The sequence below is a fragment of the Phycicoccus sp. genome, from assembly GCF_035325325.1.
Lineage (GTDB): Bacteria > Actinomycetota > Actinomycetes > Actinomycetales > Dermatophilaceae > Phycicoccus.
Genome location: NZ_DAOLAC010000003.1, coordinates 18,438 through 76,108 on the forward strand (window position 1 = coordinate 18,438; position 57,671 = coordinate 76,108).

Annotated in this window: 36 protein-coding genes, 1 pseudogene and 1 riboswitch (1 of these 38 only partly in view); of the genes and pseudogenes, 28 read left to right on the forward strand and 9 right to left on the reverse strand. The window is 66.9% G+C overall.

Annotated features, from left to right (window positions below; genetic code table 11):
- The 14 genes and pseudogenes from PKA89_RS03170 to PKA89_RS03235 form a co-directional block, all read left to right on the forward strand.
- Window positions 1-270 (forward strand): annotated as a pseudogene (locus tag PKA89_RS03170) (pilus assembly protein); the annotation flags it as partial.
- Complete coding sequence (locus PKA89_RS03175) at window positions 267-3,398, forward strand: LysM peptidoglycan-binding domain-containing protein (protein WP_324416532.1); 3,132 nt, start codon at window positions 267-269, stop codon at window positions 3,396-3,398. The pseudogene PKA89_RS03170 and the gene PKA89_RS03175, both read left to right, overlap by 4 nt.
- A 233-nt stretch (window positions 3,399-3,631) precedes the next feature.
- On the forward strand, window positions 3,632-4,417 hold the full coding sequence (locus PKA89_RS03180) for a hypothetical protein (protein WP_324416534.1): 786 nt from the start codon (window positions 3,632-3,634) through the stop codon (window positions 4,415-4,417).
- A 71-nt stretch (window positions 4,418-4,488) separates the two neighbouring features.
- A complete protein-coding gene (locus tag PKA89_RS03185; RefSeq protein ID WP_324416536.1) occupies window positions 4,489-5,274 on the forward strand; it encodes a hypothetical protein in 786 nt (261 codons plus the stop codon).
- Window positions 5,271-5,564 (forward strand): hypothetical protein, encoded by a 294-nt coding sequence (locus PKA89_RS03190; protein ID WP_324416538.1) that lies wholly within the window; start codon window positions 5,271-5,273, stop codon window positions 5,562-5,564. Before PKA89_RS03185 ends, PKA89_RS03190 begins: the two co-directional genes overlap by 4 nt.
- A complete protein-coding gene (locus PKA89_RS03195; protein WP_324416540.1) occupies window positions 5,564-6,361 on the forward strand; it encodes a hypothetical protein in 798 nt (265 codons plus the stop codon). The genes PKA89_RS03190 and PKA89_RS03195 overlap by 1 nt, the downstream gene beginning before the upstream one ends.
- Entirely contained in the window at window positions 6,361-7,761 is a 1,401-nt protein-coding gene (locus tag PKA89_RS03200; protein ID WP_324416542.1) for a hypothetical protein, read from the forward strand. Before PKA89_RS03195 ends, PKA89_RS03200 begins: the two co-directional genes overlap by 1 nt.
- 20 nt (window positions 7,762-7,781) lie before the next feature.
- Complete coding sequence (locus PKA89_RS03205; RefSeq protein ID WP_324416544.1) at window positions 7,782-9,269, forward strand: SCO6880 family protein; 1,488 nt, start codon at window positions 7,782-7,784, stop codon at window positions 9,267-9,269.
- Complete coding sequence (locus PKA89_RS03210) at window positions 9,266-9,472, forward strand: hypothetical protein (RefSeq protein WP_324416546.1); 207 nt, start codon at window positions 9,266-9,268, stop codon at window positions 9,470-9,472. The genes PKA89_RS03205 and PKA89_RS03210 overlap by 4 nt, the downstream gene beginning before the upstream one ends.
- Before the next feature lie 191 nt (window positions 9,473-9,663).
- Window positions 9,664-10,983 (forward strand): ATP-binding protein, encoded by a 1,320-nt coding sequence (locus PKA89_RS03215; RefSeq protein WP_324416548.1) that lies wholly within the window; start codon window positions 9,664-9,666, stop codon window positions 10,981-10,983.
- An 11-nt stretch (window positions 10,984-10,994) separates the two neighbouring features.
- A complete protein-coding gene (locus PKA89_RS03220) occupies window positions 10,995-12,062 on the forward strand; it encodes a peptidoglycan DD-metalloendopeptidase family protein (RefSeq protein WP_324416550.1) in 1,068 nt (355 codons plus the stop codon).
- Between the two features lie 58 nt (window positions 12,063-12,120).
- A complete protein-coding gene (locus tag PKA89_RS03225; RefSeq protein ID WP_324416552.1) occupies window positions 12,121-12,564 on the forward strand; it encodes a hypothetical protein in 444 nt (147 codons plus the stop codon).
- Window positions 12,561-14,009 carry a TraM recognition domain-containing protein gene (locus PKA89_RS03230; RefSeq protein ID WP_324416554.1) on the forward strand — a complete coding sequence of 483 codons (1,449 nt, stop codon included), beginning with the start codon at window positions 12,561-12,563 and terminating at the stop codon, window positions 14,007-14,009. The genes PKA89_RS03225 and PKA89_RS03230 overlap by 4 nt, the downstream gene beginning before the upstream one ends.
- Complete coding sequence (locus PKA89_RS03235) at window positions 14,006-14,665, forward strand: hypothetical protein (RefSeq protein WP_324416556.1); 660 nt, start codon at window positions 14,006-14,008, stop codon at window positions 14,663-14,665. Before PKA89_RS03230 ends, PKA89_RS03235 begins: the two co-directional genes overlap by 4 nt.
- A gap of 406 nt (window positions 14,666-15,071) precedes the next feature.
- On the opposite strand, the gene PKA89_RS03240 is transcribed toward PKA89_RS03235, so the two are convergent.
- The gene (locus PKA89_RS03240; protein WP_324416558.1) at window positions 15,072-17,609 is read right to left on the reverse strand and encodes a DEAD/DEAH box helicase; all 2,538 of its coding nucleotides are present in this window, start codon (window positions 17,607-17,609) and stop codon (window positions 15,072-15,074) included.
- 642 nt (window positions 17,610-18,251) lie between these two features.
- Window positions 18,252-19,457, reverse strand: coding sequence for an ATP-binding protein (locus tag PKA89_RS03245; protein WP_324416560.1), 1,206 nt, complete (start codon window positions 19,455-19,457; stop codon window positions 18,252-18,254).
- Window positions 19,458-22,050: 2,593 nt separating this feature from the next.
- On the opposite strand from PKA89_RS03245, the gene PKA89_RS03250 reads away from it, so the two are divergent.
- Together PKA89_RS03250 and PKA89_RS03255 are read left to right on the forward strand one after the other, a co-directional pair.
- Entirely contained in the window at window positions 22,051-22,584 is a 534-nt protein-coding gene (locus tag PKA89_RS03250) for a DUF1990 domain-containing protein (RefSeq protein WP_324416562.1), read from the forward strand.
- A gap of 156 nt (window positions 22,585-22,740) precedes the next feature.
- The gene (locus tag PKA89_RS03255; RefSeq protein WP_324416564.1) at window positions 22,741-22,911 is read left to right on the forward strand and encodes a YegP family protein; all 171 of its coding nucleotides are present in this window, start codon (window positions 22,741-22,743) and stop codon (window positions 22,909-22,911) included.
- Window positions 22,912-24,100: 1,189 nt separating this feature from the next.
- Here the strand turns inward: PKA89_RS03255 and PKA89_RS03260 are convergent.
- The 3 genes from PKA89_RS03260 to mobF form a co-directional block, all read right to left on the reverse strand.
- Complete coding sequence (locus PKA89_RS03260) at window positions 24,101-25,501, reverse strand: hypothetical protein (protein ID WP_324416566.1); 1,401 nt, start codon at window positions 25,499-25,501, stop codon at window positions 24,101-24,103.
- 2,938 nt (window positions 25,502-28,439) lie between these two features.
- Entirely contained in the window at window positions 28,440-32,057 is a 3,618-nt protein-coding gene (locus PKA89_RS03265) for an AAA family ATPase (RefSeq protein WP_324416842.1), read from the reverse strand.
- The gene (gene mobF, locus PKA89_RS03270) at window positions 31,988-33,808 is read right to left on the reverse strand and encodes a MobF family relaxase (protein ID WP_324416568.1); all 1,821 of its coding nucleotides are present in this window, start codon (window positions 33,806-33,808) and stop codon (window positions 31,988-31,990) included. Before mobF ends, PKA89_RS03265 begins: the two co-directional genes overlap by 70 nt.
- 322 nt (window positions 33,809-34,130) lie before the next feature.
- Window positions 34,131-34,221, forward strand: a riboswitch (glycine riboswitch).
- A gap of 138 nt (window positions 34,222-34,359) precedes the next feature.
- Here mobF and gcvP point away from each other — a divergent pair.
- The 11 genes from gcvP to PKA89_RS03325 all read left to right on the forward strand — a co-directional run bounded on the left by gcvP (window position 34,360) and on the right by PKA89_RS03325 (window position 50,855).
- A complete protein-coding gene (gcvP, locus tag PKA89_RS03275; RefSeq protein WP_324416570.1) occupies window positions 34,360-37,194 on the forward strand; it encodes an aminomethyl-transferring glycine dehydrogenase in 2,835 nt (944 codons plus the stop codon).
- The gene (gene gcvT / locus PKA89_RS03280) at window positions 37,191-38,330 is read left to right on the forward strand and encodes a glycine cleavage system aminomethyltransferase GcvT (RefSeq protein WP_324416572.1); all 1,140 of its coding nucleotides are present in this window, start codon (window positions 37,191-37,193) and stop codon (window positions 38,328-38,330) included. Before gcvP ends, gcvT begins: the two co-directional genes overlap by 4 nt.
- A 23-nt stretch (window positions 38,331-38,353) precedes the next feature.
- Entirely contained in the window at window positions 38,354-38,728 is a 375-nt protein-coding gene (gcvH, locus tag PKA89_RS03285) for a glycine cleavage system protein GcvH (protein WP_324416574.1), read from the forward strand.
- Window positions 38,725-40,020, forward strand: coding sequence for a serine hydroxymethyltransferase (gene glyA / locus PKA89_RS03290; protein ID WP_324416576.1), 1,296 nt, complete (start codon window positions 38,725-38,727; stop codon window positions 40,018-40,020). The genes gcvH and glyA overlap by 4 nt, the downstream gene beginning before the upstream one ends.
- Window positions 40,021-40,041: 21 nt before the next feature.
- Window positions 40,042-41,415 carry an L-serine ammonia-lyase gene (locus PKA89_RS03295; protein ID WP_324416578.1) on the forward strand — a complete coding sequence of 458 codons (1,374 nt, stop codon included), beginning with the start codon at window positions 40,042-40,044 and terminating at the stop codon, window positions 41,413-41,415.
- A gap of 549 nt (window positions 41,416-41,964) precedes the next feature.
- A complete protein-coding gene (locus PKA89_RS03300) occupies window positions 41,965-43,455 on the forward strand; it encodes an APC family permease (protein ID WP_324416581.1) in 1,491 nt (496 codons plus the stop codon).
- A gap of 42 nt (window positions 43,456-43,497) precedes the next feature.
- Complete coding sequence (gene ald, locus PKA89_RS03305; RefSeq protein ID WP_324416583.1) at window positions 43,498-44,613, forward strand: alanine dehydrogenase; 1,116 nt, start codon at window positions 43,498-43,500, stop codon at window positions 44,611-44,613.
- A 56-nt stretch (window positions 44,614-44,669) separates the two neighbouring features.
- Window positions 44,670-45,443 carry an FCD domain-containing protein gene (locus tag PKA89_RS03310; RefSeq protein ID WP_324416584.1) on the forward strand — a complete coding sequence of 258 codons (774 nt, stop codon included), beginning with the start codon at window positions 44,670-44,672 and terminating at the stop codon, window positions 45,441-45,443.
- A 1,204-nt stretch (window positions 45,444-46,647) separates the two neighbouring features.
- Window positions 46,648-48,012, forward strand: coding sequence for an aldehyde dehydrogenase family protein (locus PKA89_RS03315; RefSeq protein ID WP_324416586.1), 1,365 nt, complete (start codon window positions 46,648-46,650; stop codon window positions 48,010-48,012).
- A gap of 70 nt (window positions 48,013-48,082) precedes the next feature.
- Window positions 48,083-49,507, forward strand: a complete 1,425-nt coding sequence (locus PKA89_RS03320) for an aminotransferase class III-fold pyridoxal phosphate-dependent enzyme (RefSeq protein WP_324416588.1) — start codon at window positions 48,083-48,085, stop codon at window positions 49,505-49,507.
- A gap of 31 nt (window positions 49,508-49,538) precedes the next feature.
- A complete protein-coding gene (locus PKA89_RS03325) occupies window positions 49,539-50,855 on the forward strand; it encodes a glutamine synthetase family protein (protein WP_324416590.1) in 1,317 nt (438 codons plus the stop codon).
- A 284-nt stretch (window positions 50,856-51,139) separates the two neighbouring features.
- Here the strand turns inward: PKA89_RS03325 and PKA89_RS03330 are convergent, their stop codons facing one another.
- From PKA89_RS03330 to PKA89_RS03345, 4 genes are all read right to left on the reverse strand, one after another.
- Complete coding sequence (locus PKA89_RS03330; protein WP_324416592.1) at window positions 51,140-52,384, reverse strand: M20 family metallo-hydrolase; 1,245 nt, start codon at window positions 52,382-52,384, stop codon at window positions 51,140-51,142.
- 680 nt (window positions 52,385-53,064) lie between these two features.
- Window positions 53,065-54,519: an aldehyde dehydrogenase family protein gene (locus PKA89_RS03335; RefSeq protein WP_324416594.1), complete on the reverse strand. Its 1,455-nt coding sequence runs from the start codon at window positions 54,517-54,519 to the stop codon at window positions 53,065-53,067.
- An 85-nt stretch (window positions 54,520-54,604) separates the two neighbouring features.
- A complete protein-coding gene (locus tag PKA89_RS03340; RefSeq protein ID WP_324416596.1) occupies window positions 54,605-55,594 on the reverse strand; it encodes a LacI family DNA-binding transcriptional regulator in 990 nt (329 codons plus the stop codon).
- Between the two features lie 58 nt (window positions 55,595-55,652).
- Window positions 55,653-56,921 (reverse strand): M20 family metallopeptidase, encoded by a 1,269-nt coding sequence (locus tag PKA89_RS03345; RefSeq protein ID WP_324416598.1) that lies wholly within the window; start codon window positions 56,919-56,921, stop codon window positions 55,653-55,655.
- 147 nt (window positions 56,922-57,068) lie between these two features.
- On the opposite strand from PKA89_RS03345, the gene PKA89_RS03350 reads away from it, so the two are divergent.
- A protein-coding gene (locus tag PKA89_RS03350) for a primary-amine oxidase (RefSeq protein WP_324416600.1) crosses the window boundary here: on the forward strand, window positions 57,069-57,671 show its start. The gene runs 1,374 nt beyond the window's last position; 603 of the gene's 1,977 nt are visible here — the first part of the coding sequence; its start codon is at window positions 57,069-57,071; its stop codon lies off the right edge, out of view.

Here is a 57,671-nt window from a genome sequence, read left to right on the forward strand (position 1 = left end):
ACCGGAGGGCAGCAGCTCCAAGCCGCCCCCGCCATCCGCGGCCAAGACGTCCGCACTGACATCACCACCGCCACCCGCGCAGCAAAGGCCTACCTCGCCGCGTCCGGGATGACCGGCCGGGTCCGCGTCACCGGCGGCGACACCATCACCGTCGACACCAACGACAGCTACACCACCACCTTCCTGAGCATCATCGGCATCACGACACTGCCGGTTACCGGTCACGCCGAAGCCAAGGTCACCCGCACCCTGCGAGGAGTCGAGCAATGACGCCCACCCTGCGCGCCCGCCTCACCGGGCTGGCCGCCGCGGCCACCCTCACCGCCCTCATCGTCGGCGTCCCCGCCGCGCTCCTGGCCACCAGCTCCACCCCGGGATGGCCCGGATGGCCTCGGCTGCGCGACCTGCTCACCAGCCCCGACGACGGCACCCTCGCCCTGACCGCACTGACGCTCGTCGCGTGGCTCACGTGGGCCTTCCTTACCGGCACCACCCTGCTCGAGATCGGTGCGCGCCTCCGCGGGATCCCCACCCCACGACTGCCTGGCCTCGCGCTGCCCCAGTCCGCCGCCCACGGGCTCGTCGGAGCCGCCGTCCTCCTCTTCGCCACGGCCCCCACCCCCGCAGCCGCCGCCACGACCCCGCCAGCCGCGGCCACCACCAACCAGGCCGACACGGCGACCGCGCCCGAGGCGACGGCCGCGACAGGCCCAGCCGTCCCCACCGCGCCCACCTACACGGTCCGGCCCGGCGACACCCTGTGGTCCATCGCGGCGGACCGCCTCGACGACCCGCACCGGTGGGGCGACATCGCCGACCTCAACACCGACACCGTCAGCGACCCCCTGACCACCGGCACCGTCCTGCAGCTCCCATCGACCACCACGCAGAGCGGTCGGACGGTGTGGAAGCGGTACACCGTGCAGCGCGGCGACACCCTCAGCGGCATCGCCGCCGACGAGCTCGGCGACCCCGACCGCTACCCCGAGATCTACGCCGCCTCCCGCCACACCGCCCAGCCCGGCGGACGACACCTCACCGACCCCGACCTCATCGTCCCCGGCTGGGTACTCACCCTCCCCGGGCAGGCGACCGCTCCGGCTCGAGTCCCCGCAACGACGCGCCAGGACACAACGCCGGTGCCGCCGCCAGCCACCACCGGCCTCAAACCGGCCGACCGCGGACCCGCCATCCACACCGCGGCCCCCACGACCCGACCCGACGCGCACACCAGCACCGACAACCCGGCCGTCACCGAGCAGGACGAGCAGACGTCGTTCCCGTGGCTGGTCACGGGACTGGCCACCGCCCCCGTCCTCGCCGGCTCCCTCTGGCTGCTCCTCACCCGCCGCCGCGCGACCCAACAGCGCCACCGGCGCCCAGGTCGCACCATCGCCCCCCCCCCCCCCCCGCCCGCCCCCATCGAGAAGACCCCGGCCGCCCCCGGCGCCCTCACCGCCCCCGACGTCGAGCGGCTCGACCTCGCCCTGCGCCACCTCGCCACCCAGCACACGACCGCCGGGAAGCCCATGCCGACACTGGCCGCCGTCGAGCTCACCCCCGAGGGCGCCACCGCGCACTTTCAGGCCCCCGCCGAGCTGCCGCCGCCCTGGGTCGACCGCGGCACCGCAACCCGGTGGATCCTGCCCGTCACCGCGGACCTGGACCCGGGTGGCGCCGCCGCCGACCAGCCCGCCCCCTACCCCCTGCTCGTCACCATCGGCACCAGCGACACCGGTGACACCTGGCTGCTCAACACCGAAGGCGCCACGCTCACCCTGACCGGCGACCCGACGATGGCAGCCGACCTCGCCCGCTACCTGGCCGCCGAGATCGCCTGCAACCCGTGGTCGCGCAGCGTCACCGCCTACTGCCACGGCCCCGCCGCCGACGTCACCGGCCTCAACGCGGACCGGCTGCGCGCCCACGACACCATCGACGAGCCCGCGGCCGAGGTCCTCACCCACGCCGTGGCCACCCACGACCGCGCCACCGCACACCACCTCGCGTCGGGGCCGACCGGCACCGCCACCGCTCGCGCCGTCATGGCCGGGGACGACGACTGGCCCGCCGCCGTCCTGTTCGCCGACACCACGCGCGACGCACCAGCCGAGCTCGGGCAGCTGATCACCCTCCTGGACCAGCACCCAGCGACCGCCGGCACCGCCGTCGTCCTCACCAGCGCCACTAGCGCGACCGGCGTCGTCGCCCAGCTCAGCCCGAGTGGACGCATCCACCTCCCCCACGTCGGCCTCGACCTGGTGGCCGTCGGCCTCACCCGCGACGAAGCCCTTGGCTGCGCATCCCTCTTGGCCGTCGGGGCGGCGCTGCAGGACCAGCCCATGCCCGACGCGGACGGCGCCGGCGACCAGAGCGACTGGCGCGCCGACACCGACGCCGCCGGCGCCCTGCGCGCAAGCGCCACGCGGCCGCGTGACCCGCACGGTGACGCCACCAGCCTCCTGCCCGACCCCGACGAGGACTACCTCGACCACGCCGCCACCACCGCCGACGACCTCGCCGCCCTCGCCCCCCGACTCGACCCCGCGACACACACCGCCGACGAGGACCTCGACCCCACCCTGGATGAGGACCTCGCGCTCTGGTTCGCCGACGAGTGCCCCCTGCCACGGCTGACCCTGCTCGGCCCGGTCACCGCCCGCACCCGCGGCACCGCCTTGGCTGAGCGCAAGGCGTACATGACCGCCGTCCTGACCTTTATCGCCCTGCGACCCCAGGGCGCCACCCCCGACCAGCTCGCCGACGCCATGGGCATCACCGGCGCCAAGGCCCGCGAGTACGCGCGCGTCGTGCGCGACTGGCTCGGCACCAACCCCCGCACCGGCGACCCCCACCTGCCCGACGCCCGCAAGGCCCCCGCGGCCCTGGAACGCGGCATCGGCGTCTACCAGGTGCAGGACCTCCTCATCGACGCCGACCTGTTCCGGCGCCTGCGCCGCCGCGGACAGACCCGCGGATCGGCCGGCATCGATGACCTGGTCACCGCCCTCACCCTCGTGGCCGGCGAACCCTTCAGCCAGCTCCGCCCCGGCGCCTGGACCTGGCTCCACGAAGGCGACCGGCACGACCACCACCTCACCGCCGCCATCGTCGACTCCGCCCACCTCGTCACCACCGCCGCCCTACGCCACGGCGATCTCGACACCGCCCGCGCCGCCGCCGAGCGGGCGGTTCTGGCCGCCCCGTACGACGAGACGCCCCGGCTTGACCTCGTCGCCGTCGAGCACGCCGACGGCCGCGACAGCAGCGCCGACGACCTGCTTCACAGCGCGGTCCTGGACCGCGCCGACGTGCCCGGCCCCCCGGAGGACCTGCCCGAACGCAGCAGCACGCTGATCCGCCGGCACCGGTGGACCGGCGGCGCCCAGGCCTCCTGACCGGCCCGGGCAGCCCACCGGTCCTACCCCCGGCGTCAACGGCCCGGCGCTACAGCGACCCTGACTGCCCGCCGCGGCAACTTTCCCAGGGACGAGCGTTTCCGCAGGTCACGACCCTTGTCCCTGGTCGTCCCCGGCTTGTCCCTGCGCGTCGAACCCTCGTCCCGGGACGAAACCGGGGACGTCACGATCGCACCGTCGCCTCGTCACTTCCGACGAAAGGCGCACCAGCGATGAGCGTGACCACCGAGCTGCAGATGACCGACCTGACCAGCGGCCCCCTCAAGGATGCGGTCTCTGCCTGGGCCACCTGGGTTCAGCACCACGATGAGCTCGCCCCGATCCCCGACCTGGCCGCACTCCCCGCTTGGCTGCGCGCTGCAAGCCACCGCGACCGCGACCTGGTCCTGCGGGTGCTGGCCCGCAAGGGTTCCACCCTCGGTGACGACGAGCCCACCGCCGCCGCGGTCCTCATCTGGGTCCTGCTCCCCGGGGCCAGCCTCATCGCGTCCCGACTGCGGCGGCTCAGCCCGCACATCGACCAGGTCGTCGCCTCCCAGCTGTGGCTCGAGGTCCGCGCCCTGCGCTGGCAGACGACATCGAAGGTCGCCGCCACCGTCCTGCTCAACACCCGCAAGGGCGTCCTGACCGATCTCGGTGTCCGCGGCCACCACGAGGCCGCGTGGGAACGGTGCGTCGTCCTGGACCCCACCACGCCCGCGTGGCTCGAGCTCACCGACGACACCGCCGGCGAAGACCCCGCCGCCGAGCTGGCGGCGCTGCTGGACCAGGCCCGCCGCGACCAGGTCATCACCGACCAGCAGCAGGCCCTGCTGGTCCGCCTCGCCGAGCTCGCCGACCGCGGCAGCAACCCGCGATGCGGCAGCAAGGCCGGGATCATCTCCGCCGTCTCCACCATGGTCGTCGCCGCCGAGCTCGGCGCCTCCCCGCGGACCATCCGCCGTCACACCCAACGCACCGTCGCCGCCCTCACGGCCAGCTACGCGATCCCCGCCTGACCGCCAAGCCCGACCCATCGGCCTAGGGACAGCAGAGCGCCGGACACGGCGCCCGAAACCAGGAGGGGACCATGACCACCACCACGGCACTACGACCCGTCACCGTCGCCGAGCTGCAGCGCGCCTACCGCGACGTCCTCGACGGCCGGTTCCGGCGACACCCGACCCGCACCCCGCGCACCGACGAGACCTGGCACGGGCCGGCGCTGCCCGTGCTCGCAGCCTGCAGCGCAAGCGGCGCCTCCACCATCGCCCTCGCCCTGGCCACCGTCACCGGCGGCTCCCGGCTCGTCGACTGCGCCGGCCCCGCATCCGCCCTGGCCGGGGCAGCCACCGCCGAGCTCGGCCAGGACGACGACGGGTGGGTCCGCGGCCGCCGCGGCGAGGTCCTCCTCGAGCGGCCCGCCGCTCCCGTCGCCACCGCCCACCCCCCGACCACCCCGCAGGGCTACGAGGGCGAGCTGGCCGTCATCGACGTCGCCGCACCCGTGGAGACCGTCATCGTCGGCCGCTCCTGGGTCGCTGACCTCCTGCGTCGCCCCGGGCCCGTCGTCGTCACCACGACGAGCACCGTGCCCGGGTTTCGCCGCCTCGACCGGACCCTGGACCTGTTGCGCCACCGTGAGGTCGTCGTCGCCACTGGCAGCCCCAGCCGTCGTCACCGCGACCGCGCCGCCGCCCACGCCTGGGAGCAGGTGTGCGCCGCGCACGACCTTCGTGGCCGGGTCGTCACCGTCCCCCTGGATCCCCGGCTGCGCGTCCACGGCATCGACTCCGCCCCGTTGCCGGCCGCGCTCCTGCGCACCGCGCGCCATGCCCTCACACTCACCACCCTGAACCGGAAGGTCTCGTCATGACCAGCACCGCGACCCTGACCTCACTGGCCACCCGGATCTGCCCCATCGCCCCACCCGGCGCGCAGGGCTACGCCGACCAGCTGATGGGCTACCTGCTGTGGGGCATCGGGATCCTGTTCCTTCTCGGCGTCCTGGTTGGGATCGGCTCGGTCGTCGGCGGCCGCGCCTTCGCCATGCCCCACGCTTCCCGCGCCGGCGTCGTCGGCATCGTCCTGGTGTTCGCGGCGATCGTCGCCTACCTCGTCCTGCCCGGCATCGTGCGCGCCTTGACCGGCTCCGGGTGCGTCTGATGCCCACCTCGTGGTCCGCGACCGCCCCCGGCTGGGGACGCGCCCGGCTCCTGTCCGCCCTGGTCGGGATCCTCCTCGCGTTCGTCATCCTCGTCGGCGGCCTCGTCGGCCTCATCCGCGACGCCGCCGACGGCACCCTGCCGTATGACGACAACGTCACCCCCACATTCGCCGCCGACGACCGGACCTCGGTCCGGGACGCCATCGCTGCCGCCCCCATGCTCGACGACACCCCCGCCGACGCCCGACGCGGCACCCCCACGGTCACCGCCCCCGCACCGCTCACGATCCCCCCCCCCACCACGAAAGGACCCGCCAGCGTCCCGTCCGGGTTCCCGCACACCCCGGCCGGAGCAGTCGGCCAGCTCGCCGCCATCGACACCACCGTCCTGACCGCCATGAACATCCCCGTCGCTAGAGACGTCCACGACGACTGGACCATCCCCGGCGCGCCAGCGCTTGAGGCATGGCCCCCCACCGCCGCCGTGCGGGCCTTTCGCACCGCCTCCAACACCACCGGCCCGGTCGCGGTCGCCGTCAACCCCGTCGCCGCCCAGCTCAAAGGCTCCGACGGTCCCGACTGGGTCCTCGCCTGCGTGCTGTACCGTATCGACGCCGCCGTCACCCGCGCGGCCTCGGTCGCCTACGGCCGCTGCGAACGCCTCGAGTGGCGCGAGGACCGGTGGGTCGTCGCGCCCGGCCCGGCCCCCGCCGGGGCACCCGCGACGTGGCCCGGCACCGACCTCGCCGCCGCCGCCGGCTGGCGCCCCTGGCGCACCGATCTGGGCCCACCGTGATGACGGCGGCGCAGGGCTGGGACGACCTGCTCGACCCGTTCACCTTCCTTGGCAACGCCGCCGCCAAGGTCGCCACCGACGCATGGACCGCCTGCATGCTCGCCCTGTGGAACGCCGGCCTGTGGCTGCTGCGGCTCGTCCTGGGCTGGGTCGACACCTTCCTCTCCCCCGACCTGCGAGAGAGCGGCCCGATGGCCGGCACCTACCGCGTCACCTTCTGGGTCGCCGCCACCCTCGTCGTCGCCCTCACCCTGGTCCAGACCGGCATCGCCGCCGCCCGCCGTGACGGCCGCTCCATCGCCCGCGTCCTGGTCGGCGGCGCCCAGTTCGTCATGGTGTGGGCCGTCTGGATCAGCTACGCCATCGCGCTGCTGTACGCCTGCTCCGGCCTGACCAAGACCCTGATGAAAGCCACCATGGGCGTGGACACCTGGGCCGAGTGGAACCCCTGGGGCACCGTCGAGGCCGAGGACCTCACCGATGCCACCATCGCCACCGTCCTCGGCATCCTGGGCTGCCTGGTGATCATCGCCGCCATCGGGCACCTCATGGTGATGCTCGCCCGCGCCGCCGCCCTGATCGTCCTGGTCGCCACCGCCCCCATCGCCGCCGCCGGCCTGGCCTCCGAGGTCGGACAGTCCTGGTTCTGGAAGAGCGTGCGCTGGACCCACGCCGCCGCGTTCACCCCGCCCCTGATGGCGCTCGTCATAGGCGCCGGCACCCAGACCACCACCGCCACCGTCACCGGACCCCAGGCCGGGCTGGCCTCCGCCGTCGGGACAGCCGTGCCCGGCGTCATGCTCGTCCTCATCTCCTGCTTCGCCCCCCTGGCGTTGTTCAAACTCCTCGCGTTCGTCGACCCCGGCACCAGCTCCGGCGCCGCCATCCGCAACGGCCTCGCCGCGGCCGGAGGTGTCCAAGGCCTTCTCTCCGGATCCTCCACCGCCGCGCCGCAGACGGCCTCGAGCACCGACGCGATGGGCCGGTCCGCGCCCGAGTCCACCGGCGAGGACGCCACCACCAGCCGCTTCGCCCAGACCGCCTCCGGGATGCTCGGCGCCGCCGGCCGCGTCCTGGGCGCCGCCGCCAGCATCGGCGCCACCGGCGCCGCGGTCAGCGCCGACATGACCAACCAGATGGGCGTGGGCCACCACAGCTACATCCCCGACTTCACCCGCCCCTCGCGTCCCGGCACCAACCGGCCCGATGCGCCCGACACCCGCGGCGAGGACCAGCCCAGCACCGACGGCCCCGACGTCGCCGCCCCTGATGCCGTGGCACCGCTGCGGCCCCTGCCCACCCCAGCACCCGCCGCCGCGGCGCCCGCCGGGGCCGCCGGGGCCGCCGGGGCCGGCGCAGGTGCCGGCGTCGCCGCTGCCGTTCCAGTTGTCCCCGTCTGACCGCACTGGAGGTCCTCACCGTGTCCCACATCTACGCCGACTACACCCGAGCCCGGATCGGGTTCTTCTTCGGCCTCACCGGCGCTCAGCTCGCACTCGTGGCCGTGACCGCCCTCCCGGCGATGTGGACCGTCGGCGCGGGGGAGTGGGCCGCCACCGCGCTCCTGGCGACCGGCTGGGTCCTCCTGACCGTGCTGGTCGTCACCCCGATCCGGGGCCGATCCGCGACCGGATGGCTGACCGCCGTCGCCGCCCACACCACCGGTTCGGTGACCGGCTGGTCGCGCTTTCGCAGCCGTGCCGCGGCGGGGGCCGTGACCGACCCCGACCAGGTCGACCTGCCCGGGGTGCTGTCGGGGATCGAGGTGCACGACGCCCCACCCGCCGGGCCGCACCAGCGCCGCGTCGCGCTCATCCAGAACCACGCGACCCGCACCTGGGCGGTCACCGCCGCGGTCACCCACCCCGGGATCGGGCTCAGCGAACCGGCCGACCGCGACCGGTACGGCGCCGGGCTGGCGACCCTCCTCGACGCGGCCAGCCGCACCGCCCTCATCGACGAGGTCATCATCGTGGTCCGCACAGTCCCCGACGACGGCGCCGAACGCGCCCACTGGCTCGCCCGCCACCGCCACCCCGACACCCCTGCCGCGGTCCGCGCCATCACCGACGACCTCTCTACGTTCCTGTCCGGGGCGTCGGTGCGCACCGAGGCGTTCGTCACCGTCGTCGTCCCCGAGAGCCGGCTCGCCAAGCCCGCCAGGGAAGCCGGTGGCGGGATCGAGGGCCGCACCCTCGTCGTGCACGGGCTGCTCGGGGAGGTCGAGACCCACCTGCGCGGCGGTCTGGGCATGAGTGGCGTGGACTGGCTCACCTCACCTGAGCTCGCGGCCGCCTGCCGCACCGGGTTCGCCCCCGGCGACCGCGCCGGACTCGTCGACGCTGCCACCGCAGGAGCGGCCGACGTGCCGTGGTCCATGGCCGGCCCCTCCGGTGCGCAGGGCGCGGTGCGGCACTACCGGCACGACGCGTGGGCGTCGATCTCGCTGACCCTCACCCTCCCGGTGCGGGGCGCCGTGATCGGGGCCCTGGCCCCGGTGCTCGTTCCCGCCGCGGGGGAGCGCCGCAGCGTCATGGTGTCCTACCCGGTGCTGTCCGCCCGTGCCGCCGACCGGCACACCGCCACCACCGCGTGGTCAGCCGACATGGCCGACGGTCTGCGGACCAAGGCGAAGGTCCGCCAGCGCACCGCCTCGCGCGAGGAGAGCGACAAGGCCCGCGGCCTGGACGCCAAGGTCGCCCACGGCCACGCCCTGACTCGCCCGCACGCCATCTGCACCGTCACCGTCCCGGCAAACGCGCCGGTCGCCGACCACGGGCGCCGCCTCGACGCCGCCGTCCGCTCCGCCGGCTACGCCCCGCTGCGTCTCGACCTCAGCCAGGACGCCGCGTTCGCCTGCGCCGCCGTCCCGCTCGGGGTCAGCCTCACCCGCAAGGGCACGTCATGACCGGCTACCCCCACTGCTACGGCACCAGCCGCGTCGCGAACATGCACTACGCCATCGCCTGCGTCGCCTCCGCAGCCATCCTGCGCCGCAAAGGACACCCCGGTCAGGCCCGCGACCTCGAGACCGCCGCACGAGAGGCCCAACCGCCCACGCCACCATCCGGGCCAGCGCCGGAACGGGGGGTGCCGCCGTGGTGGCACTGACCCGCCGCCCCGCTCCCGGGCGGAGCCTGCCCCAGCTGCTCGCCGACTTCGGCCACGACCTGCCCACCCCAACGCCCGCGGCACCGCGACGTGACGACGGACGACTGTTTACCCGCGCCGGCCGCCGCGGCCCCGCCGCGGCCGGCCGGGGGTGGTCACCCTCCCCAGCCGCCCCCGTCGCCGGGTGGCGGATGACCTCCGACCAGGCACCGGTGCTGTGGCCGTTCATCGCCACCCCCGCTCTGCCCCCCACCGGGGCAGCCATGGGCATCGACGTCCTGGCCGGAGGGACGTTCCACGCCGACCCGTTCGGGTGGGTCCTGCGCGACGACGTGCCCGTCACCAACCCCAACATCATCTGCTTCGGCAAGCCCGGCCGCGGGAAGTCCGCCACCACCAAGGCCTTCATCCTGCGGATGATGGACGTGGGCTACCGCACCCTCGTGCTGGGCGACCCCAAGGACGAGTACGAACCCCTGTGCCGGTTCCTGGGCGTCGAGCCCATCTGCATCGGCCCCGGCCTGCCCGCCCGGATCAACCCGCTCGCCTTCGGCCCCCTCGGCGACGGCTGGGAGCACCTCGACCCGGGCCAGGCCCGCTCCCGCGCCGCCATCGTCTTCTCCCGCTGGCTCACTCTCGTGCGCGGCCTCGTCGGCTCCCAACGCGTCGGCTCCGCCCCGGTGCCGTTCGGGCCCGTGGAGGAACAGGCGGTCAAGACCGCCCTGCGCACCCTCACCGGGTACACCGACGCCGCAACCCGCCTGCGCGAGACCACCATCCCCGACCTGTGGCACCTGCTGTCCAACCCCACCGACGACCTCGTCACCGCCTGCCGCTACGCCACCGCCCGCCAGCTCCTGGACGAGACCCGGCTCCTGCGCGACGCCCTCGGCCAGCTCGTCGACGGGGCCCTGCATGGGCTGTTCGACGGCCCGACCACCATCGACGTCGACTGGGCCGCGCTCATCCAGTCCCTGTCCCTGTCCCGGCTGATGCCGCTGGGCGACGAAGCCGTCGGCATCGCCCTGACCTGCCTGTCCTCCTGGGGCCGCAGTATGCGCGAACGCACCACCGGCTCGGACCTGCGGGTCGTCGTGCGCGACGAGGTGTGGAAGCAGATGCGCCTTGGCCCCGACGCCGTGAAGTCCTTCGACCAGGACCTGCGCCTGTCCCGCGCTGACGGCGACATTCAGTGGGCCAACGCCCACAAGCCCACCGACCTGCTCTCCGTCGGCGACAGCCGATCCCAGGCCGTCACCATCGCCAAGGACCTGCTCCACCTCACCGACATCCGCATCCTGCACGGCCAGGACCACGCCGTGGCCACCGAGCTCGACACCCTCCTTGGCCTGGGGCCGATGGCCCGCGACGTCGTCACCCGCTGGGCCATGCAAGGCAAAGGCCGCGCCCTGTGGTGCGTCGGAGACCAGCAGTACAAGGTCCAGACCGTCCTGCACCCCCTCGAGGCGCAGCTCACCGACACCAACAACGCCATCGCCGGCGCCGCCTGACCTCGCCCGTCATGAGCAAAGCCTGGCTCGCCATCGCCGCCGCAGCACTGGCCCTGACCGGTACACCGCTCGCCACCGCCCTGGTGGTCGCCACCGGCGCGACGGCACTCACCCCAGACCAGTTCGGCTGCGCCACAGACGTATTTGCCAGCACCGGGCAATGGCAGGCGCCGTTCCAGCAGCGGTACACCCGCACCTCCACCTTCGGGATGCGCCTCCACCCCATCCGCCACGAATGGCGGCTGCACTCCGGCGTCGACCTCGCTTCCCTTCCCGACCCCGGACCGGTCCACGCCGCGAACTCCGGCCGTGTCCCCGCCGCCGGCCCCCGCGGCGGCTACGGCAACACCGTCGACATCGACCACGGCGGCGGCGTCCCCCCCCGCTACGCCCCCCCCGCCAGCATCGCCCCCGCCGCGACCGTCGACGCCACCATCACCGGCGGGCAACGGCTCGGGATGGAAGGCTCCACCGGCGCCTCCACCGGGAACCACCTCCACTTCGAGGTCCGCCTCAACGGCAGCCCCATCGACCCCGAAGCGTTCATGGCCACCCACGGGGCACCACTGGACGGCGCCCCCACCCACGCCAGGCCGGCCGCCCCAGCCACCGCCTCCTCCATACCGCCCGCCGCGACCCCGCGGCTGCACTCGCTCACCACCCCGCCCGCACCGATCCCGCCCGACATCCTCACCTTGTACCGGCAGGCGGGGGAGCGGTACGACGTGCCCTGGGTCCTGCTCGCCGGCGTCGGTATGGAGGAGACCCGGCACGGCGCCAGCGACGCCACCTCACCGGCCGGAGCCCGAGGGCTCATGCAGTTCACGCCCGACACCTTCACCACCTACGGCGTCGACGGCGACCGCGACGGACACGCCTCGATCACCTCCGACGCCGACTCCATCCACAGCGCCGCCCGCTACCTCGCCGCCTCCGGCGCCACCCGACCCGACGGGGTCCGCGACGCCCTGTTCGCGTACAACCACGCCGACTGGTACGTCAACGACGTCCTCACCTACGCCCACGCCTACGCCGCCACCACGGCGGCGGAGAGCTGTAGGTCGCTTGCGACTCCTTGACCGCGAGAACCACTGGACCGGCTTAGGGACAGTGAGGACACCAACGAGGGAGGACCCGATGCAGCAGTCCCGCCGCGCCACGCCCCACCCGCCCGGGTGGGAGATCTCCGCCGCCTGCGCCATCGCGGCCCTCACCATGCTCGCCCTGGCCGCGCACCTCGCCCGCGCCGTCGCCAACCTGCTCGCGACGGGCAGGTGGACCTGGCCGCAGCAGGACCAGCTGGTCACCGCCCTGCCCGGCATCCTCGCCGGCGACGCCGGCGCCGGCCTTCCCCCCGGCGCCGTCGCGAACACCAGCCTGCTCTACGGGTGCCTGGTCGTCGTCGAGCTACTCGCCGTCACAGCCATCACGGCCGCGGTCGTCGCGGGGCTGCGGCGCTGGGGACCCTCGCGGGTGCGCGGCGTGGCCACCCGCGACGAGGCCGAGAACCTCCTCGGGCTGCGCCGCCTGCGACGGGTGGCACCCGTCATCCGTCCCGACCTGCACGCGCGCCAGCCATGACCCGGTTCCACCCCCACAACATCGGCTGGCGCCTCGGATACGCCCGCGAACCCCGCGGCGGCAACCTGTGGGTCCCGTGGGACCGCACCGCCGGCGTCATCGGCCCCCAAGGATCCGGCAAGACCCTCGACCTGCTCATCCCCGCGCTGCTCGACGCTCCCGGCGCCGCCCTAGTCACCCTCACCAAGATCGACGACCTCCTGCTCAGCATCGACGCACGCTCCACCAACGGCCGCCCCTGCCTCGTCCTCGACCCGTTCGGCCTCGCACCCGGACTCCCCGAGCTCGTCTGGGACCCCATCGCCGGATGCGTCGACCCCCTCGTCGCCGAACGCCGCGCCAAGGCCTTCACCGCCGGCACCATCCGCGGCGCCGGAGCCCGTGGCCAAGGCGACGACGCCGCCCGCTTCTACGCCGCCGAAGCTGCCAAGGTCATCCAGGGCTACTTCCACGCCGCCGCCCTCACCGGACGCACCCTCGACGACGTCCTGCGCTGGGTCGCCCAACCCACCGCCGCCACCGAACCCACCGAGATCCTGCGCGCCCACCCCCATGCCGCACCCTTCTGGCACGGCCTCCTGCACGGCGCGCTGCGCGGCGACGACCGCACCGCCGGCAACACCATCACCACCGTCCAGCAAGCCCTCGCCCTGTTCTTCCAAGCCGACACCCGACGCCGCTGCGTCCCCGGCCCAGGACGGCCTGCCACCGACATCGCCGACGTCATCGCCGCCAGAGGCACCATCTACCTCCTGGGCAGGGACAGCCCCTACGAGTCCGCCTCCCCGCTGCTCACCGCCGTCGCCGAACACGTCCTCGACACCGCCCTGCACGCCGCCAGCAACTCGCCCTGGGGACGCCTCTGCCCGCCCATGCTCGCCTGCCTCGACGAACTACCCTCCACCGCACCGCTTCCAACCCTGCAGACCCGCATGGCCAACGAACGCGCCCTGGGCATCTCGTTCCTGTGGGCCGCGCAGACCCGAGCCCAGCTCACCCAGATCTTCGGGGACCACGAAGCACGCGCCGTCCTCGGGCTCACCAACGTCCTGGTCATGTTCGGCGGGTCCAAGGACGTCACCTTCAACCGCGAGATCTCTGACCTCCTCGGACCTGTCCGTGTCCCGCGCACCACCTGGCAGCAGGGCCGCACCCGCCGCTCCATCAGCGGAGAGGACATCCCCATCCTCACCGGCGCCGAAATCCGCCAACTCCCCGACCGCCACGCCCTGGTCATCGCCGAGAACGGTAAACCCCTCATCGCCATGCTGCGCCGCACCATCGACGGCCCCGCCGGCCGCAAACTCCTCCACACTCAGGCCCGCCTTCGTCAACAGCCCGCCGCCGCACGCACCCGCGCGATCGACCCAGAGGCCCGCACCACCGCCGCCCTCGTCGAAGCCCAGCGGACAGGGCTGGCAACCAGGCCCGCGGTGCCGTCATGACAGTCGGTGACGCCACGCAACCCGACCCGGCAGCGCAACTCACCCTCCCGTTCCCCAAGCCTGGCCGGCTCGTCGAGCACGCCTACTGGGAACTCACCATCGCCGCGGCCGGTACCCCAGAGCAGCTCCAGGCCCTGGGCGACATCAGGCGTCTGCCCAAACCGTGGGAGCCGGCCACCTGCACCCACCCCGACCTCCGCCTCGACCTCTGGGCATGGCTCGACGACGTGGTCACCTGGATCAACCACGAGCACATCTGGGACACCACCAACTTCATTCCCACGTGCTGGCCCAACCACCCCCCCCTCATACACGACCTCGCCGTCCTCGCGGACCAACGACGGCGGGCCGGCAACGCCAAGACCAGCGACGCCCTCGAGGACTGGCATCGATACGCTCTCCCCGCCTTCCTCGACCGTATGCGCACGCAACTGAAGAGCCACTGCGAAGACGGCCACCAAACCTGGCCCTCCACCAGCCGCCATGCCCGCCACACCAGCGACCCCCACCGTCGACACCGACACCAATCCTTCAAACGCGACATCGAGGCCATGACCCCGGCCGGTCAGCGCGACCCTGCTCAGCCGAGGGGAGCGAAGCTCCACCTCGTCGATGGCGTACTTATCGAGGAGACAACAGGAGAGGTCATCGACTAGCGGACATGCCGATGGTCGCTAGTCGGGAGAGCGCGTCACTCCGCCTACTAGGTCCCTGGAAGATTCCAGACCCAGCTCACGACTACGTCGAGGCCGGAAACTACCTCGACTCGTTCCGACCGACCTGAATACCGATCAGCTCCGCTCTGGTCCGTTCGCCCGAGGGTCTGCCGCCTCAGAGCCTCTGCAGGTACCCCGGAGGGTGAATCGGCCATCCCGTCGCCGAGCTAACTGGAGCAGACGGGACTCTCATGCTGATCTTGATGCCCGAGCGCATCACCTCATCGAACCCCGAGGTCGTCCCGTGGGGACTCCACGAAGTTCCGGACCCGGTGTTTCCCAATCCCACCAGCCTGTGAAGCCGACATGCCCCTCTGAAGACGCGGGCGCTCGCCGTCGATGTCTCCTATTCGCTGTTCCGTACAGGTTTGACGCTGTGGGCCTCAATGATTTTGCCGGCCAGAAGGTCATGAGTGCGCAGGGCTGCGCCCACCGCGTCGGAACGTCGCCACCGGTCGTGGGTTGCGACCTCCATGGCAAAATTCCGCACGTGCTGCTTGAGGGACTCGAGCGTCTCCGGAGTGATCACGCGAGTGCCAGGTGGAGGCGACGCCTTCGCGTGGAGAGCCGGGTCCTTCGCCACGAGGACGGGAGTGCACTTGGAGGGCCCGCCAACGTCGGAGTTCCAGCTGACCGCCCCGGAGAGTTGATCGGCTTCAGACTTGATGATCGAGGAGTCCGCCCGGGTGGTTCCTGTCTTGAGCTCGATCACTGCGTTCCTGTCAGGGGTAAGACCCCAGCAACCGTCCGGGCCAGCGGCCAGCTCCTTCTCAGGGCGGGTTGCCGGGAATCCGAGGTGGAGACCGAGGTCCTTCATCGCTGCTTCCGCAGCCTCCACGTTGTCGTCTCCGGGTTGGAACGTCAGGTCGTCGAGGAGGAGATTCACGGCAAGTTGAAGAGCTGCTCCTGTCTTGTATCGCTCGGAAAGGAAGTCGGAAGACGCCTGCGCTTGTAGCTCCTGACCGCGTACCGGCTTCCCGGGGACAGTCTGAATCGGCATGAGCACGTTCGGGTTCTTCCGTTTAGCGGAGCGGATGGTGGCCTGAGCCCCAGCGCCGTCCACCACGTGTTGGTACGTTGCCACCTCTTCGAGACGCCAACCCTGCTCGACGTTCTCAAGATCGTCTAGAGCGTCACGGAGCGTCCGGGCAGCTCGGTCCGCGTCACCCGTTGACGCAAGTTCCCACGCCTTTCTCCGCGCCTCCGCGACGGCGGACACGTGGCCGTCGCCGTCGTAGGCCACGCCAGCGGTGGCTTGGCTGCTGGCGTCCTTCAGGTCGTCGTCCCTGCTCAGGAACAAGCTGAGTGCCTCACGCACGGCGTCCAAACCTTCGCCCTCAATCATCGTTGCGAGTCGCTGACTGAACCCGATCTGTGCACGCGTGGCAGGGGAGAAGAGGTCGAGGTCGGCCTGATCCACCAGAGAGAGCGCCAAGCCGTTGCCAAGCAACAGGACCGCACAGAAGTCCTCCGCGTCGCGGATCCCCCTGCCCATCCCTTGCTCGATCCGCTGAACCTTCCTGATGCGCATCGCGTCGCTGCCAGCGAGGGCGCCCGCTTCACGCTGCTCGCCAGGGTCGAGCGGCGTTGGTACTCCGTCCACGACGAGGAGGCGACAGGCGCTCCCGGGCAGGTCGACCCCGTCGTACTTGTTGACTAGGACCACCACGCCAAGGTGTTCCCCGGCCACCATGCGATCCACGATCGGTTTCATGTCGTTCACGTGGAGGACGTGGTCCGCGTGGCCGAACCATGCACCGGCGGCGCGGTCGCTAGGCACGAGCACCACGACGTTGACGGGGTCCGCGTCGACAACTCCATCTCCGTCGCGGTCTCCCAGCGAGAACTGGCGGACCATGGCGCGCACGGTGTCGTCGATGATCTGTGGGTTCAAGGCAGCCGGGGCGAGGATCAGCCGATCTCCAAGGTCGGATGCTCGTTCCGGGGTGATGGGAGCACGAACGGAGTTCGCGTCAGCACCGAGTTCGGTGACGAGGACGCCGTCGTCGGCGAGCGTTGCCGTCAGGTAAACCCGTCGCTTCGCCAAGTGGAACGCCGGGATGCGGTCGATGGGAGGGCAAGGGGTTCGCAGTTGCAGTCCGCGGTCGGAGATGGTTGCGACGGCCAGTCCGAGGTGATCGGCGAGGAGCGGCCAGGAGAAGAAGATTCCCTTGGCTTTGTCGTCGTTCGAGCTCGCGGCAATCAAGGTCGTGACTCGCTCGTGCTTCTCCGTCCACGACCAGAACGGAATGCGAAGAGGTGCGCAGCGATCGCCTTCTAGCAGGGCCCCGCCGTGGCGAGGGCTCTGGCGTTTCAGCTCAGGACCGAAGACGTTGAGGGCCATGTCGTAGGCGGCGTGTCCTGCAGGCACGTCGATGGTGAACTGCTTACGGGCTGCGATGAGCGCCGCGTGGGCGTCGTCAACGATGACGGTCCCGATCCGGGTGGCGTACGGGTTTCCGGCGAGCCCGAAAGTGCTTCTACCGTTCACAACCTTCTCAAACGTGCACACCAGGATGGCCGCCCCCGACAGGAACGCATTGCCGTGCGGGTCAGCTGTCACGGCTAGGCCCAACTGGTTGGCCTCCTCCACAACCTGCTTGACCAGGTAGGTGTCGGGCACGAGGTAGGCGGCTGGGCCTGCGTTTTCGTTCAGGCTGGACTGGGCCACGAGCAGGCCGACCACGGTCTTGCCGCCGCCAGTGTTCTGCTTGATGACGAGGTCCCGCTCAGAGCGGCGGGCGAACCATGACTTGAGAACTTGGTCCTGCTCAACCCTCAGCCGGGGCCAGGGGCGGCCGCCGAGAGCGGCGAAGATGTCACGAGGCTCGATCAGCGGCTCGCCCTCCGAGCGCTTCAGGGCTTTGAGGTCAAGGGGCGGCACAGAGGCCTCCGATTCGTTGGGGATGGCGGCCGCTAGTTTGCCGCGGATGACTCAGTCTGTGATTAGTCTGTCAGGCCCGAATTTGCGACGGTCGCCTCCTGCCTAGGTCGGGAGAGGTTCGTCAAGCTCTTCGTGGGAGGTGTGAGCGCTGAGTGACCACGGCCGTCAGGCGATCAACACAGAACCCGGGGAGCGGGCACGGAAGACCCCGACACGATCACGGTCGACCTCCAAAAATCCAGCGCGCCCGGCAGCTGAGACCCCCGGCCTCGAACGGAGAGGTCCCATCCGTTAAGGGAGCTGTGTTCATTACCTGCATCCCGCCCGGACGTCGGTGGCTCGTGATGAACCTCGGTACCCAATCGGCCCTGGCCACGCCGGTGTAAACGCTCCTTGGTTTGGCTTTCTGCTTCCGATAGCGGGCGCAGGCGCCCAAGCGTGTCCGAGTGATCGCTGATGACAGGGATCCGCACATGCCGCGGATGGCGCGGCGTGCGACCCTACCGATGGTCGGACCCGCGGAATTTATGTATGAGGGGTACCGCCGGCGCACTGCCTCTCGGACGCCTAGCACTTACGAGTGCGCTGAGCGGCGAGGCGAAGAGTGGCGTCGGTCGGCAGCGCGCCAATTATCGCAACCGATCAGGCGTCGCTGTAGACGCGTTGGATGAACTGTGACAGCAATGGTACGGCGAGAGAATATTTGCCGAATCTGTTCTTATAGACAAGCCCTTGGCCAGCTAGGGCGGCCAACATTTGGTTCACGTGACTCGCAGAGAACTCCTTTATGTCAGCCTGCTTGGATGCAGCCACAACCTCTTGGATCGTGAACTCTTCGTCACATTGCTCAAGACCGGAAATAAGGTACAAAAGTTCTCTTTGACGGTCGGTGGCCCGAGCCCAACGGCCGGCAAAGAAGTCAGTGTCCAACTTGCGCTGAATAGCTCCAATTGGGATCGGCTGCGGGCGCTCCGGATCCGATTGCTGCAGCACCGCATCGAAAACTTCCCTACAAATGAACTGAATAAAGTAGGGGTACCCCCCGGCTTCGTTCGCGATTGCGCGCACAGAAAGCTCGGTAAATCGAACTGGGCAATCAGCGACATCGAGAGGCTTCTTGATGGCGTCTTCGCTTTCGCCTTCACTCAGCCGCCCAAGCATGATCACGCGAAACATGCGCTCTGCGTATGTACGGGCTTCCACAAGCTTTGGAAAAAGGGTGGGAAGGCCGGTGAGGACCAAAAGGAACGAGATTCCAGACCGCTGCAAACCCGCAAAAACGTCCAGCAGCATTGAGAGGGGGAACTCCTCTTTGCCTGCGTTGTCAGCAAGGTTTTGAGCTTCGTCGTAGGCGAATATGACACGCGGAGTCTCTCCTGCGATCAGGTAGTCCGCGGCGAATCTTAAGACAGACTTTAGCTTGTCGGACGTTAGACCAGGCGTGTTGTCAAAGACTCTCCGAAGGACGTCATACGTAATCGGGACGTCTCGCTCCGTCGCCTCGGAGCCGAAACCAACTCCGGGCGCGTCCGTGATGCGCACTGTCAGTCCCGAGGTGATAACGGCGAGGTCTGTCAGGATTCGTTCCGCGAGGTTACGTTCGCTGACGCTGGCTGACTCCGAGAGGTCGGTCCCGCACCAAAGCCATCCAGCCGCGATAGCTCGCGGCTTGAACGTCTCGAGCAGGACTGTCTTTCCAACCCCACGCAGGCCTGTCAGCACGAGGTTCTCCAAGATCTCCTCCTGCCGCAGGAGTCGGTCGAACTCTGCATACTCGGTCTCTCGGCCCGCCAGGTGGGGGGGCATGTGCCCTGCACCAGGGCGGTAGGGGTTCTTGAAGATCGCCATGAGACCAGTTTAGCCCATGGGCTAAATTTAGTTCAAGGGGTAAGGGGCGTGAGCATGAAGATTTGGCAGCAGGTTGGGGACATGCGGACTTTGCGGAGGGACGTCAGCGAGTTCTGATGGTCAGTCCAGGCGTGGCGTCGTAGGATCCGGCGAAGTCACACGTGCGGAGGGAGGCCGAGTGCGCTGGCTCGTGCGCCTGTGCTTGGCTGTCGTGCTGTCTATCAGCGCGGCCCTTGTTGCCTTTGACTCGAGCACACTGCAGGACCGCGGATGGTGGCGTCCGCCGGAACCTGTCTTGTTCGCCAGCATCGGCGGCGTGGCCCTCAGCATCATTTGGCAGTTTGTCGACGCTGAATGGGAACGTCGACGCGTCCGCAGGAGGACGGCCCTCGCTCACGAAATCACAAAGATAATGTTTCCCGTCTGGTATCGAGCGCGAACGGCCGCGACCGGCCGCAAGACACAAGAGCGAATCGGCGTCCACGTGTGGATGGTCCCAACTTGGCACTGGAACCTCTTGCCTGATTGGGTGCGCGAACTGTGTCCTGAGGCGTGGCGAGCACGCTTCTGGACTCCGCGCCTATGGCGGGCGTGCAGCTTTCGACTACGCGACGACGAGCACGGTGGTACAGATATTCAATGGCGGCGAGACGTTGGCGCTATCGGTAGGTGCTGGAGAGAACGCAAGAGACAGGAAATTGTCCTCCCAACGGTCTGGGGGACAGCCGAGATGAGCGAGAGGCAGTGGCAGGCTCTCGGGCCTACCCAAAAGTGGGGCCTTACTTACGACCAGTATCGCCGCCTTCACGACAAGTACCACTCGGTCCTGGTGGTCCCGATTCGGAAAGACCCCGATATTCCTGGAAGCAGGTTTATCGGGTGCATTGTCGTGGACTCTTTGAAAGGATTTCCAGTTGAACCAGGCGACCACAGATGGCGTAACAGCGCCTATAAGGCGTCCAAGCTGGTGGCCGCCCGGATAGCACCGATCGCAAGTTGAGAAACCCAACAAAAGATCGAGGAGGAGCGGTATGGGTAATCGAGTGATCGAATTTCTTAGAGGAAGGCACGACGAGAACTCCATTGAGTACTTCGATTCTTACGCGGAGGTCTTCGATGAGCGCATGGACGTTGACGCACTCTTGGCCATCCGCGAGATGGAGGATACTTGGATTGATCTAGGTCATATTTCGGACGCCGAGAGGGAGAAGGTACCTCCATACCTGCTAGATAGGTGGAACGCCCTGTATGGCCCCGACGAGGAGCGCCGACCGCACGCAACGACTTCTTAAGTTTCCTCGCTGCTACAGGCGTAGTCTTGGTCACTTCTGGATGCGGCACGTCACGCTGCGGTGATGACGCCAGCCCGGGAGCGGATTACCGCACATGCCGCTGGTCGCGCCCGGGAAAGTAGTTGGAGCGACACTGTCTCTGTGTCTCGATCTGAAACCCTCAACTGGTTCACGATCCGTGACGGTGCTGATCGCGCCACGGTAGATGCGACCCACCGCGCGGTGCTGCAGGTTCAGCGACCTCGCCTCGAGGACGTCACCGTCGACCTGACCTCGGATGCGCCCTGGCCGGAAGAGGTCCAATGGGCCGTGGACGAAGCGGATCAACGCGCAATCCGAACCCGATCCTTCTTCGGCAGGTCCTGGACTAGGCGGGCCGGCTACATCGACCTAAACCGCGGACGATCGTGACTTCGAGATTGCGATGGCCTTGGTTCCGTACACGATCGGGAGCATGGGCATGGACCAAGATCAGCGAATGATCTGGGACGCGAATGACACAGGCACGAGCGTGGCGTTCCAGTTGACGGCGACAGAAGCGGACCAGGTTCGATCCCTCATCGGGGCAAGCGGCGGCGACCCGTCAAGTCTGGTGCTCCTGAGTCGCGACGGTGACGTCTACAACTGACGGTGCAGACGTCCGGACATGCCGCTGCTGTTACGACTTGGGTTGTGAGGTGCGTAGCCGATCGCGCCTCGCGCGCAAGCGGCGCTCTTGCTCTGCCACACGTGACCCCGACTCGAGATCCCTGTCGTGGTCAGTCAGTCGGGCCTCGCGTCGCGCCCCGCGCCATGGGGCAGGTTCGTCGCGGGCGTACCAAGGGCGAAGGAGTTTGGGTTGTCCGAGGAACGCACACAACGGCCATCCGAACCCGAACAGAACCAGCCCGAGTCGCATCATTGAGCCGGCAACGTCGGCCGCAGGTGACCCAACGCTGACCTGGTTGAGGGCAGTGCCAGCGCCGACCAGGAGCAGCCCACCGGAACTCACGATTGAAGCGTCGAGCAGTCCACGGCGACCCGCCACAGTGCTCGGAAGAAAGGCGACGCCGAGCCAACCGTGCCGCGCAGTTGCGTTTCGCCGTGCCGGGCTCCGACGACACTTCAGCCACTCGTAGAGCTGAAAGCCCGCGACGAGGAACGCGAGCGCGGCGCCAGCCCACCTTCCCAATGTCCACCCCCTGAGTCCTCTGAACTCGTGCCCAAGCGCTCATGGTGGCAGGTCGCAAGTCGCCGCGACCACATCGCGAAACATGCGGACATGCCGCAGGCAGTGACGACTCGTCGGTGATGATGTGACGATGCCGGTGCAACCTCTGGACGAGCAGGCGACCGCGAGGCTGCGCGCGGCACCGCTGTCGTACACGCGGCATACGGGGTCAGAAGGTGACGCTCCGGCGGGCTACAAGCGTCTGAATCGTTCGGTCACGCTGAGGCGTCGCGACTTCGACGGGGCCGCTCGCGATCTCTTCGAATGGCGGATGCACTCCGAAGCCAGGCTGCGGGTGCAAGCCTCAGACATTCCCCTGTGTCAGGACACCCTCGTGCTGATGCGGTGGGGACTCGGCCCCCTGTCCGTCAAGATCCCATGTCGCGTCATCGACATCATCGACGAGTCTCAGCGCCGGGGCTTCGCCTACGGCACCTTGCCCGGTCACCCTGAGGCCGGCGAAGAGCGGTTCGTCCTCGAACAGCTCGAGGACAGCCGCATCCGCTTCACCATCACCGCCTACTCTCGGCCAGCCTCGAGACTCGCCAAGCTCGGCGGTCCGATCAGCCTGGCTGCACAGAGCTTCATGACCCAGCGATACCTCAGGGCCTTGGATCGCCTCTGACAATCAGAAGCGCATGACTAGCCAACTCGAGGCACCCCCAGCCGCCCTCGCATGCCTCACGTCGACACGGCCGTCCGTCGCGGCTAGGACAGTGACCCTTCCCTTCTCCTTCATCTTCGGGCACCCTTCCCTAATTGGATCGAGGTAGGGGGGCTCATGGCTCTTTTCCACACGTTCGTTGACTCCGCCGGTGAGTGGCGCTGGCATCTGAAAGCTGACAACGGGAGGATCATTGCTGACTCTGCCGAGGGGTACAGCAGCCTTGCAGCAGTGAGGCAGGCGGCCGAGAGGGTGAAAGAGATCGCCCCCGACGCTGAAGTCGACTAGTTGAACTTGGGTCCAGCAGCCACATCGGTCGAGAAGAGAACCGGCGATCTTCCGCGCATGCCGCACTTAGTGCGGCGCCTTTACCGCCCCTCGCTAAGTTGGCACGGGGGCGGTGCCAGGGCGACGTCTATTGAAACTTCCGCCGTCGTGGTCCCTCGATACACATTCGAGTCATTACCGCGCGGCTTCGGGGCCGTTGTCGGGACCTGGCAGCGCTCGCCAGCTGGAGCCATCCCACAGCCAGCCGTTCCGGGAACCTTGGTGGACGACCCATAGGTGGGAAATCGCATGATCAACGGCTGGAGCTGTCGAAGGGAGACCAAATTGTCCGTCGCTCCAGGATGGCGGCTCGTGGCTGAGCGGACGCGAGATGTCCAACCGCGTGTCTCCGTCGAGCCAAACGAAAAGATGCCGGTAAGCGGCCCCCGATTCCCGCAGCTTCCTGGGATTGTCCTCCCGGCGATTCAGTTCAACGCTTAGCAGGCCCAACGCCTCGTCGCTGCCGCTCGACGACCCACCACTACCGAGTGATACGAACAACTTGTGGGTGTGACGTACATGCGAGTGGTTGAGCGCGGCAGACGCCCGCTCAACGCCGGCATAGAGCAGGGCCTCATAGACGCGCGAAAGCGGGCCTTGTGCGAGGACGTGTGTGGCGGCGCTTCCGCGCACAAAGAACCGCTCACCGCTCTGCTCTAGCTCAACAACGGCTGAACGGACCAGCTGCCTGAAGTCCTTCAGCCTGGGCTGTGTGTCTGGAGCAATCACCAGCCAGCACGTCTGCAGTTCCGCGACAGGCCTCTCAGTCTGGCGGGATTTGGTCAGCGCGTCGCGGCCTGCCCGTTTGCGACCGTCTGTGACGCGAGTGACCTCAACGGCGTGCCGTCCGTCCGTTGAGAGGTAGTCGACTCCGCCGTTCTGGTCGGCGTGTCTCAAGTCAACTCCCAAGACCGTCTCGACGATTCGAGCCGCGTCACGCTCGTCGGGCCGCTCAACGTTCACAAATCACCTCCGCATCCGGCGCAAACGAAACCGGGCGGCAATCACCGGTCCCAAGGCACCGCCTTCTCGATTCGGCCAGCATGCCGCCCAATGGCTCCAAAACCGCCGAAGGTAGGCGCTCCTTCACCAGACTGCAACGCTTCGCGGGAGGACTTCCTCACATGCCGCGTCGTGTCGAACTAAAGACTTAGTCCGCCAACTCGGCCGGCTCAGTTGCAGAAGAATCTGGCGCTCCCACCGTGTCCGGCCCGTCCTGTGAGGAGTAGTCCGTCGAGGCCAGGCTGGCCGGGTGCGTCGGCTCCCGCTCCTCCGGAGTGGCGGGGACTTCCGGTCGCAGTTTTGGCGGGGCCGCTGCCCACGTCTTGAGGTCGCCGAGGATTTCGGCGTAGAACGAGTCCACGGCCGTGAGGACGGAGTCGATGAACGCCCCACGTCCGCGGCCGCGCTTGGTTCCCAAGGCCGTGGTGCGAGCCACACGGAAGGATCGGATCTCGCGGGAGGGGTCGGCGACGAGTGACGCCGGGTTCTCGCGCACGGTGCGCAGCAGTTCGGCGCTGGAGGAGCCGCGCGAGTGCGCGGTCATGCACTCGACCCGTGTGGTGTCCGGGGCGTTCTTGAGCTGACGGATCAGCCAGTTGACCCGCGTGGTCGGTCGGCCTTCTCTGGGAGCGTCGATGTCGACGTGACAGGTGACCTGTCCGGCTCGGAGATCGGCGGTGATGACGAGGTGCCCGGCAGTGTCTGGGATGCGGATCGTTCCGGAGAGCTGACCGGTAGAGGCAAGCTGCTGGGTCAGCGCGGACGCGCGAAGCGTGGGATCGGCCAGCTCCTTGCGGGACAGGACAGGAACGACCTCCGTTCCGAGGCGGCGCCCCAGGCTGAGGCTGGTGAAGCGCAGGAGCGCGTCGAAGCTGGAGACCACTGTCGGGATCCCTCTGTCCGTCGCCCGCAGCGTGCCCGCTGCGACGGAGTCACGAACGCCGGTCCAGGACTCGCCCATGTCGTCGAACTCCAAGGCTCCGCTTCGGGTGTGCTCGAGGTAGCGGATGAGCTCGCCGAGGATCCATGCCTGGTCGGGGTCGGCGACCCCGCGAAACTCTTTCTGCATGACCGCCTCTGCGAGAACCTGCGACCAGGAGAGGTGGTGGATTGCGACCTTGCGGAGCTTGCGCTTGTCCACCTTCGTCGGGTGCTGGCCGGCGATGGCCGGAATCTCGTTGCTGATCGTCAACAGCGCGTCGAAGCCTTGCTCCCGGGCGACGTCCAAGTAGTTCTCGAGCTGCTCGGTTGCGAGCTCGTTGCTGCCTGTCTTGACCTCGACCAACGCGGTCCACGACTTGGTACCTCGGGAGACACGGATCAGGCCGTCGGGGAAGACCTTTTTGTCCCCGAGGAGGAAGGGCACCTCGATGTAGCACTCGACCGTCCCGGACGGCGCACCGAGGGGCTTGAGCAGCGCGCGGTTGAACTCCCGGACGGCACCAAGGACGGCGAGTAGCGCCGATGTTGCCCTTCGCTCCTGCTCGTCGGCACCGCTGATGCCGGACGTTGGGATCAGGCGTGCCTCGTGCCACGACTGTTCGGCCATGTGTTGCCCCCGGGTTGCTGCGGATGTGGTGTCAGGCACCGTACCGACGTTGTACAAACTTCACCGGCATCTCACTCACATCGGTGATCCTTATGACAACAACAGCGGCTCATCGCCGAAGGGAAACGCGACGAGAGGCGCTAGCTCTGGCCGGGGCGGTGCGCCACCCATGCCGCAGTCGGCGGTGTGAGGCGATGGCGGACGCCCGACCATCGGCGAACGCGGACGGGCCAAGGTGCGTCATTTCGCTGCCAATCACTCCGATGCACACGTCCGCACAGGCCGCTGAAGGCCGTTAGCGGGATGTGCGGTATTTGGCTCTATTCTTCCACGGTGGCACCTGGTGCCCGGACTTGGATGTGATGTGCCAGCGGTGGCAGTCGCTGCAGAGATGGGTGCCGGTAGGCAACTTGCGGTCCCGTCCTCGATTGGCGCGAAGGATGCCGCGCAACGCGACTATGGCGGCTTGCTGAGTGGGGTAGGGCAACTTGGAGCACGACATGTCGGGTTCCTCGACTTGTCGCACTCGGCCGGCTCACATCCGGCCCGGTGCGCGGTTCGCGCCTCATCAGCGCTCGGCCACCAAGGAGCCTCATTGGCTCCGCCTTCCAATAGCGTAGGGCCAAACGGTTCCAACGCGAAGAGGGATCTCTCGATCAGTCGCAGGACGTTCGCATGCCGCGACCACTTGGAGCGTGGGACGCTCGGCGGATGGATTACGCCACTGACCTCGAGCTACTTTCTGAGTCGACCAACCTCGTCGTGGTTCGAACCAGGGGCGGCTTTATCCGGGAATGGTGGTCCAAGGGGATCGGCTCGGAGAGTGGCTCCGGCTTTCTCGATCCACAGACCCAGAGGATCTCGAAGACCATCGCCAGGAACTGGCGGACTACCTGCGTGAGGCTATTCGCGTCTCGGAGGCGTCCGGGCTTGGAGTGCCGGCTCCCTTGCCACCCGTTTAGGCCGAACGTCCGGCAATGCCGCAACTGATGCCGCCATAGGCGGCGCTGCGGCCCATTGGGCATTCACAGATGCGTGCCCCTGCGCCATACTCGACTGGAGGTCTAGCAGGGAGGGCTCGGTATGGACGCGTTGGCGGAATCGCTCGGGACGGCGGGCAAGTGGCTAGTGATTGTCGGCGGCGTCATGTTCGTGGCTGGATTCCTCCTGGATGTGTTCACGGTTGCCAACAAGGAGGCCGGCTCAGCCACTTCCATCCTCATCGAGATCATTCGGAAGGCGTTCAAAATCGCCTTCGACAGCTCGAGGCCACCCGGTCAGCGGATGTCCGCGGCAGGGCTATTGCTCGTTGGCTTGGGCTTAGTCTCCATGTTGGGAGGACTGGCCATAGGGGCGGCGGCGGGTTCTGGGGCGGGCGGCTCATCGTCGTCTCCATCCCCGACGGGCAGTAGCGCTTCACCCTCCTAGGTCCGGTCGAAGTTCGTGTCGCCTTCTGTTGGGAGGATGGTCCCGATCTTCAAAGGCATGCGCGCCGCAGGGTCATCAAAGAACTCCTCAACACGGGTCGTGACTCCTGAACCGAACAGCTCCTACCCGCCGAACCGGTAGACCTCGTAGCCCGCGAGTCGCAACCGGCGATCCTCCGAGACCATCTCTGAAGTCGAGCCATCAGACATGCCGCGATCACAACGTCAGCTGAGAGGCTGGGCGACGTGGAGATCTCACGAGTCGCGCTGCCCGAGTCCCAATACCTCGCGAGGATCGGCGAGGTGGCCTACACCGTCTCGTCGATGGAGTGGACCATCCTTGGTGATCTACACCGCTTGGAGGATCGACTGCCTGAAGATCTTGTGCTGGCCCGGTTAGAACCCTTGATGACCTCGGGCATCGCTGCCGCGGTGAGGAAGGCGGCGAGAGCGGCGGATGACGGACCGATCAAGGACTACCTAAGAGGTGTACAAGTCTCTGTTCGTCGCAGCAGAGGTCAGAAACGACGTACTCCACGCCCGGCCGGCCACACATCCCGACCAAGGTTCAAGACTCAATCGTTCGGAGACGCGGAATGGTCAAACCACCGGCGCGCGCTTCTGGATTGACGACGAGTGGTTTGACGGCGCGATCGCAAGGCTTAACGCTCGGCTCACCGCCGTCGCGGGGGTGCGGCCGCCACTCGCATGACCGCTGACGCACGGGACTGCCCTCGCCGCCCACGCCGGACGTGAGCGCTGCCGAGTGCAACAGGAGGGGCCATCGGTCGTCCCCTCATGCCGCAAGTAGCGACCCTTGGTGGTTGCACTACGTCGATCGCGGAGGTCCATGGGATGTCAGCGCAGGGCCCTAGATTGCAGCGCCATGGCTGGTTGGCAGTTCGACTATTACGCGTGGTCGGACGACGCAGGCGAGTCCGAGGAGGAGTGGGCCGCAGAGTTAGCTCGCGAGGGTTGGCGGATGTGGATCGGGCCAGGCGTGTGGGTATCCATCGACGGTCGCCGACAACGCGGGTGGCCCGTGCGTCGTTGGGTTGAACGTCCCAATGCGATTCGAGGTCATGAGGGTCGAATCTGGAACCCTCCGCCTGACGACATCGACGAGTGGGGTCGGCGGCCCCCCGCAAGAACCACTAGAACATGAGTTTTGCGGCTCACCGCGAGGGCTCGATGTCGGTTGGTACAGATCGTGTTGCCGCCCTGGACGGCGGTTGCCGCTGGTCTACTCTTGGGAGCGTGACCCGCAGCGAGCAATGACGGCCCCATTCGGGGGCTGCCTTCCCATTGGAGCTCGCTATGGGGTTTCACGTTCTTCGGACCCAGCTGTGCCGCACCCTTGTGCGCCTTTCGGGCCACCGTCTCTGCTGCAACATTCCGGATTGGTTGGCTGGCAGGCGTTGGCAGCCCGTCGACGTCAAGCCGTGGAATGCGTACAACGTGGTCTGGCGGTTGGGGCAGTTCGTCAGCCGTCATGGCGAGGGTTGATCGCGCTAAAAAATGAGTGAGCGACTGGTCATCAAGTTGGTGCCAGAACGGTCTCGCGCTGTGCGACTGCGATCGCGGGGCTGCCCACTCGGTGAGTTTCGTTGTCTCGCCTGTGTGCTGCTGTGAACGGCGAGAAGCGCGACGCGGGCTGGGTCGTGGACCCATTGCCGGGCGCCGATGGCGAGGGACGACACGATCGCAGCAGGTTCGATGTCGAACGCTGCGGCGGTTTCGCGGATCAGGTCTTCCCAGGTGTCGCTAGTGCTGGCAGCGACGATGGTGGTTGCGCGCTCGACGTTCTGATTGCCGTCTTGTGCTACGTGGCGGAGTAGGTCGTAAGCAAGTGGGTGCGCACCTTTCAGGCGCTGAGCGAGGAGGTCTGAGCCACCGTTGCTGAGTAGGTCGCTCGGGTCCATGCCCGGGGGCAGGCGGATGGAACTGGGTACCGTCCCGTGCTGTGCCAGTAGCCAGTAGGCGCGTTCGGCTGCTGCCTGCCCGGCAGCGTCATTGTCGGTGGCCACGATGACTCGGCGCTCGGCGCTGGCGAGCAGTCGCGCTTGCGCTGGTGTAAGTGCGGTCCCCAGAGGAGCCACGCCGCAGTAGCTGTCGCCGTCGGAGTGGTCGATGGCCAGCGCGTCTAGCGGGCCTTCGACCAGGACCGGGGTAGCGCCTGCGAGAAGGCGGTTCTTGTCGTAGCCGTAGAGCACGTCCCCTTTGTGAAACAGGGCTGTAGTGGGGGTGTTGAGGTACTTCGGCCCACTGTCGTCTCCCGCGTCGGGGTGGCGTCGTGCGACGAACCCGACGACCAGACGGTCTGAGGTGATGGGCAGGACGAGGCAGTCACGGAAGCGGTCAATGAGCCGCCCCGTGCGGGCGCGCGACGAAATACCGACGGCGAGGAGCTCGTCGTCGTTGACCCCGAGGCGTCGGAGGTGGCCGGTGATGTTGGTCCAGCCAGGGGGTGCGTACCCGGCGTCGGCCGGCGGCGAGGTGGTTCGGAGGCGGTCGCGTAGGTAGCCGTCGGCCCAAGTGTCGTGCAGGTGTGTGGCGTAGTAGTCGCGTGCCATGACGTTGATCTCAGCGGCGCGTTGCGGGGTGAAGGGAGCGTCGTCCCACGCGGCCGCGCGGGCGACCTCGTGCTCGATCTCGGCGTCGCTGCGCTCGAGGACGGTCATCGCGGACCGGGCCAGCATGAGTGCGGTGAGTTCGGTTCCTGGGTCCGCACTGGGCGGAGCAGTCTGCGGGCTGGCGTTGGCGCCGTTTTCGGGTGGGAACCATGGCTGCTCGCCCACGTCGGGGTCGGGTTCGGTGTCCTCGACGGGGATGGGGTCCGTGAGCAGGGTCAGGCGCCATACAAGGGCTTGGCACGTGTCGATGTCGGTTGATGAGTCGGGAGTTGCGGCGAGGTTGAGGATCTCCGTAAGGGGCAGACCGAGGGCGAGCGCATGGTCGGCGGTGGCGACGAGGGCGGGCCACCAGCGGCTGGACTGGATTGCCTCCGCCTGGGCTGGTCCTACGGCGTTGGCGAGTGGCTCGGCCCACGCTGGGGTCAGCGCCGTGACGTTCTCCGGGCTGTTGGTCGCGGCCGGGGTGAGGTGGCGGCTGATGCGCCACCAGAGGGCGGCGGCGGGGTGGTCGTCAGGGAGGGGTGCCGCGGCGGCCCTTGAGAGCAACGCGTGGGTGTCGATGCCGGCGCGGGCGATGTCGCGGAGCTGTGCGGCAAGGCGTGGCGTGTAGGGGTCGCCGATGGTGGCGCGGACGCTGGTGTGGAGCCGCAGGGTCCATTCGGCGATGGCAGGGGCCTCGGTTGAGCCGAGTCTGGACGTGAGAGCGCGCTGCCAGAGAGTCTCGGTCTTGGATTGGAGACGGGGTCCCGTGGGCCGAACGTCGGTGGCCTCGATCCCGTGGGCGGCGCGCCAGACTGCGATGTCGGTGACGATGTCTTGGGTCAGGTTCTGACCTGGTGTCGCCCAGCTGGGCTGTGTCGCTGTACGTTCCGCGGTATGTGCAACGTCTTGTGCCAGCGTGCTGATGAGCTTGGCGCGCTTCTCGAGGTAGGGCCCCCAGGTGGGGTGGGCGGCGAGGGGGCGCGGGATTCCCGGTAGCCATGGCAGGGGGCCTCCGGGCGCGAGGGCCGAGTCGTCGAGGCGCCAGTCGAGGGTGGCGGCCCGGTCGTGCGCGGAGTCGATCTCGCGCAGAGCGATCGCCTGGCGCAGCGTTGTAGTGGGGTCGACTCCGGTGGTGGAGAGCAGGGTGAGGTGGCTTCGCAGGGTGGGCCAGGCGGGTTCGTCGGTCAGGCCTGGCAGCTCGGCCTCGGCGTTGGCATCGAGATGGGCGAGTGCGGTGGGGCCGGCGTGCTGCTCGGCGGCGTGGTGCAGGGCGTCGGTGTAGCGCGCGGCGGCGTCGGCGAGACGAGCCGCGGGGTTCGTGTACTCACGTTGCAGGGTGGTGGCCGAGACGTGGCGGTCGTCGCGGCTGAGGATCCCTTCGAGGATGTCGGTGGCGGTCGGCGGATGGACGTTCTCGGGGCGGATGACGCTGTGGGGGTCGCCATCGGTGGCGGTCAGGAGGTAGACGTGGTTGGCCACGGCGCCTCGAGTGAGCATCGTGTAGAGCTGCTGGCGGCTTTCGGAGCCGGTGGCGAGCCCGTGCATGGTGTCGACGGACACGCCTTGGGCGCCGTGGATGGTGGTGGCGTACCCGAGCTCGACGAACTCGGAAACGTACTGCGACGGGAGCCGCAGGGTGCGGGTTGACCTTGGCTGGCGGACGGTGAGGGAGTGGTCTGAGTGAGTCGCATGAACGGTCCACCGGTCGCCGTTTTTGACCCAGTCTCGGGCGCCGACGGCGAGGCGTCGGTGGTTGTGTCGGGTGATGACGGTGTCACCGACGTGGGCGGTCGACCCATCGTGCAAGCGCACGCCGTGGCCTGGCGGGGCGTGGGTGTGCCGGTGGGTTTGAGCGCGACGGTTGAGGTCTCTGACGAGCTCTCGGGTCGGGGCGATCATGAGGCTGTTCAGGCCTTGGGAGCGGTCGGTGGCCCAGGAGGTGAAGGCGCCGTCGGTGATCGTGGTGAGGCCTCCAACATGGACGCGGCGGTGGTCGAGGTAGAACCCGAGGGCTTCGGCGCGGCCGTCGCGTAGGGCGAGGGATGCGGACCCTTCAGCGGGGTCGACGAACCGGACGAGCTCGGTGAGGTGGATCGCGCCGTGGGTGGTGGCGATGTCCTGGAGGACGCCGCCGGCGCCGATCGCCGACAGCTGGTGGTGGTCGCCGACGAGCCGGACTTGGCCGCCTCGGCTGGTGATGAAGGCGATCGCGGTGTCGAGAGTGAGAGTGTCGGCCAGCCCGGCCTCGTCGATGATCGCAAGGGTGCTGGGGCCGACTTGCTGGGCCCAGTCGGGGAGGTCGCTGTGCGCGATCGACCAGGTCAGCTTGGCGAGGGTGTCCGTGGTGGTTCCGATGTGGTCGCGCAGGACGGCCGCGGCGGCGGCCGAGGGCGCTAACCCGAGGACGGCTCCGCCGCCGCTGGTCCAGGCATTGGCCAGAGCGGTCATCGCGGTGGTCTTGCCCGAGCCTGCTGGTGCCAGGGCGAGCTGGACTCGACGACCGGAGGTCGCCATCGATCGCACGAGGGCGACCTGAGCGGCGTTGAGTGCGACACCGTTGGCGGCCTCCTCGAGGAGAGCGAGCGTGACGGCGTCCTCGCTCGCGGCGGGGCGGTCGAACTTGCCGGCGGCGGTGACGACTCGGCGCTCGGCGGTGAGGATCTCGCGGCTGGAGTACACGGCTGAGCCGGCGACCGTGTACACACTGGAACCGTCTTGGCGGCGCAGCGATGCGGGCTCGCTGACCCCGTCGCCGGTGGGGGTGAGGCGCACTGATGACGCTCTGAGGACGTGAGCGGTGACCTGGTCGATAAGCGCGTCGACGTCGTCGGGGGCAGTACCGAGGGAGCGGACTTGGCGGTGCGCTTCGGAGCGCACATGCCAACCTGCCATGTCGATCGGCGCTGTTGGATCTCGGTCAGGACTAGGTGCGCGGTGGACGCGACCCGGGCGTCATCTACGACGGGACGCGGCGTCCCAACAGCGGGGGAGAGGGCGTATTGCACCATCGTGGCGACTCTCTGCGAGCTGCCAAGTAGCTCCCGGGCCTGCGCGGCCCAGGACGCGCGCTGCTCGTCAACGGTGCGTGGGTCGTGCTTGGCGCCGCGAGTGTCCAGGGTGGCGACCTGTGACAGGTGGATGGACTCAACCACTGTCGGCGGGCGGCCATGGTCGGCCTGAAACGTGGCGGACAGTTCTCGGGTGCGCGCGACGATGCTGGCGCGGCGGCTCGACCAGCGGGCGATGAGTCGAGGATCGACGCCGACGATCTCGCGGACTGGTCGGCGCGAACGGTCCAAGGGTTGCCGTTCGGTGAACCGGACGCCGAGGCGTCGGCGCAGATGGCCTTCCAGTGCGGTGTTGTAGGTCTCGGAGGCAGCGACGTTGGCTTTGTACAGGAGGCGTCCGTCGATCGACAGCCATTTTCCCGACAGCGTCTGGACCTTGTTGGCCACCGCCACATGGGTGTGGAGGTCGGGGTCGCCGGAGCGGGAGTCACGGTGGACGAAGGCGGCGGCGACCAGGCCCTTGACGTCGACTTGCCGGACCCCGGCCTTGCCCTCTCGGCTGTACAGGGCGTGGTCCTCGATGAAGGTCAAAGCATCTCTAACGGCGTCGTGGTGGGCGAGTTCGATCTGTGCCGCGACCGACGGTGGCGCGACCGCCCAAAGCGCGCTGACCGACTTCACGGGAGAGAAGGTCAGGTCGAACCCGGCAATGGCACTGGTGCGCGGTCGCGTGTATCGCGCGATCGCCGACCCGAGCTCGCGGGCATCGAAGGGCTCGCGTCCCTTCTCTTCGCGGAACTGTTCGAGGGCGACCTCGGTGCGAACTCGGGCCTCGACCTCTGGCGACGCCATCTCAGCGTCGAAGCCCGCGATCCGTTGGGCGACCTGGACTTGGAACCCGGTGACGTCGCCCGCGTAGACCAAGAAGGGGGCACCAAGCCGCGTGACGGCCGCGCGGTCCCGTTCGGAGAGGTCCGGCCCAGCCAACGACGTGGCGAACCGCTGCGCGAGAGGGTGCAGCCCTTCGCCGTACAGAGCCTTCATCTGGTCGGCGGTGACCTCATCCCCCGCCGTGAGCCCCAGTACCCCCGACATCCCGCGCCCGACCCACTGGCCCGGAGTCTCACCGCTCTCGGCGTAGTAGGTCGCAAGCGGTATCCGGGCGTCGCCAGTGCGGTCGTGGGCGGCGACTTGCTGGGTGAGGTAGGTGTAACCAGCGCCAGCCGTGAGTTTGTGGAGACTCATCGTCACGATCACCCAAAGCCCGGCTGGAGGGCTCCGAGGTCACGTCACGACGCAGGGAGGGACCCGGGGTGCATGAGGTGTGAGACTCGGGGGTGTGACGTTCGTGGAGCGGCTGTCTTGAGGGCTGACCATGCAAGAGGCGCCACCGTGGTGAGGTTGGCACGTAGCTAGCGGACAAGTTTCCGGCAGCCTTTAGCCCGGGGGGCGTCCAAGAAGATTCCTGCTCTAGCAAGGGTGGAAGGGCCCGAGCAGCCTCAACAACCCTCGGACAACCCTTGACCGCGCCCCAGCCGGCGTCTTAACGTCACCGACAACAACAGAAGATCGCGCCGTTCGAACCAGGGCGGGAGAGTCGAGACCAGTTCTCGGCGCCGAAGGAGCAAACCTTCCCAGAATCTCTCAGGCCCACAGACCGTGCTGGTGAGGCGAACTCTGGAAAGCAGGCCCCATGGCCTGCACCCACGGTGCAAACCGCACACTGCGGTGAAGCTCTCAGGTCCGATGACAGAGCGGGGAGGCAACCACTCTGCCGTGCCCGCGCACGGTTCCTCACGGGAGCCTCCATGACCCACGAACGGGGCGAATTCTTCACTCGCCACATCGGCTTCACCCCAAACGAGCAGGCGGCCATGCTGGCCGAGCTCGGGTACTCATCTCTCGATTCTCTTATCGACGACGCGGTTCCCGCCGGTGTACGGATGTCTACCGAGCTCTCCCTGCCCCAGGCGGCGAGCGAGGCGCAAGTCCTGGCTGAGTTGCGCTCCCTTGCCGCGCAGAACACTCCCGGCGAGCCAATGATCGGGCTGGGGTACCACTCCACGATTACTCCTGGCGTCATCCGTCGGCGAGTGCTGGAGAGCCCGGCTTGGTACACCGCCTACACGCCATACCAGCCGGAGATCTCCCAAGGGCGGCTCGAGGCGCTGTTGAACTTTCAGACCATGATCGGAGACCTCACAGGCCTTCCCACCGCCAACGCGTCTCTGCTCGACGAGGCCACCGCGGTCGCCGAAGCGGTCACCATCATGCGACGGACCGCAATCCGTCACCGCGCGGTGGTCCTTGTCGACGCCGACGTCATGCCGCAGAGCGTGGCGGTGCTACGCACCCGGTGCGAGGCCGTGGGCGTTGAAGTCGTCCTTACCGACCTACGAGGCGGTCTTCCCGAGGACGAGGCCTTCGGTGTCGTGCTCCAGTATCCGGGCGCGTCCGGTTCCATCGCCGACCACCGGGTAACGGTCACACAGGCCCACGAGCGCGGCATGCAGGTCACCGTCGCCGCCGACCTGCTCGCGCTCACCCTGCTCACACCTCCCGGCGAGTGGGGCGCTGACATCGTCGTCGGCTCGACCCAACGGTTCGGGGTGCCGATGGGCTACGGCGGGCCCCACGCCGGGTACATCGCCGTGCGCTCCGGCCTCGAACGCAATCTCCCCGGGCGACTGGTGGGGGTGAGCGTCGACGCCGAGGGACGCCCCGCGTACCGGTTGGCGCTGCAAACGCGTGAGCAGCACATACGCCGGGATAAGGCGACCTCGAACATCTGCACCGCCCAGGTCCTGCTCGCCGTCGTGGCGTCTATGTACGCCGTTTACCACGGTCCGGATGGGCTGCGCCGTATCGCCCGCCGGATCCACACCGACTCCACAGGTCTCGCCGCCGCTCTGCACGCGGCTGGCGTCGAAGTCGTCCACCAGCAATTTTTCGACACGTTCATCGCCACGGTGCCTGGACGGGCCGGCAAGGTCATCGCTGCTGCAGCCAAGTTCGGGATCCACCTACGCGCCGTGGACGATGACCACGTCGCCGTCTCGGTGGGGGAGAGCACCACGCAGAAGCACCTGGCCGCCGTCCTTACCGCGTTCGGCGTCGCCATTACCCCGTCCCCGGGACCGGTGGCCCTGCCGGTCCTGCTCCTGCGGCGCACCGACGTCCTCACCCACCAGGTGTTCCGGACTCACCACTCAGAGACCAAGATGCTGCGATACCTGCGCTCCCTGTCGGACAAGGACTACGCGCTTGACCGCGGGATGATCCCGCTCGGCTCCTGCACCATGAAGCTCAACGCGACCACCGAGATGGAACCCATCTCCTTTCCCGGGTTCGCCGACCTCCACCCGTTCGCCCCGGCCGCAGCAGCGACCGGATACGCCACCCTCATCGGCCAGCTCGAGACCTGGCTCGCTGACCTTACCGGCTACGCGAAGGTGTCCATCCAGCCGAACGCCGGCAGCCAAGGCGAGCTGGCCGGACTGCTCGCCATCCGTGCCTTCCACCGCGCCAACGGGGACGAGCACCGCGACGTGTGCCTCATCCCATCCTCCGCCCACGGCACCAACGCCGCCTCCGCCGTCCTGGCGGGCATGCGCGTGGTCGTCGTCCGCGGCAACGAGGACGGCACCATCGACCTCGACGACGTGCGCGTCAAGCTGACCGAGCACGGCGACCGTCTGGCGGCCGTCATGGTTACCTACCCCTCTACGCACGGGGTGTACGAGGAAGGCATCACCGAGTTGTGCGACCTCGTGCACGACCACGGAGGCCAGGTATACGTCGACGGGGCGAACCTCAACGCCCTGCTAGGGCTGGCCGCTCCTGGCCTATTCGGTGGCGATGTCTCTCACCTCAACCTGCACAAGACGTTCTGCATCCCCCACGGCGGCGGCGGCCCCGGTGTTGGACCCATCGGTGTTGCCGCCCACCTGGCGCCCTACCTTCCCTCTCACCCATTACACCCAGACCCCGACCGACGTGCCGGCATCGGCCCGGTCGCTGCCGCGCCCTACGGGTCGGCCGGGATCCTGCCGATCAGCTGGGCTTACGTGCGGCTCATGGGTGCTGAAGGGCTGACGAAGGCCACGAAGGTCGCCGTGCTTGCCGCGAATTATGTGGCCAAGCGGCTGGCGCCGCACTACCCCACCCTTTACACGGGCAGCGACGGGCTCGTGGCGCACGAGTGCATCCTCGACTTGCGGCCGCTGACGAAGTCGACCGGCGTCACCGTCGACGACGTCGCCAAGCGGCTGATCGACTACGGGTTCCACGCCCCGACGATGTCGTTCCCGGTCGCCGGCACCCTCATGGTCGAGCCGACTGAGTCCGAGGACCTCGCAGAGGTTGACCGCTTTATCGACGCGATGGTCGCCATCCGCGCCGAGATCGAGGACGTCGCCGCCGGGCGGTGGGCCGTCGAGGAAAGTCCTCTCAGAGCGGCCCCGCACACCGCCGCGTCCGTGACCGCCGACGACTGGGACGAGCCGTACACGCGGCAGCAGGCCGCCTACCCCACGGGGTCGGCCGCGGACAAGTACTGGCCGCCGGTGCGGCGGATTGACGGCAGCCACGGCGACCGCAACCTCGTCTGTTCCTGCCCGCCGCCCGAGGCGTTCTCCGCGTGAGCGCCGAATCCACGACCAATACTTCGGAGCAGCCAATGTCCAAGACCACCGCCCTGCACGACGTGCACGCAGCCGCCAACGCCCAGTTCACAGACTTCGCCGGGTGGCGGATGCCCCTGCGTTACGGCAGCGAGCTCGCCGAGCACCACGCCGTGCGCACCACCGCCGGTCTGTTCGACCTGTCCCACATGGGCGAGATCGAGGTCACCGGCCTCGAGGCGTCCGCCTTCCTCAATTACGCCCTGGTGGGCGACTTTGCGGCGCTAGCCGTCAGCAAGGCCCGTTACACGATGATCTGCCAAAGCAACGGCGGGATCCTGGACGACCTCATCGTCTACCGCCTCGACGAGCACCGATACATGGTGGTCGCTAACGCCTCTAACACCCAGGTCGTCCTCGACGCCCTGAAGTCCCGGGCAGCCGGCTTCGACGCCACCGTGCACGACTCCCGTGACGACTGGGCCCTCATTGCCATTCAGGGTCCAGTGACGACGAGGGTGCTGCGGTCACTGACCGACGTCGACCTCGACGCACTGCCGTACTACGCGATCGCCGAAGGCCACGTTGGTGATGCACCGGCTCGCCTGGCCCGCACTGGCTACACCGGCGAGGACGGCTTCGAGATCTTCTGCAACCCCAAGCACGCGATTCAGATCTGGACCGCGCTGATCGATTTCGGCGCTGCCGCCGGTGTCACCCCCGCTGGGCTCGCTTGCCGCGACTCCCTGCGCCTGGAAGCGGCGATGCCCCTCTACGGCAACGAGCTCTCCCGCGAACTGACCCCTTACGAGGCCGGACTGGGCAGGGTAGTCAAGCTTGACAAGTCCGGCGACTTCGTTGGCCGCCAAGCCCTACAGGCCCGTTCTCAGGTCCCCGTCGACAAGGTTCGCGTCGGCCTGCTCCCACAAGGCCGTCGCGCTCCACGCGCCGGGGCCACCGTCCTAAACCCCGTCACCGGTCACGTCGCCGGCTACGTCACCAGCGGTGCGCCCTCGCCAACACTCGGACACCCCATCGCCATGGCCTACATCGACCTCGCCCTCGCCGAGCCTGGCACCTCCGTGACCATCGACGTCCGCGGAACAGCGGTGCCAGCCACCATCACCGCCCTGCCGTTCTACCGCCGCATCAACTGACCAATTCGATCCAGGAGAGCTCGATGACCAACCCCCCGCACCTGCAGTACACCGACCAGCACGAGTGGCTGCACATCGAGGGCGACCTAGCTCTCGTCGGCATCACCGCCTTCGCCGCCGACGCCCTCGGCGACATCGTCTATGTCGACCTTCCAGAAGTCGGCGCCACCGTCACCGCCGGCGAGGCGTGCGGAGAGATCGAGTCCACCAAGTCCGTCAGCGAGCTCTACGCACCCGTTGACGGCGAGGTCACCGAGGTCAACACCGGCGTCGCAGACGACCCGGCCCTGATCAACACCGATCCCTTCGGCGCCGGATGGATCCTGCGGATCCGCATTAGCGGCACTCCCCGCCTGCTCGACGCAGCTGGCTACAACGATCTCGTCTCCCGCGGATGAGCACGATGTCACCCAACCTCCTCAACGAGGACCTCGCGACTGTGGACCCGCTGGTCCATGCTGCGCTCGCCGCGGAGCTGCACCGCCAGGAGGAAACTCTGGAGATGATCGCCTCGGAGAACTTCGCCCCCATTGCGGTCATGCAGGCCCAAGGGTCGGCGGCGACCAACAAATACGCCGAGGGCTACCCGGGACGGCGCTACTACGCCGGATGCGAACACGTCGACGTTATCGAGCAACTGGCCATCGACCGTCTAACCGCCCTATTCGGTGCCCGTTACGCCAACGTCCAGCCTCACTCGGGCGCTCAAGCCAACACTGCAGTCTTCTTCGCCCTCCTCGAGCAGGGCGACACCATCCTCGGGCTCGACCTCGCCCATGGCGGCCACCTCACCCACGGGATGCGCCTGAATTACAGCGGCAAGACGTTCGACGTCGTCCCCTACCACGTCGGCGCTGACGGCCGCGTCGACATGGACGAGGTCGCCGATCTCGCCCAGGTACACCGGCCCCGCATGATCATCGCGGGATGGTCGGCCTACCCGCGGCATCTGGACTTCGCCCGGTTTCGAGCGATCGCTGACGAGGTCGGCGCCTACCTGTTCGTCGACATGGCGCACTTTGCCGGCCTCGTGGCGGCCGGGCTTCACCCCAACCCGGTCGCTCACGCCCACGTAACAACCTCCACCACTCACAAGACGCTCGGCGGACCCCGCGGAGGAGTGATCCTCACCGACGATGCCGGCATCGCCAAGAAGATCAACAGCGCCGTCTTCCCCGGCCTTCAAGGCGGCCCCCTCGAGCACGTCATCGCGGCCAAGGCGGTGTCCTTCCTGGTCGCGGCCAGTCCCGAGTTCCGTGAACGTCAGCAACGCACTATCGACGGTGCGCGGCTGCTCGCCGATCGCCTCCTGAGCGAGGACGTGCGCCGCGCCGGCGTCGACGTCCTCACCGGCGGTACCGACGTTCACTTGGTGCTCGTTGATCTCGTCGCGTCGTCCTTGGACGGCAAGCAGGCCGAGGACCGGCTCCACGCCGTGGGAATCACGGTGAACCGCAATGCTGTTCCCAACGACCCGCGCCCGCCCATGGTGACCTCGGGGCTGCGCATCGGAACCTCCGCGCTAGCGACGCGAGGATTGGGAGCGGACGCGTTCAGCGAGGTCGCCGACATCATCGCCGCGGCTTTGTCTCCCGACCTCACGAACGACCAATTCCAGATGCTGCAGGAGCGGGTCCGTGTACTGGCGCGCAACTACCCGCTCTACCCGGTCCTGACCGATGAACGCTGACCACACCCTCGAGGAACCGACGTGGCACTGAGCGCCTTTGACCTTTTCTCGATCGGCATCGGACCCTCCAGCTCACACACCGTCGGCCCAATGCGGGCCGCGGCCTCCTTCGTCGACAGCCTAGACAACGACCAAGTCCTGTCATCGGTGGCCCGCGTCCGCACGCAGCTGTTCGGCTCCTTGGGTGCCACGGGTCACGGACACGGCTCCGACAAGGCCGTCATCCTGGGACTGTCCGGCCACCACCCGGAGACCTGCGACCCGCGGAACGTCGACGCCCTTTTGGGGCATGTTCGCGCCAGCTCGCGTCTCGAACTCGGTGGCCGCCATGTCGTGGTCTTCAACGAGGGCGATGATCTCGTGCTGCACCGCCGGTTGAGCCTTCCGCTGCATCCGAACGGTATGACGTTCACCGCGTACGACGGGATGGGCGCCACCGTTGCCGAGCGTTCGTACTACTCCGTCGGAGGTGGCTTCGTCGTCGGCGAGGACGCCACCGGCAACACCGGCATCGTGCCGGACCAGACCGCCCTCGTCTACCCGTTCACCACCGGCGACCAGCTGCTCGGCCACTGCCGTCGGACGGGGCTGTCCATCGCGGAGATCATGATGGCCAACGAGACCGCCTGGCGCTCCGAGAGTGATGTGCGCACCGGCCTGCTGGACATCTGGGCCGTCATGAGGGAATGCGTCGCCAACGGCATCGCCACCCCAGGGACGCTGCCCGGTGGCCTGAAGGTCCCACGCCGTGCGCCCGGGCTCGCAGCCCAGCTCGCTTCGGAGAGTGCCGAGGGCGACCCGCTACGCGGCACGGACTGGCTCACCCTGTACGCGCTCGCTGTCAACGAGGAGAACGCTGCCGGCGGCAGGGTCGTCACCGCGCCCACCAACGGGGCAGCCGGGATCATCCCGGCTGTTCTGCACTACTACAAGAGCTTCGTGCCTGCGGCCGACGACGACGGCGTGGTGACCTTCCTTCTGACCGCCGCAGCCATCGGCGTGGTCTTCAAGGAGAACGCGTCCATCTCCGGCGCGGAGGTCGGCTGTCAGGGAGAGGTCGGGTCCGCGTGTTCCATGGCTGCGGCGGGCTTCGCTGCGGTCACCGGTGGTTCATCAGCCCAAGTCGAGAACGCCGCCGAGATCGCGATGGAGCACAACCTGGGACTGACCTGTGACCCGGTCGGAGGGCTCGTCCAGATCCCCTGCATCGAGCGTAACGCCATCGCGTCAGTCAAAGCCGTCACCGCTGCCCGGACCGCCCTGCGCGGCGACGGCACGCACATCGTCTCGCTCGATAAGGTCGTCAAGACGATGCGCGAGACGGGCGCCGACATGAAGGTCAAGTACAAGGAGACAGCGCGAGGTGGACTGGCGGTCAACGTGATCGAGTGCTGACGGCCCTCAGCACATGACACCAACAATGGCGGTCTACTAGAGGCGATCTCGGGTCACCGGCTTCTTCTACCCGCCTGGATGACGACCTGTTCAGCAACGAGTCCACATCACTGCCGCCCCCTCGCGCGATGAGGTGGTGGGCCGGACAGCGTGGGCAGCCCTGCTAAGACATGGGCTGGACCCTATGCATGGTCGCTCGCAAGGTCGGCCGGATCGGGTAACCGCCGCCGTTGCAGGACTGTGTGGACCCGGCGCACGTTGCAGGTTGTTCGGTTTGAACCGCGCTTGTCGTTCCCGCTGGACTTCAGACGGTGGCTCCGCTGCCCAAGCTGAGAGCTGCTGCGGTGCCTTGCGGGAGCGTGTTGAGGACTGAGGTACTGGGTGCGAGTCGTTCATCCGGGCCCAAGAGTCAAGCCGAGCGCCGCCAATCCGAGGGTGCGTGCTCATTAAACATGCCCATTGACTTGTGGACCTAAACGAGGTCCAATAGGCCAACACATCAACGCGCGTCATGCCGCGCACTGGCCTGGGTAGCAAGGGAGACTTCTTGTGGACGAGATCAGCCGGATCACCGAGGGGCCCGTTGAGGGACATGCGGGTGCGATGGTGGGCGATGGGAGGTCTGGCGACGAGGGACACGGCCTAGCCGCCGGCGCCGTCAGCCTTCCGCAGAGCATCATCTTCTCGGTGGCCTCTTCGGCACCTGGGCAGGCAACCGCCGTCACGATCGCGGGACTCGTCGCAGCCTCGGCGTACGCCGGAGGGGTGGCGGTTCTCATCACCACGTTGCCGATGTTGGCAATTGCCTTCGCTTACCATCGATTGAACATGTGGAGCCGCGACTGCGGCGGTTCCTATATGTGGGTCGGCAAGGCCATCAGCCCTTACGTGGGCTTCATGGTGGGCTGGGTGATGCTGACGGGCTACCTGCTAGGGACTGTGGCCGACATCTTGCCGATCGGACCGGCCGTACTCAGCTTCCTGGGAATGGCCGCGGATGGGGTCATCCCGTCACTCATCACTGTCGCGGTGGCGGGTTTGCTGGTGATCGCCACCGCGGTGGTCGGCGTACAAGTAACGGCTCGTTTCCAGGTCATCATCGCCAGCGTCGAATACGTCATCCTGCTGGCATTCTGCGCCATTGGCATCTACAAGGTTTACCTCGTGCACGCTCCCGGGACGATGCGCCCGAGTTGGGAATGGCTGTCGCTCAACGGCGTCGGCGGGCAGGGGAGTCTCGTAGCAGGGATGTTGATCACGGTCTATCTGTTCACCGGTTGGGACAGCGCTCTCTACCTCAACGAGGAAACCGAACGACCAGAGAGTAACCCCGGCCGCGCCGCCATGATGTCTGTTGTCATCCTCGGCCTCTTCTACGCCCTGCTGCAGTTCTCCCTCCAGGGGGCTGCGCCGGCCGCAGACCTGCAAGAGCACGGCGGCGATGCCCTGACGTTCCTAGCCACGTCCCTGGTGGGAGAAGGATGGGGGAAGTTCATGTCTGTCGCCGTCATCCTTTCCGTGCTCGGTACGACTCAGGCCTTCTTGGTTAGTGCCGCGCGAATCGCCTTCTCGATGGGAACGGACCGCGTCTTGCCACCGGCATTCGGCAAGCTGCACCAGCGCTACCGCACACCCGTATTCGCCACGGTGCTGTTCGGCGTTGTCATGATTGTGGCTACCTGGGTCTATGTGCTCTCCTCCTCCATCGCGGGCGCGTTCGACGTAGTCGTCTCCATCACCGGAGTTCTGTTCGCCCTCTTCTATTCAGCGACCGGGATTGCGACCGCCGTCTTCTATCGCAAGTTTGCCCAGCAAAGCGCGATGAACCTTCTGACCACCGGCGTCCTTCCGCTTGCCGGGGCGGGGGCGCTGGGCTGGGTTGCCATTCGCTCGATCATGGACTTCGACTCGCAGGCGCTCTGGTCGGTGCTCGCGGTGGCCGCGCTGGGCGTCGTGATGCTCGTCGTGTCGGCAGTGAAGTACCGCCCGGAGTTTTTCCGCATGCCACGAGAGGCCTACGAGCCCACTGATGCGCTCTGAAGTCAGGCCTCTACCAACCACTAAATTACAGGAGCCTTGTCGATGAGGATCGGCGTACCTAAGGAAGTCAAGAATCACGAGTACCGGGTGGCGATCACTCCCGTGGGCGTGCACGAGCTGGTGGCGCACGGCCACGAGGTGTACGTCGAGCGAGGGGCTGGTCTTGGCTCATCGGTCCACGATGCCGAGTACGTCGGAGCGGGTGCGAAACTGCTCGACTCGGCGGACGATGTGTGGGCCGGTGCTGACATGGTGCTGAAGGTCAAGGAGCCGGTGTCCGAGGAGTACCACAGGATGCGCGAAGGGCTCGTCCTCTTCACTTACCTCCACCTGGCTGCGGATCGCCCGCTGACCGAGGAGTTGGTCAACCGCAAAGTGACTGCTATCGCGTACGAGACTGTGCAGCTGGCCTCGGGCGGGCTCCCTTTGCTCTACCCGATGTCTGAGGTTGCTGGCTGCCTGGCTCCGCAGGTTGGCGCCTACTCGCTACTCAGGGCCCAAGGCGGACGTGGTGTCCTGATGGGTGGTGTCGGTGGCGTAGCAAACGCCAAGGTCGTCATCATCGGCGCCGGCGTATCCGGTCAAAACGCTGCCAATATCGCACTCGGGATGGGTGCCGACGTGACGATGCTGGACACCGACCTGGACAAGCTGCGGCTTTCGTTCTGGCGCTACAACAACCGGGTTCACGCGTTGGCCTCCTCCACGCTGGCTATCGAGCAGCAGGTCACTGAGGCCGACATGGTGATCGGCGCGGTGCTCGTGCCCGGCGCGGCGGCGCCCAAGCTCGTCTCCAATGAGATGGTCTCGCGGATGAAGCCGGGTTCGGTGCTGGTGGACATCGCAGTGGACCAGGGTGGTTGTTTCGAAGACACCCACGCGACTACGCACGCGGATCCGACCTATGAGGTGCACAACTCCACGTTCTACTGTGTTGCCAACATGCCCGGTGCCGTTCCTAACACCTCCACGTACGCCCTCACGAACGCGACGCTGCCATACGCCGTTGCGCTGGCCGACAAGGGCTGGCAGAACGCACTGCGCAATGATTGCTCGCTGGCGCTCGGCCTCAACGCCCACGCCGGGCAGATCACGAACGGACCGGTCGCAGAAGCTCATGGTCTGATCAGCGCCAAGCTCGAGGACATCGTCGACTAGCGTGGCGCCGGGCCTCCGCAAGGCCACTGGGCCTAATCGGTGCGATAATGGACTTTATGACCGCACAGAAGGCCACGCTCCGGCTCTCAGATCAAACTCAGAGCGGTGGGTCGGCTCGGTTCGAGACAATTGCCCAGCCCCGCGCACACGACTTCGTTGTGGAGCAGATCAGGCGACAGATCGCCTTGGGGGTGATCGCGCCTGGGTCGGCACTGCCGCCGGAGCGCGAGCTAGTGAAGATCTTCGGTGTGGGCCGGCTCACCGTCCAGCTGGCCATCGGCCAGCTCGAGTCCGAGCATGTGATCGAGACACGGCGCGGCCGGCACGGTGGCAGTTTTGTAATTGCGCCGTCGACAGACGAGCGAGCGTTGGACTATCGCCTCATTGAGCTGCGACGCGACGCAGATGAGATCTTGGCATCGGTCGAATACCGATGCATCATCGAGCCTGCAGCGACGTCGATGGCCACGAGGAAGCTACGCGTGAAGCAGCTGCGAGAGCTCGAACGTCTGCAGGACAGCTTGGAGAGTTCGTCCGACGACGCCGAGTTCATGCGGTGGGACACGGCCTTCCACCTAACGATCGCCGAGCTCACCGGAAACCGGCTCATTGTCGATGCGCTCGAGCGGATTCGGCTCGGCCTAAACCCCGCCCTGCAGCTGCTGCCTGACACTTCCATCTGGCACGAGCTCTCGAACCACGAGCACCGAGAGATCCTGGCAGCCATGGGCAGAAAGGACGCGTCAGCAGCCGGGCAACTGATGCAGAGTCACATCACCCACGCCGAGCAGAGCATTCGTTCTCTGCTGAAGTCCCTCGCGCGCCGCTAGTCCCCGCATGGCTTGACTTCGGTCGAAGCGTGAGCTAAAAAGGACTCGAAGCTAGTCCTTTAGTCATTAAGTGAGTGAGTCCATGCTGAGATCTCTTGGTCCGCTGTCGGCGCCGTGGCGGGTGGCAGAGTGATGGTCGCCTACCCAACCATCGGTCTGTCTGTCTACCTCGAGACGGCCTCGTGGGGGGTCTGGAGCAAGCGCGCAGCTCTGTTGCCAGCGACCTACCTAGATGCGCTGGCCGACGCTCGCGCTGTACCCGTGTTGTTGCCACCGTCATTGGATGCCCGGGCCAGTCTCCGCGGTGTTGATGGACTGGTCTTGGTCGGGGGTCCAGATATCGATGCCCGCCTGTACGGTGAGCAGCGGCATCCGTCCGCCGACGAGCCGCGCGTCGAGCGGGACGCTTGGGAGCTCGAGCTTCTTGCCGGAGCCATGGACCTCGACCTACCTGTGCTTGGAATCTGCCGCGGCATGCAGCTCATCAACGTCGCCCGAGGCGGACGACTCAATCAGGCGCTTGAGGCCGGCGACGCAGACTCGCTGCATCGACCACGGGTTGGGGTTTTCGGCGAGCACAGCGTCCGTGTAAGTCCGCTCAGCTGGCATGGACAGGTCCTCGGCAACGCTGCACGCGTCGCGACATACCACCATCAGTCGGTGAATGTCGTCGGCAGCAACCTACGTGCCGTTGCCCACGCTGAGGACGGCTGCATCGAGGCTATCGAGTCCTGTTGCGGGACCTACTTGCTTGGGGTGCAGTGGCACCCGGAGGAGGACCCCGACCGGACTCTCATTCGAGGCTTCGTGGAGCTGTGCCAACCGGGGAAGCGGACGCGCGTCAGCAGCACTACCCAAGCAGACGAGGGCAAGCGCGGATGGCCACCGCTAAACCAGGAGGGCGTGACGATCAACCGATCGACTCGGGCGCAGTTGCGGGCGACGTGCCAGCTGTAACCCTCGGGTCGCGAGGTCGCCTCGACTGAAGCCGCGGGACAACAACGTGTACGAGTGCCACGTGTGGATCAACTCGAACATTGACCACTACGGAGCTCGGCACGACCAGCCTTGGAGGGCATCATCCCTACCTCCCCGAGACCTTCAGTTCGACTCGACGTGGCTCGATTAGTCACTTGTCGCAAGCGCGCGAGGCCTGCGCGACCGTCCATCACATCGCGAGCGGCACAAGAAGAGGAGACGACACATGCAAACTCACTTTGAGCTGGTGAACCCGTCAACGGGCGAGACCCTTGAAACCGTCGAGCTTGCCTCGGCGGAGCTCGCCGATCGAACTATCGCTGATGCTCACCAGGCGTCGTTGACGTGGAGGGAGGTCTCGCCGGCCGACCGCGCGAACCTGCTGCGTCGCTTCGCCGAAGAGGTCGACGCAGACCGAGAGAACCTTGCCCAGTTGGAGGTCAGGAACTCGGGCCACACGATCTCCAATGCGAGGTGGGAAGCCGGAAACGTGCGTGATGTCCTCAACTACTACGCGGCCGCCCCGGAGCGACTTTTCGGCCGTCAGATACCGGTGGCTGGGGGCTGGGATGTGACCTTCAAGGAGCCGCTCGGAGTCGTAGGGGTGATCGTGCCGTGGAACTTCCCGATGCCTATCGCGAGCTGGGGATTCGCGCCAGCGCTAGCGGCCGGCAACGCAGTGGTCCTCAAGCCGGCAGAAGCCACCCCCCTGACGGCCATGCGACTTGCCGAGCTGGCCCTCAAGGCGGGCATCCCTCAGCACGTATTCAACGTTCTTCCGGGGCGCGGGGCGGTCGTAGGTCAGCGATTCGTGAATAACCCGCTCGTTGCCAAGGTCGTCTTCACGGGGTCTACCAAGGTGGGCAAGGCGATCATGGCGGGCTGTGCGGCGCAGGTGAAGCCGGTGACGCTCGAGCTCGGAGGCAAAAGTGCCAACCTGGTGTTTGAGGACGCGGACCTGGAGCGCGCGGCAGCGCTCGCGCCGTACGCCGTGTTCGACAACGCTGGCCAAGACTGCTGCGCCCGCTCACGGATCCTGGTGCAACGCAGCGTGCTCGACCGGTTCATGGAGCTGTTCGAGAAGGCGGTGCTTGCGATGCGGGTCGAGGACCCGGCGCTGGAAACTTCCGAGATGGGCCCGCTGATCACGGCCGAGCATCATGCGCGCGTGGCGTCGTACCTCCCTGAAGACGTCCCCGTCGCGTTTCGAGGGACGGCACCTGAGGGACCCGGCTATTGGTTCCCGCCCACGGTGCTCGCGCCTGTGTCGCCGGCAGACCGTGTAGCCACCGAGGAGATCTTCGGTCCGGTCGCGGTGGTTATCCCCTTTGACGATGAGGCTGACGGGATCCGGATCGCTAACGCCTCGGTGTACGGACTGTCCGGGTCCGTCTGGACCTCAGACCTTGCACGTGGACTGCGTGTATCGCGGGCGCTGGAGACCGGCGCGCTGAGCGTCAACTCCAATTCGTCAGTTCGCTACTGGACACCCTTCGGCGGGTTCAAGCACTCGGGACTCGGACGGGAGCTAGGCCCCGACGCGCTAGACGCGTTCACGCAGGAGAAGAACGTGTTTCTATCAAGTGAGTAGCGGACGGGGTAGCAAATACCGCCTAAAGGACCTAGTATAAGTCCATAACCACTGCTTCGAAGGAGGAATGATGAGCGACCGTGGAGTTGTGACCGCCCCAGAATCGGCGGTGTTCGTGCGCGAGCTGGACCGCGCCTACCCCCTGATCGTTAGGGGTGACGGGGTTTGGTTGCATGACGCGGCCGGGACGAAGTACCTCGACGCCGTCTCCGGCGGGGCGATGGTGACCAGTCTGGGTCACGGACCTGTGCCGTCGATCCTGAACGCAGCCAGGTCTCAGGCCGAGCAGATCTCGTTCGTCTATAACGTGCACGTGACCAGCCCTGCGCAGGAGCAGTTGGCGCGGGACATTCTCGAGATTGCGCCGCCGGGTTTCACCCGGGTGCACTTCGTGTCCGGAGGCACGGAGGCGAATGAGCTCGCCCTGCGGATGGTGCGGTCCTACCATGTCGAGCGCGGCAACCCCAAGCGTCACCTGGTCGTGTCGCCTGCGCAGGCTTATCACGGTGCCAGCATCGCGACCTTTGGCCTGACCGGGCGTTCTGGGTTGCAGGACCCCTATCAGCCGTACATCCAGCAACAGCCACATATCCCTCCATGCACTTGGGCCTTTGACCCGTCCGGTGAAGAGGCCCTCCTTGCCCTCGACAGGGTGCTCGACGAGGTTGGTGACCAGGTCGCCGCCTTCCTGATCGAGCCCGTGAGCGCGGCCTCGCTGCCGGGCTACTCGCCGCCAGACGCGTTTTGGCGTGGCCTCGAGGAGCGCCGCAGAAGGCATGGGTTCCTGGTGTGGTTCGACGAGGTGGTCACGGGCCTGGGACGCACGGGGTCGTGGTTCGCCGCTGACCAGATGCCAATCACACCAGACGTCATCACCACGGCCAAGGGACTTGGTGCCGGTTTCATTCCGGTAGGCGCGATGCTCGTGCAGGACCACGTCTACCAGGCCGTGGCCAATGGCTCCCGGTCCTTCGAGCCTGGCCACACCTGGGACGGTGCACCAGTGTCTTGCGCTGTGGGTTCGGCTGTTATCGCTCATCTCAAGAAGACCGGCCTCATCGACTCAGTACGCGAACGTGGGCCGTGGCTTCGAAATGAGATCGAGCGGGCACTGGACGGCTGCGAAATGGTGCGTGAGGTCCGAGGTCGAGGATTCCTGTTGGGTGTGAGCTACGTCGACCCCACCGACGGTGAGTCTTTCCTGGACCCCTCGCTCAGGGTTGCCCGCCGAATCGACATGGGTGCTCTGGAGAGGCAGCTACTGATCTATTCGACGCAACCAACAGCAGATGGCTACGCCGGCGACCAGACCCTCCTCGCACCCGCGTTCGTCGCTAGCGATGTCGAGCTTGAAGAGATCGTCGACCGCCTTGCTCAGACAGTTCGAGCGGTGGAGGCGCAAGTCAAAGGCGTGCTCGTGGGCGCGTCGCGCGGATCGAGTTCTTTGACAAGCGATGCGACGGCGGTGACCCGAAGTGCCGGACCCCGGGACTGACATCGTCGGGGTCTCTGAGCTGGAGCGGCTCGTGGCCAACGGCGAAATCGGCACCATCGAGGTTGTCCTGATCGACATGCAGGGGCGACTCCAAGGCAAGCGCGCCCAGGGTCGGCACTTCGTCGAACGAGTGATGTCCGACGGCACGGAGGCCCAAAACTACCTGCTGGCAACCGATATCGAGATGAATACCGTACAGGGCTACGAGTTGGCATCTTGGTCGTCTGGCTACGCCAATCTCCGGATGCGCCCTGACCTGTCATCGCTACGGAGGCTGCCTTGGCATCCAGAATCGCTCCTGGTTCTTTGCGACCTCGAGGACCGCGATGGTGTGCCGCTCGCGATGTCTCCCAGGCAAGTCCTCCGCAACCAGCTCTCCCAGCTCGAGATCCACGGCTGGACAGCGCTTGTCGGAACGGAGCTGGAGTTTCTTGTCTTCCGCGACTCGTACGAAGCTGCGTGGAGCGAAGGCTACCGTGACCTGACTCGAGTGTCGCAGTACGGCATCGACTACTCCATGCTAGACACTCGCGGAACTGGCGGCTTCCTGAGTCGGCTGATCCGGTCGCTGGAGGGCGCTGGCGTCGACATCGAAGGCGTTCTGTCGGAGGCAAACCTGGGGCAGCACGAACTCGTGCTCGCGTTTACCGATGCTCTGCGGGCGTGTGACAACCACGTCGTGGCGAAGTTCGGCGCCAAGCAGGTCGCTGCCTCCGAGGGACTAAGCCTGACCTTCATGGCGAAGTTCGACAGCAATGAGGGCAACTCGTGTCACATCCACTTTAGCCTGCGCGACCTTTCTGGAAGACCCGTCTTCGCGGGCACCGGCACGCACGGCTTCTCCGACATTATGGAGAGCTTCCTCGCCGGGCAACTCGCCTACCTCCCGGAGTTGACGCTCATGTTTGCGCCCAACGTGAACTCCTACAAACGGTTCGTCGAAGGCAGTTACGCACCGACGGCCATCTCTTGGGGTTTCGACAACCGCACCTGTGCATTACGCGTCGTCGGTAGTGGAGCGTCCCTTCGGTTCGAGCACCGGCTGCCAGGTGGTGACGTGAATCCGCACCTGGCCGTCTCCGCCATTGTTGCAGCCGGTCTGCGCGGGATCGGGGAGAAGTTGTCGTTGGCTGAACCGATCTCGGGCAATGCCTACGCGTCCGCGATGCCGACGGTGCCGACCAATCTTCGAGAGGCGCTTCGGCTGTTCCGGGAGAGTGAGGTCGCCTCCGCGGCTTTCGGGGCCGAGGTCGTGAACCACTACTCGCGGATGGCCGAAGTCGAACTTGAGGCCTTCGATCGCAGTGTTACCGACTGGGAGAAGTTCCGGGGGTTCGAACGGATGTAGGGAGTGGACCGAACTCGGCAGGCCTCCGTGCCTGTCGAACTCGCCAGTGCACGTGATCATTACTACCGAGTCGGAGTACGCACCAACAGTTGGTACTGGCCGGCCTCAAGACCTACCAGAACACCCCTCCGCAATGGTCCGGTCGAGGAGATCAGGTTCCCTGTCCCTCAAGCCCACGTTTGTCTCTAGTCCCGGAGCCTGACTGGGTGCGGGGCTGATCGCGAACGCTCGGTACGCGCGGTTGGCACGGTGATTCCTGCAAGCGGTGGGCTCTCCGATCTAAGTCAGGTGAGATCGAGGTGGATGAGCACGTTGAGAAGGGTGAGAGCGCCGGCCGTGATGTCGGGGCTGTCAGTGAACTCTTCCGGACAATGGCTTCGACCACCGTGAGAAGGGATGAAAATCATGCTGGTCGGGACATGGCGTCCGAGGACGGCGGCGTCGTGCTCAGCGCCACTGTAGAGCCGCGATTGGCGTAGCCCGAGTTGGTCAGTCACCTGAGCGGTGATGTTCAGCAACGAGTCGGTCATGCTGACTGGCTGCTTGCTCGGTAGCCATTCGAACTCAAGGTCTACCCCTCGGCTCTTCGCCTCGGTGCCGGCAGCCCTGGTGAGCTCTCGGCGAGCCGTCGCAAGCCATTCGGCATCCGGGCTGCGGAGCTCTCCCCACATCTCCGCGCGGGCGGTGACAACGTTGATCGCGCTTGGGGCAAAGGTGACCAAGCCCGTCGTCCCTCGCCCGTCAGGATGCTGCGAGGCGATGGCTTCGACCGCGAGGACCGTGCCCGCGGCTGCACAGCCGGCATCACGGCGATGTTGCATAGGCCGGGTCCCCGCGTGGTCGGCTTGGCCGCGAAAGAGGGCCCGGAACCGTGAAAGGCCTGTGATGGTCGTGACAAGGCCGATCTGGCTTCCTTGGTCTTCGAGATGGGGGCCCTGCTCGACGTGCAATTCCACGAAAGCGCGGATGGGCGAGGTATCCACGCGGGCATCCAGCATTTGTGCAGGGTCAAGGCCGGCACCCTCGAGAGCCTCGGCGAAAGTGATGCCGTTCGCGTCTCGTGCGCCGAGGTCTGCAGGTTGAAACTCGCCGACCATGGCCCGCGAGCCGATACAGCTCTGTCCGAATCGGTTCGGCTCTTCATTAAAGAACGCGACCACCATCAGGGTGTGCCGCAGGGTCGTGTTCGTCGCGCGTAGTGTCCGAACGACCTCGAGAGCCGCGGCCACGCCGACATTGCCGTCATAGCGGCCGCCACCCTCAACGGTGTCTGTGTGGGAGCCCGTCATGATAATGCCGGCTCCAGGGTGGTCGCCTTCGAGGATGCCGATGACGTTAGCTGCGGCATCGACGTATGCGTGGAGCCCTGCGGCCTTCATTCTGCGCAGCGTCCATTCCCGGGCTTCCGCATCGAGCGACGTCATCGCCTGCCGCGTGAACCCCGGCAGCGAGTCGTCGACGATCTCCGCCAACTCCGCGAGGTCATAGCCGATGCGGTCCGGTTCGTCGAGTTCAAGCAATGACGTCACTCGGTTGCTCCTGATCTACCTTGTGGACAGTTGAGCTGCACCTAAGCAATCGAGCCTCGAGGCCCGCTCGGTCCAAAGGCCCTCGTGATCGGTCCTCGCGCGGTCGTGGGCCTTGGCCATCAGGTCGGCGTGCTCCGCGATCTCGGTCGGTGACTCGAAGCAACGGTGCTGCTTCAATGGATTGGACGGCAATTTCTGGGTGTCGTCAACGGAAACTCACGGCCGGTCCCTGCCGGCGGACGGCGCCGTCTTTGGAGTCAAGGACATCTGCGATCCACTGAAGAGGTCGTTTGGGCGACGCTGCTGCGCCCTGAACAGACGTAACGGTCCTTAGCCACGTCGCCTACGGGAAGCACGGGTATGGCGAGCGGTGCGACTAGATGCGAGGCCACTGTTGGGTGGCGGCTGCTTTTGACTACCCCCGCCGCCGTTGCCGCAGCAGCAACAAAGGGCGGTGGTAGTCGAAGGCACGGCCACGGCTGCCGTGACGGGTAGCGAAACGCTCCAAGCCATGACGACCAGAGCGGCCATCGTTCTCCATCTCGAGGCCTTTCGCCGCGCGAAGGGCCCCCAGACTCCCACTCTCAATACGTCAGCGGTGACCCAGCCTGCCCCACCGGGTGCCGGGGTCGCTCCGCCCTCGGAACTGGGAGCCCGGCCAAGCGGAACGGTGCGGACGTTCACCGTACGTCAATCGCAAGCGACTTGACCTGGCTAAATTCGTCGATCACCCACCGGCCGCCTAGACGACCGCGACCAGACTGCCGGCCAGCAGCGCCGCCGAAGGGCAGACTAAATTCCCAGTAGTTTGAAGAATCATTGACGACTACTAGGCCAGCATCAATCTTCTCACCGAACTGAAACGCTTTGGCCAGACTGGTCGTAAAGAGGGAAGCCACGAGACCGAACTCGCCGGAGTTCGCAGCCTGAAGCATGTGTTCCTCATCGTGGAAAGAGGTGAGAGCGGCGACAGGACCGAACGTTTCTTCGCTGAAGATCGCAGCGTCGCGACCAACGGAGGCCAAGACGGTCGGAGCGTAGAAGAATCCGGATTTGTCGGAGAGCCGACCGCCGCCAGTCACCACCTTGGCTCCCTGTCGCTCGGCGTTCTGGATCAGCCTGTCGTAGCGAGTGATGCCGGATTCCAGGTGAACCGGCCCGAGCGTCGTCCTCGAGTCGAGCGGGGAGCCGATGACAGCCCCTTCGGCGTGATCGGCCAAGAGTTGGGCGAGGTCATCGACGCACGGGTCGGCAACGAGGATCTTTCCCGCGGCACTGCACACCTGACCGGCGTTCCAGAAGGCCGAGTTCGCAATGGCGCTGGCCGCGACCTCGAGATCGGCATCAGCGAGCACGACCACGGCCGAGTTTCCTCCGAGTTCCAGGAGCAGCTTCTTGTCCCAGGCCGACTGCGCGATAGAACGTCCGGTGCCGCTGCCACCCGTGAAGCCAACAGCAACTACGTCAGGATGTGTGACGAGATGAGTCGCTACCTTTACGGAGTCGGTGATGACGAGCTGGAGAAGCTCTTGTGGGAAGTCGGCAACGAGGAGTATCTCGCGGAACTTGGTCGCAACCACCGACGTCGTCGGTGCCGGCTTCCACACGATCGCATTGCCGGCTGCCAGAGCCGGACCAATGTACTCGACCGCGATGTTTACCGGAAAGTTCCACGGAGTGACAACCGCGCACACCCCGAGTCCTTCGCGACGCACGATGACCCGCTTGTTCGGGTCCTGGACGTGGGGCAACTCGGCGCCGAGCGCCAATACCGACTCCGCAGCCGACTCGAGTCCCTGCACCGCAAACAGGATCTCTCCGCGTGCCTCGGTAATTGGCTTGCCGTGCTCGGTGGAGAGAACTTCGGCGAGCTCGTTGTGAGCTGCCATTAGCGCACTGGCTGCGGAACGGCACCACTGTGCTCGTGTGGCGGGGCGAACGGAACGTGTCTTCTCGAAGGCGGCGCGGGCGCTGGACACGGCCGCGTCGACGTCGGCGGCCGTCGCTGAAGTCAGAGTGGCGAACGTCGCGCCTTCAGCCGGGTTGATCGCCCGGTAGGAGGTGTCGCCCGCGCGCCACGACCCGTTGATCCAGGAGTTGAAGGTGTCCGAGCCAGTCGGCGCGTTGATGGTCATTAAGAGGTCCTTCCCACGAAGAGCAGATTCTACCAATCGTTTGGCATTTTGAACAGAGGTAGCGTGCTGCCAAGGGCTTGCGTGCCTAACGGCTGGGGGCGGGCCCCTTTGAGGACTCGCGGATCACGAGCTCAGGAACCATGACTAGAGAGTCGACGGACCCGCCCTGGATCCAGTCGATGAGGAGTGATGCGGCGCTAGTTCCCATGCTGGAGATGTCAGTGCGCACGGTGGTGAGCGGGGTGTGGAGGTGCTTCGCCCAGGGCAGATCGTTGTAGCCGGCGACTGCGACGTCGTGCCCGACCTGGTAGCCCATGTCGATCAGAGCCCGGCTAGCTCCGATCGCTGCGTGGTCGTTGGTGCAGAAGATCGCGGTGGGCCGTTGCTTCATCGAGAAGAGCGCCTTGGTTGCCCGATAGCCATCTTCGGCGTCGTAGCCGCCCGAGCCCGGCATAGTTAGGGACGCGGTTGGGTGTCGCTCGACGGTTGACTGAAATCCCACTGCGCGGTCGGTGGCGGTCCGCACGTGTGCAGGACCCGGGACCAGGGCGATGTTGGTATGTCCGTTGCGCAGGAAGTGCTCCGCGACGAGCGCGCCACCCTGAACGTCATCTGCCCGTACGGACACGTGTTCGTCGCATCCTCGCATTGCGAACAAGTACGGCGTCTCCGAGCCGAGCAGCGCCGCGGGTACCTCCTTGCCGAGCAGGGAGTCGCACAAGATGATGCCGTCGATGCGCCGGCCCTGAAGGCGTCGGATAGCGTCGGCGCGCTCCTCGGAGTCGTCGTTGGTGACCATCACCATCGGCTGGTAGCCAAGACGGTGGGCTTCTTGGACGATCGCCGTCAGCAAGATGCCCATGACGATGTCATCGAGTGTGTTGACCAGGACCCCGAGAAGTCGAGACGATCCACCCCTAAGCGAGGCAGCTGCGTGGTCCGGCGTGTACCCGGTCTCCAAGGCCAGCCGCCTGACCCGTTCGATTGTGGACTTGGCAACCCGGCTTGAGTCGCCGCGCAAGGCCCGAGACACCGTCGAAGTGTCCAGTCCAGCGAGTTCGGCCAACTGCTTCATGCTCAACGGTTGCGTCACCACGTGCCCCTTGCCTTGATCACTCTGCTTTCTACCGCACTCAGGCACTGTCCACTGCGCGGTCCCACGGCTTGCGAGCCGGCTTGCGTGCTTCGATGTCGAGAGTGGAGCTCGCCAACTGTGCAAGTAGAGCAGCGCCGTCGGGCATGATTCCTTCGTCGAAGAACGCTTGTGGGCTGTGGTTAAACGGAGCTTCCCTGGCGTCTCCGGCCGCAGGCACGGCGGACAGTGCCACCATCGCTCCGGGCACTTCGTTCAGGACGCGCGCGAAGTCCTCAGATGCTGCAAATGGCCGTTCGAGCCCTGCGTAACGTCCGGCTCCAAACATGGCCTCGACGGTGGTCCGAGCGAAGTCGACCGCGCCTTGGCTGTTCTGGAGCAGCGGGTACCCGCCCTCCCACGTGCAGAGGGCCCGGACGCCGTGAGCGGCTGCGATTCCCTGGACCAGTGTGGCAATGGATTCTTGGACGCGACGTCGGGCCTCGGGCGAGAAGGTGCGAACGGTGGCGTCGAAGTACGCGGACTCCGAAATGGTGTTCCGCTGATGTCCAGCGTGGAGGCTCCCGACCGTGACGACGACTGGATCAAAGATGTCGAACTTCCTGGTGACCATTGTCTGCAGCGCCACCACCATCTCGGCGATCGCGACGACTGGGTCGTTGGCGCGGTGAGGTGTCGAGCCGTGCCCACCGCTTCCGCGCACCACAACCTTGAGGTCATCGGAGGCAGACATGAACGCCCCGGGCCGCGTGGAGAACTGGCCGCTCGGGATCGCGCTGGAGAATACGTGGAGGGCGAACGCCGCCTTCACCCGGGAGCCAGCGGCGTCCAGTACACCCTCGCGCAGCATGTTGCTTGCGCCATCGTGTCCCTCTTCGCCAGGCTGAAACATGAACACGACGTCACCCCGCATCTGATCCCGCCTCTCGGAGAGTAGCCGGGCGGCCCCGATGCACATCGCCATGTGGAGGTCGTGGCCGCATGCGTGCATGCGGTTCTCCACCAGGGACCGGAATGGCGTGTCCAGCTCCTCGTCGACGGGCAGTGCATCCATGTCGGAACGGAGCAGCACCGCTGGCCTCGGCTCGGTACGGGAATCCTTTGGCGACTCCTGTCCGCGAAGCACGGCGACGACGGAGGTGAGGCTCTCGCCCAAAGTTATCTCGAGAGGGAGATCCGCAAGCTCGGTCAGCAGCAGTTCCTGAGTCTGTGGGAGCTGGAGGCCTAGTTCTGGGACCTGATGGAACCGTCGACGAATCCGGCTCAGCTCGTCGGACAGGTCCGCTGCCGCCGCGACCAGATCGAACACCTACTGCCTCGATTCTCGCATCAGTTGCGAAGAAAAAGTTTCGGAGAGCGCTTGCGTGGGCGCCGGGTCACCCCATACCGTTCACCTTACCAATCGTTTGGCAACCGGCACAACGCCGTCAGGCCGACAAGGATCAGAGGGAAGTCGATGACTCTCACGAACGAGAACCGACTGGAGACCGCGGCTGTTGCAGGCCCCGCCGATGTACTGGCGAGCCTGGGTGCTGAGGAGATCCGCGCGGCGAGAGCGCATGTCGCTGCTGCGATCGACTTGGACGACCACAGCCGATTCGTGTACGTCGGCCTCATCGAGCCCTCGAAGTATGAGGTGCTCGATTACGAGAGCGGCGTCGGCGCCAAGCCCGACCGCATCGTCCGAGTGATGCTCCTGAACGTGTCATCTGGCGAGGCTCGGGACCTGCGGATAAACCTTACCTCTGCGGCGGTCATTCAAAACGAGCTCATCGACGGGGCCAAAGGTCACCTGCCGCTCCTGGAGGAGGAGCCGTGGCTCGTCGACCCGATCCTGCGCCAGGACGTCGAGTGGTGCGCCGCGGTCGAGAAGCGCGGGCTGGATCCTCAGGGGGTTATCGCCTGCGCGCTCTCGCCCGGATACTACGAGGACAACGGGGAGGCGGGCCACCGTGTCATTCGTTGCCTGGGCTTCTATCAGGAGAACCCAACGGACAGTGTTTGGGCGCGGCCCCTCGACGGCCTGTGCGCGTTCGTCGACACGATCGAGAAGTCGGTC

Excerpts from the sequence above, each read along its gene's own strand:
- PKA89_RS03320 (WP_324416588.1), top strand. The coding sequence starts at position 48,083 with ATGAGCGACCGTGGAGTTGTGACCGCCCCAGAATCGGCGGTGTTCGTG.
- PKA89_RS03255 (WP_324416564.1), top strand. The coding sequence starts at position 22,741 with ATGGCTCTTTTCCACACGTTCGTTGACTCCGCCGGTGAGTGGCGCTGG.
- ald (WP_324416583.1), top strand. The coding sequence starts at position 43,498 with ATGAGGATCGGCGTACCTAAGGAAGTCAAGAATCACGAGTACCGGGTG.
- gcvH (WP_324416574.1), top strand. The coding sequence starts at position 38,354 with ATGACCAACCCCCCGCACCTGCAGTACACCGACCAGCACGAGTGGCTG.
- PKA89_RS03180 (WP_324416534.1), top strand. The coding sequence starts at position 3,632 with ATGAGCGTGACCACCGAGCTGCAGATGACCGACCTGACCAGCGGCCCC.
- PKA89_RS03245 (WP_324416560.1), bottom strand. The coding sequence starts at position 19,457 with ATGGCGATCTTCAAGAACCCCTACCGCCCTGGTGCAGGGCACATGCCC.
- PKA89_RS03340 (WP_324416596.1), bottom strand. The coding sequence starts at position 55,594 with ATGAAGCAGTTGGCCGAACTCGCTGGACTGGACACTTCGACGGTGTCT.
- PKA89_RS03190 (WP_324416538.1), top strand. The coding sequence starts at position 5,271 with ATGACCAGCACCGCGACCCTGACCTCACTGGCCACCCGGATCTGCCCC.
- PKA89_RS03195 (WP_324416540.1), top strand. The coding sequence starts at position 5,564 with ATGCCCACCTCGTGGTCCGCGACCGCCCCCGGCTGGGGACGCGCCCGG.
- PKA89_RS03175 (WP_324416532.1), top strand. The coding sequence starts at position 267 with ATGACGCCCACCCTGCGCGCCCGCCTCACCGGGCTGGCCGCCGCGGCC.
- PKA89_RS03220 (WP_324416550.1), top strand. The coding sequence starts at position 10,995 with ATGAGCAAAGCCTGGCTCGCCATCGCCGCCGCAGCACTGGCCCTGACC.
- PKA89_RS03200 (WP_324416542.1), top strand. The coding sequence starts at position 6,361 with ATGACGGCGGCGCAGGGCTGGGACGACCTGCTCGACCCGTTCACCTTC.
- PKA89_RS03230 (WP_324416554.1), top strand. The coding sequence starts at position 12,561 with ATGACCCGGTTCCACCCCCACAACATCGGCTGGCGCCTCGGATACGCC.
- gcvP (WP_324416570.1), top strand. The coding sequence starts at position 34,360 with ATGACCCACGAACGGGGCGAATTCTTCACTCGCCACATCGGCTTCACC.
- glyA (WP_324416576.1), top strand. The coding sequence starts at position 38,725 with ATGAGCACGATGTCACCCAACCTCCTCAACGAGGACCTCGCGACTGTG.
- PKA89_RS03185 (WP_324416536.1), top strand. The coding sequence starts at position 4,489 with ATGACCACCACCACGGCACTACGACCCGTCACCGTCGCCGAGCTGCAG.
- PKA89_RS03315 (WP_324416586.1), top strand. The coding sequence starts at position 46,648 with ATGCAAACTCACTTTGAGCTGGTGAACCCGTCAACGGGCGAGACCCTT.
- PKA89_RS03235 (WP_324416556.1), top strand. The coding sequence starts at position 14,006 with ATGACAGTCGGTGACGCCACGCAACCCGACCCGGCAGCGCAACTCACC.
- PKA89_RS03250 (WP_324416562.1), top strand. The coding sequence starts at position 22,051 with ATGCCGGTGCAACCTCTGGACGAGCAGGCGACCGCGAGGCTGCGCGCG.
- PKA89_RS03310 (WP_324416584.1), top strand. The coding sequence starts at position 44,670 with ATGACCGCACAGAAGGCCACGCTCCGGCTCTCAGATCAAACTCAGAGC.
- PKA89_RS03265 (WP_324416842.1), bottom strand. The coding sequence starts at position 32,057 with ATGGCGACCTCCGGTCGTCGAGTCCAGCTCGCCCTGGCACCAGCAGGC.
- PKA89_RS03335 (WP_324416594.1), bottom strand. The coding sequence starts at position 54,519 with ATGACCATCAACGCGCCGACTGGCTCGGACACCTTCAACTCCTGGATC.
- PKA89_RS03225 (WP_324416552.1), top strand. The coding sequence starts at position 12,121 with ATGCAGCAGTCCCGCCGCGCCACGCCCCACCCGCCCGGGTGGGAGATC.
- PKA89_RS03215 (WP_324416548.1), top strand. The coding sequence starts at position 9,664 with ATGACCTCCGACCAGGCACCGGTGCTGTGGCCGTTCATCGCCACCCCC.
- PKA89_RS03210 (WP_324416546.1), top strand. The coding sequence starts at position 9,266 with ATGACCGGCTACCCCCACTGCTACGGCACCAGCCGCGTCGCGAACATG.
- PKA89_RS03260 (WP_324416566.1), bottom strand. The coding sequence starts at position 25,501 with ATGGCCGAACAGTCGTGGCACGAGGCACGCCTGATCCCAACGTCCGGC.